This is a genomic window from Lelliottia sp. EB106-05-01-XG201, assembly GCF_058791735.1.
Map to the genome: position 1 here is coordinate 1 of NZ_JBYTDV010000003.1, position 56,932 is coordinate 56,932.

Consider the following 56,932-nt stretch of genomic DNA (forward strand, 5'->3'; position numbering starts at 1 on the left):
ATGGATAGTTCTGACGCGCAGCAAAGCCCTTTCGCGATCAAAAAGAAAGATTCGGGAGAAAGTTATGAACTGACTCCGAACAGCAATAAGACGGTGCAGCCGGTGGCGCTGTTACGTCTGAGCGTGTTCACTCCCGTATCACCTAAAGAGAAAGGTAAGCGCGATTTCCTGATCGATGCTTCAGAAGAACTGTCCAGTCTCGAGGTTGCCCGGCAGGAAGGGTATACCAACATCAAAATTCAGGGCGCCAAGCTCGGGATGTCTACAGACTTTAAAACCTGGATTGGCATCATTTCTGCTTTCTCAAAGTATGGATACACATCGGAAAAGATTACGTTGCCGTTCTCTGAGTTCGCCCGTATGTGTGGCCTTCGCCCCACAGACATCAATGGCCGCGCCCGTAACCGCCTCAGTGAAGCGCTCTTTAATCTTTCGAGCGTTACGTTGTCCTTTCGTAGCCAGGACGGCAAGCGCAGCCTGGTGACCCACCTGGTGCAGCGTGCTCAGCTGGACATGGATACGAATATGGTTGAAATCGTGGGTGACCCCAGCCTCTGGGAACTATATCGCTACGATCATAAGGTTCTGCTGGGTCTCAAAGTCCTTTCAGCCCTTTCACGTAAAGAATCTGCTCAGTCGCTGTACGTTTATTTCGAAAGCATGCCAGCAGGGACGTTGTACGTTTCAATGAAGCGGCTGCGTGAACGACTTGCGATGGAGTCACAGGTTAAGGATCAGAATGCCACGATACGCAGGGCCATGAAGGATCTGAAGAACATTGGCTATCTGGACTACAACGAAGCCAAAAAAGGTCGTGAAATCATGTTCATCGTACACTCCCGCTCGCCGAGGCTGACGTTACCGGTTGCGTGATGGCGGTCACTTTCATAATGCTGGCAACATAAAGCGGTTATATTCATAACCTATATTCAGAAAGCGGTTAGTTTCATAAAACAGAACCTTTCAGAGCCTCTCTTTGCATCCCTTCGCACCCGTTCAACTGCTTTTATTATGGAAGTAGCGATGTTCAGGGTTGCTGGAAGTTATGAAAGTGGACGCTCTTATGATCTCAGCCACCACATTATGAAAGTAACCGCTCTGGGTGCATTCAGGCGGGGACAAAGGAATTCCCCGGTCCTGTAAGCTAGAGCCCTGACTTCGTGCGCAACAGCTGCAGGGCATCCTGGGTGTCGAGTGAGAACCGGACCTGCTGGCTGGCGGCCACATCGAGCGCAAAAATCTTCGTGTAGACCTCGGTACTCTCAAACTTCTCATGCCCCATCAATCCCTGCAGGATCTTCGGATGAACATGGCCATATAAAAGGTGCATCGCAAAACTGTGCCGGAACGTGTGCGGACTTACCGCAATACTGAACCGCACCCCGTCGCGGCCAGCTGCGTCGACCGCGCGCTCGAGCCAGTTTCTCACCGTCCGGTCGGAAATCCCCCAGACCGGCATCGCCCGGCGTTCTCCGGTAATCGTGTCTTCTTCGAACCGCTCGCGGGTGCTGGCAAACAGACGGCGTATCTCATCCACATAACCCGGATCGGAGAGCGGCACGACCCGGTTAGCACTCTTCCCCTTACGCGGTCGTCCGCCGCTGGCACGACGCTGCTTGGCCGTGCGGATGACCACATGTGGGATCTCCTCATTCAGATGAAAATCCCTTCTTCTTAATGCCAGCGCTTCGTTAAGGCGTGCGCCGGTGTTCCACAGCGTATTGATGAAAGCATGTTGACTCCAGTCCTGCAGGTAATGCAGCAGACCGGCTACTTCCGGTGCCAGCAGATATTTCGGCATCTCGGTGTAGTGCCGCGCCATTTCGCGCAGGGAGAGTGCCCGACCGTAATCGAACGGCGCTGCTGCGCCTGGAACCTGCAGGGCAGGGGAGTGATGAAGAAAGGCGGGCAGATTCATAACGCTCCCGGCATAAAGGATGCGCTACGTAAAATCTGGCCTGGTACACCCCTGTAACCCTGCTTTTTTCTACGTAGCGCAATCTGGTGAAATTCTGGTGCCATTTTCGCCGCTCAGGTCCGCTGATTCCATGAAAAAAACCCGCGGAGGCTCGTCGGCTCTATTTCCGTATCCTGGGTATATACCATAAAACGGAAACAAAGAGTTTTCCAGTGCGATCGAAAAAGGATCCATTTCGGATCCTTTTTGCCTGGATAGCGGGGTTGGTAGGGGTTTGAAGCACTACATCCTGTGGTTTTTCGCCAGAACCCCGGCTGCAGGTCGCTTTTCCTGAAATTACAGAAAGCGGAAATAGGTGGATAGAAGTTTCTGATGGATCTGACTTTAGGGGGATATTATATTTTTGTGAAGGTTTATTAATCTGCAATAACAGGCGAAAAACGTCTCAGGGCATGAATATCAAAAGTAATCATAACTGCTGGTACAGATAACTTACTTTGTTTTAACAATGCTGTCTGTCCCTTGTGAGTGATTCCTATCCAACTGATAAACTCGACTCGTGTTCGGGTAGCCCTGGTTCTAGGTTATCCATCAAGGGATGGACTTGCTTATCAATAAAATAATCAACTATAAACTGGTTTTCTTTATTTTTTTGAAATGGAAAGATAACATCTTATTATCAGATCTATAATAAGATGTTACTTATGAAAAATGGAAGTGGATAGCTATTCATCAAATTGATGTTTGACGGTAAAATATCTCTTTGAGACAATAGTGCATATATGTGGATAATTATCGGTTTCATATGCAGCTGTTGTAACAGCTAAAGAAAAAACTAGTTTTGGAATGTTAATATTTGGGTGGTAGGTTACGGACTTCTTTAAGAATACCCTTTTCTATGACAATAAAACCACCATTTTTTAAATCAGAAAGAATACGTAACACTCCACTCCGCGACATTCGCGTTTTGCCACGAATATATTCTGCCACAACAATGCTTTCGCGTAATTCGCTAGATAAATTTATTAACTCGTAGATCTGGTGTCGAATGATATCATAGGAGGTAGGTTTAGTAAGTTTGAATATTCTCTCAATAGCTAGGCTACTAATCATTAATTGATGCATTGCGAATAGTTCCCATAGATTATGCTTAGAAAGCATTTCAAAAAATACTTCCCTGTCTACAATCGCTATCTCAGAAGGAGCCAGAACTTTGAATATATAACTGGAATCAGTTCCGGGAGGCAAAATCATTGCTCCTCTGAGCGTGGGTGCATCAAACAACTCAACCAAAATGTCGTCAGGTTGTCTGTAAACTGACATCAAACCTGATTTCAAAAAAAAACATTTGGCATTATGATTTGATGCATATGTAAAGCGAGTGTTGGCTCCTATGTTGTGATATTGTAAATGTGGGGCCAGTTTATCCATCAACTTCTTAAGATAAACAGGATCTGTTTTAGTTGATTCCACACCGATATTATTCATTTTTGGCATAAAATAAATTATTTAAAATAAAACGTATATTAAGCATAGCCAAGGGAAAAGGTTTGTCAACTTTTTTAACTATGAGTAATACAGTGCTAAATATAAACTATAAAATCTGCCGTATGCTAAATTCAAAGAGATTTCTTGGTTATCTCTAACCCACTTGTGCTCAAAAAAATCGTTCCGCTATAAGGGCCAAGTATTAATGGCGTACATGGATAGCTATCTGGCTTCTCCTCTTCAAGCAACTGATCAATCTCACTTTGCGTAGACCAGCTAAATTTAAATTTTTCCTGATGCCAGTTCCTGTAGTCTTCGTAGGAGTTGAATATGACTAGTACATCTTCAATAAATTCTAAGTTGATGTTTTTTTTATTTAAGTTTTTCATTTTCTCTCCGGTTGCGGGTTAGCTTAGACTGGACTTGTTCTATAAGTTATTAGCAGAAGGTGGTGAACTCTTTGAGATCCAGATTAGGATTCAAAAAATTTTATTCAAATATAGCTTAGTCCATATTTGGACTCCACCACAACAGCTACATTATATTTTTAGACTCAATTCTAATTGCTACATAATGTGACTAGGCGCAAAATTATTCCATCAGATGATAAAGGTCCATGTTGATAAACAGCATCTTGTATGTAACTCGGCCTATCTGAATCTCCTGTGCACCCCTATACAGGGATGCGTTATTTTTTTTAGATTTTAGAGATTAAGTGTATGAACATTAAAAAAGTCGCAATTGTCGTAGCTATGATGACCGGTGCTCTGATGGCCAATGCTAATGCTGCTGACCAGGGTCACGGTAAAGTGACCTTCACAGGCTCCATTATTGATGCGCCATGCTCAATCAACCCGGACAGCCTCGATCAGACTGTGGACATGGGTGATGTGTCTAACGTTGCGCTGAATGCGAACGGCAATACCGGTACCTCTGTTCCACGTAATTTCGAAATTAAGCTGGAAAACTGCGATGCGACCACACTGAAAAGCGTAAAGACCACCTTTACCGGCACAGAAGGCGCCACTGATGGCTCTCTGGGGATCACCGGTACGGCTAAAGGTGCCAGCCTGATTCTGGCGAACGGCGACGGCGCGCAGATCAAACTGGGCGAAGCATCAGACGCACACACCCTGGGTGACGGTAATAACACCCTGCTGTTCTCCGCTTACCTGCAGGGCGACGGTGCATCTGCAACTGTACCTGGTGATTTCACCGCTATCGCCGATTTCACCCTCGCTTATCAGTAATCACCACGCAGTCGGGTTGGAAAGCGCCTGCTTGCGCAGGCGTTGTTTCTCAATAATCAGAATCGGAAATCATGAGTAAATTAACGCGCTCTATCCAGACGTTTTTATTTACAGCGATGGCTTTCGCGGCACAGGCTTCTTATCAAACCGTTGCATCCGCAGCGGAGTTTGATCCGGCATTAACCGGCCGAGTCAGTATGAACGGGGCCATTATTTCCAGCGCCTGCGATATTGATACCGGAGATGGTTATCAGTCTATAGCGATGCCGAGCGACACGCGGACTCACATCAAACGGTCAGGTGAAGGAGAGCCAATGGATTTCTCCATTCAATTAACTCACTGCTCTCTCGATTCTTTTGAAGAGCCTGCGGCCTGGCAATATATCAACATTATCTTTGAAGGCGATGAAGATACAGGCATGTTCAGAGTGAATGGTAATGCCAGCGGTGTGGCCCTGGAATTACGCGATCGTAACGGAACCATTATTCACCCCGGCCAGGCCGTGTCATGGCAGCAGGAGTCGGTGGAAGATAATCGACTGGATTATCAAATTAAACTCAAAAATGACATGCGTGATTTAGTGGTGGGTGATTACAGCGCCATTATTCGTTATCGAATCGAATATTTTTAAGTTCATACCTTAAATCTTCTTTTTTAATTCGGCAGTTATTTCATTTCTTTCCTCAAAGGTAGTGAGTGTGGTGGGTATGGCTAAGACATATACAAAGAGTATTTCCGGAGCAAAGTTGGCTAAATTGTCATTCATTGCTATCTGCATCTATTCTTACTGCCACAGTTCTGCAATGGCGGCTGACGATATACAGTTTAATACCGATGTACTGGATGTAAAAGATAAAGCCAATATTGATTTAAGCCAGTTTTCCAAGCGCGGCTATATTATGCCCGGCAACTATACGTTCAAAATTAAAATTAATCAGAATGAACTTGAAGAGCAGGATATTGCCGTTTATGCCGCAGAAAATGACAGCAAAGATTCCAAAGTCTGTCTGACGCCTGAGACCGTCAAAAAACTCGGTTTCAAAGAGGGGATGGAGCAGAAGTTTACGCTCTGGCACCAGAATGAGTGCGTGGATATCACCGCACTGCAGGGGGTTGAAGTTCACCCGGATCTCAGCGCTGGCGTGCTGACCATCAGCGTGCCGCAGGCATATGTCGAATACACCGACGATAACTGGGTGCCAAGCAGCATGTGGGACGACGGTGTGCCGGGCCTGCTGGCGGACTACAACCTCAATGCCCAGGCGCATCAAAGTGAACGCGGCAGTGACGAAAATACCCTGTCGGGTAACGGGACCTTCGGGGCCAACCTCGGTCCGTGGCGTGCGCGTGCCGACTGGCAGACCAATTACGAAAATCAGTCGGGTGATGACGAAGGTAGCTCGGCGCAGAAAAAATGGACCTGGAGCCGTATCTATCTCTATCGCGCGCTCACTTCGATGAAAGCGAAGTTAACGCTGGGCGAGGATTACCTCAATTCGGACCTGTTCGACAGCTTCCGTTTCGCCGGGGCCAGCGTGGTCTCTGACGACAACATGCTGCCGCCAAACCTGCGCGGCTACGCACCGGAAGTGACCGGCGTGGCGAAGACCAACGCCAAAGTGACTATCTCCCAGCAGGGACGTGTGATCTATGAAACGCAGGTCGCAGCAGGTCCGTTCGCCATTCAGGATTTAAACAACGCCGTTTCCGGCACTCTGGACGTTCGCGTCCAGGAGCAGGACGGCTCAGAGCAGAACTATAAAGTCAGCACGGCGAACATCCCGTATCTGACTCGTCCAGGCAGCGTGCGTTACAAACTCTTCGCCGGTAAACCGACCAGCTACGACCACAAAGCCGACGGTGAAAACTTCGGCTCCGGCGAGTTCTCCTGGGGGATCAGCAACGGCTGGTCCCTGTACGGCGGGATGGTCGCCAGCGGGAAATATGCCTCACTGGCAGCGGGTATTGGCCGTGACCTGATGGCGCTCGGCGCCCTGGCATTCGACGTCACCCGTTCCGATGCGAAGCTGGAAGACGAGCACCGCGCAGGGCAGTCGTATCGCGTGAGCTACTCCAAGCGCTTTGACGAGACGGGCAGCCAGGTGACCTTCGCGGGCTACCGCTTCTCTGAAAAAGACTACATGAGCTTCAACGACTACCTGAGCTATACGTCGAGCCATGATGATTTTATGCAGAGCAAAGAGATGTACACGATGACCTTCAGCCAGGACTTTAAATCCCTGGGGGTCAGTGCCTATCTGAACTACTCGCATCAGACCTACTGGAACAACCCGGCGGAAGACCGCTACAGCCTGTCCGTATCGCGCTATTTCGATATCGGCAAGTGGAAAAATATCAGCAGCTCACTGACGGCATACCGCAACAAGTTTAACGGCGAAAACGACGATGGCATGTATGTCTCCCTGTCCATTCCATGGGGTGACTCGGGCTCACTGAGCTACAACGGCTCGATGAATGCTGACAGCAACTCACATAACCTGGCCTATTACGACCATCTGAAAAACGGCGACAACTACCGTATTTCTGCCGGTGGCAGCGAAGACGGCGGCAGCATGAGCGGCTACTACGACCATTCCGCCGACGTGGCGGATATCACGGCCAACGTGGATTACCAGCAAAACGAATACACCTCTGAAGGCCTTTCCCTTCGCGGCGGCATGACGGCGACCACTCACGGGGCAGCATTGCATCGTTCAAACACGATGGGCGGCACGCGCGTCATGGTCGATACCGGCGATGCGGCAGATATTCCCGTCCAGGGATACGGCGATACCAGCCGTACCAATATGTTTGGCAAAACGGTGGTCACCGATGTGGGCAACTACAACAAAAACAGCCTGAGTATTGATATCAACGACCTGCCGGATAACGCCGAAGCCTCGGCTTCCGTTGTCCAGGCCACCCTGACGGAAGGGGCCATTGGCTACCGTAAGTTCAACGTGGTGTCAGGCATGAAGGCGATGGCGATCATCCGCCTGGCCGACGGCACCTTCCCGCCGTTTGGCGCCAGCGTGCAAAACGCCGACAAGCAGGAAGTCGGGATTGTTAACGATGAAGGACAGACTTACCTGAGCGGCCTGAAACCGGGTGCCAAACTGAATGTGAGCTGGGATGGTGAAGTGCAGTGCGCTGTCACCGTGCCGGAGAAACTAACAGGACTAACCCAGAACGGAAATCTGTTACTGCCGTGCCAGCACTGAGCTGCCGGTACAGATCAAAATTAACTGAGTGATAAAGATGAAGATGTCTAACTGCAAAAAAACTGTTTCCGTTCTGGCCCTGAGTGTTGCCGGTATCCTGATGGCGCAACAGGCAAATGCTGCCATTGCCCTGGACCGTACCCGCGTGATTGTGAACGGCGGAGAAAAATCCGTCAGTCTGAGTATTACCAATGAAAACAAAAACCTGCCCTATCTGGCGCAAGGCTGGATTGAAGATGCGCAGGGCAACAAAATCTCTTCTCCGATGACCGTGCTGCCACCGGTACAGCGCGTGGAAGCGGGGGCGAAAAGCCAGGTGAAGGTTCAGATTTCCCCTGCGTTAAGCGCCCTGCCGCAGGATCGCGAAACTCTGTTCTACTTCAACCTGCGCGAAATTCCGCCGCGCAGCACCAAACCGAATGTCCTGCAGATTGCCCTGCAGACGCGCATCAAGCTGTTCTATCGCCCACAGGCGATTGCCCTGGACAAAACCCAGGCGGCAAAAGGGGAATGGGTAGAGAAAGTGACCCTCACCCGCCAGGGTGACAAATATGTCGTCAATAACCCGTCAGCCTATTACCTGACCATCGTCGAGGGTCGCCCGACTGCCAAAGGCGCGCCGGTTGGTTTTGTTCCGGTGATGGTGGCACCAAAAGGACAGGCATCCATTGAAGCCTCCGCCAGCGCGCTGGGCAATTCGCCGGTGCTGACCTACGTCAACGACTACGGCGGACGTCCGCAGATCCAGTTCTCCTGCGGCGGTGCCAGCTGCACGGCAAAACTGCTGAACGACAAATAATTCAGGCGCTGAGGAGCAACGGAAGATGAACGGAAAATGGAAAACCCTGTTGGCCACCAGTCTGCTAATGGCGCTCACAGCGACAGCGAGCGCAGATGAAAAACCGCTGGTCGACACCGGGGCGCTGTATGTCCACGGCGATCTGCTGGAAAACACCTGCCATATGACCATGGACTCGGCCTGGCAGGATGTGGATCTGGGCAGTGTCACTCACGCCGCGCTGAGCACGGTGGGTGACACTGCGCAATCTGTGATGGTGAAAATTTACCTCCATGACTGCCCGGAACTGCCGAACTGGAGCACCAACATCACACCGATGACCACCACTGCCAGCATGTTGCAGCCGCCGTATAAAGCCCGCTTTGTCGCGGTAGCGGATGATAATAATCCCGAGCTGATTAAAGTGACGGGCGCTTCCGGAATTGGGCTTCGTCTTCGCGACAGCCACGGCGAGACGGTAAAACTCTCCCGCATCAGCGATAGCCAGCTGCTCAATCCGGGTCAGAACGAAGTGGTCTTTACCCTGCAACCAGAGCGCACCGCAGCCTTGTTTGTGCCCGGACCATACCATGCCGTGATCAACTTCAGCATGATTTATCAGTAGGAGTAAACATGAGATATAGCCAATGGTTTATCGCGTTACTGGTATTGATGGGTGCCAGCCCAAATATATGGGCCGATGAAAATACTGCTCAGATTACGGTGAATGTGACCATCAACGCTACACCCTGTGTCGTTAATAATAATCAAAACATAGACGTGGATTTTGGTGATCAAGTAGCAGTAACGGATGTTGCTGCCGGACTGGTCAAAAAGAACATTGTTTACGATCTCGATTGCAGTAACGCTGTGACGGCAAAATCATTAAAAATGCAGATTAATGGAACAGGCGCGGATTTTGATGCCACAGTATTGAAAACTTCGGTTACCAACCTTGGTGTGAAAATTAAGGCTGATGGCGCGGATTTTCCGCTTAATTCAGGATTAATTCTGGCATCCAAGGATGCAAAGCCTGCGCTTAAAGCACTATTGGTGCAAAAACCAGGGACCAGACTGGAAACGGGTGAATTTACTGCTAGTGCTACGATGACGGTGGATTACCAATGAAATACATCATCGCGTTCTTAGCTCTGGCACTGCCAGTTTCAGCCCTAGCGGACGAGAATATGCAGTTTCACGGTGTGCTGGTCGCGCCACCGTGCACCATCAGTGGCGGTAAAATCATAGAAGTGACCTTTGGTGATAATCTGGGGGTGAACAAAATCGACGGCAACAACTATAAGCAGCCGGTGAAATATACGGTGGACTGCAAGTCCGGTTACGCCGCGAATAACCTGGCCATTGTCGTTGATACCGCCTCCCCGGCAACGTTTGATGCTTCCGCCGTGCAAACAACTCAGGCGAAGCTGGGCATTCGTATTCTGGTCGACGGCGTGGCCGCCACCTTTGCCAAACGAATTGTGGTCAGCGATCCCGCTTCTCCCCCGGTGATTGAGGCCGTACCCGTTCAGAAGCCATCCGCCACGCTGAAAGAAGGGGCCTTTACGGCCACCATGACGCTGCGCACGGATTACCTGTAGGAAATGAAAATGAAAGTAATGCGTTTCTTACCCGCCGTGCTGACAGGCGCTCTGCTGTTGAACGGCGCACAGGCGGCAGACAATGAGGACAATGTTCACTTCTCCGGAGCGCTGGTCGCTGAACCCTGCACGCTCCCGGACAGTGAGTCGACTATTACGCTGGATTTTGGCAGTGTAATTATCAAATCACTCTACCAGTATCAGCGAACCCAAAGTCAGCCGTTTACTATTCATCTTGAAGCCTGCGATCCGTCGCTGATGAAAACCGTCAGCGTGACATTCAACGGCACGACGGATGATGAATTAAATTCGCTGTTGGCTCTCGATCCAACAAGTGCTGCAAAAGGGGTCGCTATTGGCCTGGAGTTACCCGATGGTTCGCCACTGGCGATCAATAAAGCAGCGCCTTATCAACAATTGACTGCAGGCAATAATGCTCTGACGTTTAATGCCTATGTGCAGATAAAACCTCAGGCGCTTTCGATGAAGGCCGTAACACCCGGTGACTTTACCGCCATCAGTACTTTTGTTCTGGCTTATCAGTAAAACTAATTATAGTGATGAGTAATAAAATGAAAAGAATGTTATTACTGCTTTCTTTTGTGTCCTGGTCGATATTTGCCAGTCCTTTCCCAGTTATTAGTTCATTAAATGTCACCTATGATGATACAGGCGCTGACTACGCTATTACACAGAGGGTTGTGGAGATTGGAAGCGCTGGGGATTATACGCCACCCTCAGGATGGCTCGCCGGTTTAGGTCATAAACATTTTAATTCAGCAACTGATAGTGAATTTGTTGGTGCGTTGGAGATGAATTACGAAACGTCAAACGGCAGGAAAACCGTTAGTGATTTAATGATGGATGCGTATAACAACGGAGGTGAGAAGAAAATAACCCACATTCGCCATAATGGTGATAACGGGTATGAAGAATGTGTAGGGTATTTTACTGGCCCAGAAGGGGATGGTATAGACACCATTTGGAGTCAAACTATCACACCAGGTGGATGTTTAATTATCCCTCCTGGGTATGACTGGTGTAAAATAACATCACCAGAAATTGTTTTGGAACATGGGACCATCACGTTAAAGGATGCGGAAGGCAGCATTGCAGAAAGCTCGATGGGTGTTAAATGTACAACACCAATTGCTGTTACTTTCAATCTTATTTCGCAGGATAAGTATATCTATCTTGATGAGGGGAAAAGTGAAATCAGTGTCGGGGGAAAACCGTTAAATTCGAAAATAGATCTACCTCAGGGTAATTCTCAGGTGGTAGTAAAAGATTTACTGACCGGAATTAACACTGAAGGTTTCCATACTGGCTCAAGCGTATTAGTGATGATGCCATACTGATATCTTTATAATTTATAGAACATCTGGAAAATAGGGAGTATTTTCCTTCTTTTAGGTAATATTCTCATGCCATACGTTGTATCTAATAAATCTTTAATCACTAAAAAGACCGAAACAGGTCTCGGAATATTGCTTGGCCTTTGGTTTTGCGTCATTCTGCTTTGGGTATTACCTAACCACGGTGGCTCCGGCCTGGCGCTGCCGCAGAATCTCTTAGCCTGGTCGGTACTGGCATTGATCGCCCTGTGGTGTGCCGTAACCGCTCAACATCGCAAAACCATTTTTCCTCCGGGAACAATCTGGATCGTTATCGGCGCGGTGCTGTGGTCACTCCCGATTCTCTGGTCCCCCTCTCCTGCCTGGCAATGGAATGCCCTGCCGAAAGTGCTGGCGCTGTGGGGGTTGGTGGCCGTCTGGCTTCTTCTGCTGAAATTGACGTCCAGTCGTCTTCTGATAAACGTCTGGCTGCTAATTCTGGTCGCGGCCACGATGTTACAGGTGGTGTACGGCGCGGTTCAACTGAGTGATATGCCCCATTTAACCGGCGGTCGCCCGTACGGCAGCTTTCAGCAGATCAACGTTTACGCATCATTTCTGGCCACGGGACTGCTCTGCGCGCTGTGGCTGTTTACGATGAGCCGTCAGAAAGGTGTCACCCTGATCTGCGCCGCCGCGCTGGTCGTTGTTCCTGCGATGCTGATTTTGGTACAGAGCCGCACCGGTTATCTCGGTGCTGCTCCAGGCAGTGTGATTTTACTGATGGTCTCAAGTAAAACACGTCGCACGGGCAATGCAGCTCTGCTGCTGATGGCGGGGGTGGTGGCTGGACTGGGCTTGCTCTGGTTTGGCCCGACACTGTTCCCCGGCATGATCCCCGGCTTTGTAGAGAAAGAAGGCTCGACGCTACAGCGCTGGTACATTCTCAGACTTACCTGGCAGTTGATATGCGCTCACCCAATCATTGGTAACGGCTACGGCAGCTTTGAGGCGCTGTTTGGTCAACTGGCACAGCAGATGCCGCAGGGGCTTGAAAACTCCACGATCCAGTATCCGCATAACGAACTCCTCTATACCTGGATGGAGGGAGGGATCGTCGCAGTGTCTGGAGTGCTGCTGATGGTGGCGGGCGTCTTCATCAGATTGTGGGGCAAAGGCGGACGTCGCTGGACGGGCCTCGCGCTACTCCTGCCGATTGCCATCCACATGAATCTGGAGTACCCGCTGTATCAGTCCGTAACGCACGGGATCACGCTGGTGATGCTCCTGACCATTACAGGGCCCACGGCGCGTGCACAGCACACCGCAAAACCGTCCGGCACATTGTTTCGTATCAGTGTCGGCGTGTTGGCGAGCGCCGTGCTTGTGTTTATGCTCTCCGGCGCGGTCAGCGAAGTGCAGCTTACCCGCATCGAACAGCAGGGGCTGATACCGTTGGCGCAGGACAACACTATCTCGCTGGTGAATCCCTGGAGCCAGCACGACCGGCTGGATTTCGACAGGCACGTTGCCTTACTGGTGAGATTTAACCGGACACAGAGTGTGGCGCTGCTGGCGCAATACCGCTCGTGGGCAGAAGCTTACCTGCTGGTGCACAACAACCCCGATGTTTATAACAGCCTAGTGATGATCTATCGCGCCTGGGGATTTTCGGCAGCGCAGGAACTGTGCCTCAAGGCCAAAGCCATGTGGCCTGAAGACCTCAGATTTACTTGCCAGGTAAATGACAAATAGGCCCATATGAATTGTTGCATTATGTTGGTAATGGAAATTATTTTTTAATAAAATTAAAGCATGCAGGCCAGTGCGTAATATTTTCTTGAAAATATTTGATAAATATTTATTTGTTAGCCACAAAAGAGCTATGTGTTTTGTCCAAATATAGACTTGAATGATGTTTTTATTTTTGCGAGTTCTTCATAAAATTGTATCTCAAATGCGACTGTTATAATCGCGAGTATTTATTTTTTTTGGGCTAATCGAGATGAACAAGTCCTGCATTGCCGCCTTTTTAGCTTTAATAACATTATCAGGCACTGCACACAGCGCCCTGACCCTTAACGCCGACCGCCTGATTTACAGTGAAAAAGAGGGCGATGCGACGGTTACTATTCACAGCAATGAAAACCGGGCCTATCTGGTTCAGTCCTGGCTGGATGCCGGAGACAGCTCTCAAATCAAAAAATTGCCGTTCGTGGTCACGCCGCCGCTATTCAGGCTGGCCCCGAAAAGTGACAACGTGATTCGTGTCGTCTATTTAGGCAGCGGCCTGCCTGCCGATCGCGAAAGTCTTTTCTGGCTTGATGTGAAAGGCGTGCCCGGCCTGAATGAACAAGAATCAAAAGTCGAAAACCGCATGGTGCTGGCGATCAATAACCGGATTAAATTCTTTTTCCGCCCGGCGGGTTTAAAAGGCGATCCGGGTGAGGCGGTGAAAAACCTGAGCTGGAGCGCATCCGGTAAAACGGTGGTGGTAAAAAACGCATCCCCGTTCAATCTGGTGTTGAGCAAAATCTCAGTCGATAAAGAAACCATTCCGGTTTCGGTGGTCGACAATAATACCGTCATTGCCCCTTTTGCGGATAAAACCTATCAGCTTAAACATGCCCCTGCCAGTGGCTCAGCCGTGGAGTGGGAAGCCATAAATGATTTCGGCACAACGTCTAAAACCTTTACCCAGAAAATGAATTAACAGGACGTTATGCGCTGTATCAGTAAGTTGTGCCTGGCTGTTTCTGTGATGCTTTCGAAAACAGTGTTTGCCGGGGAATATTTCGACCCCGGCTTATTACAGTCGGCAAACGGCAATACAGTGATTAATGACACCAGTCTCCTCAGCCAGGGCGTTCAGCCGGCGGGGACTTATCGCGTCCAGATTAAGGTCAACGGAAAGCCATCCCTGGTTTCGGATGTCCGGTTTGAACTGAATGACAAAAAGGAGCTCGTTCCCTGTCTCACTTTTCAGACCTATCAGAAACTCGGCGTGGATTTGAAAAAGGTCGCTTCGAATGCTGAGGATAATAGCGTGAAAAATGCCTGCACTGACATGCAAGAGCAGCTTCCTGGTACGAAGGCTGATTTTGATTTTTCAAAACTGACGCTGGATATTTCTCTTCCGCAAACCGTGATGCGCGATGAGTCCCTGACCGGCGTGCCGGAAGAGGAGTGGGACGACGGCGTGCCCGCGCTCATCAGCATGTACCAGCTTTCCGGGCAGCAATACCTCCATCGCACCAGCGATACCCAGGACACGGTATTTGCTAATCTGACTAACGGCTTTAACTTTGGCCGCTGGCGCTATCGCAATAACGCCACGCTCAGCAATGACGACGGCTGGAAAACGCTCTCCAATTATGTCGAAACCGCCGTTCGCCCCCTGAAAGGGGAGCTGACTGTGGGCGACGCCAGCACACCGGGCGATATTTTTGACAGCCTCGTGGTGCGCGGGATTCAGCTCAATTCCGATGATGATATGCAGCCTGACCAGTTAACGGGTTTTGCGCCCCTCATTCGCGGGATTGCGAAGAGTAACGCCCAGGTCACCGTACGCAGCAATGGCTACATCATTTATCAGCGCTCGGTTCCGCCAGGCCCGTTCGTGATCCAGGATCTGTCTTCCGTTTCAAACGGCGGCAAGCTGGATGTCACCGTTACCGAAGCCGACGGTTCAGAAACGCACAGCACCGTCTCTTACTCGAACGTTCCGCAACTTTTACGCGCGCATCAGATGAAATACAGCCTGGCGGCGGGGCGCTATGTGACGAACAGCAACAGCGTGGAAGAGACCCCGGAACTGCTGCAGGCGGCGATCTCCTGGGGGCTGCCGCTGGATATCACCACCTACGGCGGTATCCAGTATCAGGAAAAATATAGGGCGGCGAGCCTGGGCGCGGGTTTTGACCTCAAGCGTGCGGGCGGTATTGCCATTGATGTCACTGAAAGCCAGGGGCAGCGCGGCAATTCGCCAGAGTATAAAGGCGATATGCTGCGTCTGACCTACCGCAACGGCATCCCGGAAACCGGGACGCAGATCCAGCTGGATAATCGCTATTACCGCCGCAACTACCTCTCTTTTAGTGACTGGGCCGATTCAGAAACGCTGTTCGAAGACTCGCGGTTAAAACGCGAATACAACCTGACCCTCAATCAGACCCTGACGGACGAACACAGCTTTTTTGCCACCCTGAGCCGCACGGCGAATCAGGACAGCTCGGTCTCGCGCTCCTGGCAGCTCGGCTGGAACGGCTCGTGGCAACGCGTCAGTTTTTCACTCGCGTGGAGTATGACCCGCAGCGAAGGGATGTCCGACTGGGATAAACAGCTGGCGCTCACGTTGTCTGTTCCGCTCGGGAATCTGTTCCCGGCCACGCAGCCGATGGTCAATTACAGCGCCACCACGGGCCTGAAAGGGGATCTGACAAACCAGGTGGGCGTGTCGGGTCACATGGGGGAAGGGCAGGATCTGAGCTGGAATACTCAGGTCTCTTACGCGTCGCAGAACGGGCAAAGCGACACTCAGAGCGGCTCGGCAGGCATCGATTACCAGGGCAACCGCGGGGAGTTCAACGTGACTTATAACGCCGACCGCAACCAGTACCTTTCCTGGAACGTCTCCGGGAACTTACTCGCGCACAAAGACGGCATCACGCTGGGGCGTTTCTCCAGCGGCAGCCAGGCACTGGTGGCGATCCCTGGCGCGGAGAATGTTGAGCTGGGCAGCAATCAGAACATCAGGACCGACTCCCAGGGCTTCGCCATCGTGCCCGATCTTCAGTCCTATCACCGCAACACCATGACGGTCGATCCGCAGAGCAATAAAGAGGTCGATTTTGTCAGCACCTCTTCTGAGGTCATCCCGACGAAAGACGCCATTGTGCTGGCCCGCTTCAAAGCGATCGGCGGACGCAAAGTGGTGATGAACGTGAGCTACAAAGGCCAGCCGTTGCCCTTCGGTGCGCGGGCAAGAATTGAGGGCAATGACGACACCTGGTACGTCGGGGAGCAGGGCCAGGCGTACCTCAACTCCGCCCCCGACAGCGGCACGGTGAATTTCAGCTGGGGCGATAAACAGCAGTGCTCCGCGCCGTTCACCATCCCGACAAAAGCGTCGGTGAAACTCGCTATCGCCATCCTGAACGTCGAATGCCACTGAGGAGCGCACGATGAAACCTTTTTCCTGCTGGCGAATCGCCACCGTCATGATGTTAAGCGCCGTTGCGTTAACCGCCCGCGCGCATGACTGCCAGATGCAGGAGCGTCAGGCGCCGTTAAATCTGACGATCCCGTTAACCGTTCAGTTGCCGGACAAAGCGGGCGCCGCGCCGGTGGGCGCCGTTTTGTCGGTGAACGAAAAATCCCTCGCGCAGCTGACCGGATCGCATCATGCGATCGCTCCGGCGTGCCAGGGGGAAGTACAGCGCATCCTGAACGGCAGAATGAGCACGGCGCAAAGCGGGGATCATATTTACAGCACCTCGCTGCCGGGCGTCGGTGTAAGAATTACGGTTATCTATGACCAGCCGGGAAGGGCAAAACAGGAGTGGGTATTACCTTTTAACACGCCTTTTTCGGAGGTCCCGACGCAGTCGGTCAGCACCGATGATATTAAATTGCGCATTGAAGTGATCAAGACCGGCATTATTCAGGGCGGGACGATGACCCTCCGCCTGCCATCCCTGGTCTCGCTGAATGATAATTCCCTGGTGGTGAACCTGGCGATGACGGTGTTATCCGCCAGAGCCCACTGTGAAATTCTGGTCGATCAGCCGCAAATCGAATTGTCGCCGATTAATGTGAAGGATCTGGCCAGCAGCGTGGCAAAACAAAATTATCCGGTCGGCGTGAATCTACAGTGCATGAACACCACCCGGGCCAGCGTGAATATCGAAGGCGCTACCGATCCACAAAATATCACCGTCTTTAAAAATGTCGCACCCGAAAACCCGGCCTCCGGCGTGGGCATTGAAATGCTCTATAACGGCAGCGTGATGACGCCGTTCCAGCCCATCGATATGGCATTGCCAGTGCAGCAGATGAATATCCCGGTTCCGCTGTCGGTTCGCTATGCAAAAACGGATCAACCCGTCAGCGAAGGAAAAGTGAAAGCCCAAATTACGCTGAGAATTAATTATTTATAACGAAATAGGGAAGGTTTCTTTTTTCATTCTGAAATGAGAAGGCTTCGCCTATTTTATTCAGATACAACACTATAAGGATATTATTTATGAAAAAGTCAATTTTAGGACTGGCCGTTTCCGCATTGTTTGTGATGGGCGCGGCCCAGGCTTCTACCAACCCTGAGGACGTTTCAGCAACCCTTAGCGTTTCCGGTACGGTAGCCCCGACTCCGTCAGTCTGCACCGTAAACCTGGGTCAGCCTTCAATTGCCATGAACGCTGACATTTCCGCCATCCCACTGCAGGGGGCACCATCAGCGCTCCCGACGGATACTGTGGACCTGACCATCACGGGCGATGACCAGTGTGCCGACCTGGTTTCTCAGGGCAAAATGGCCTATACATTCCACGGCGATGCAGATCACTCAATGGGGAGTGTTCTGGCGAACACGGCAACAGGTGAGGGTGCGGCGCAGGGGATTGGTATCGCACTGTATGGGAATGAGGGCCAGCCTCTGGTCATCAACTCAGATACGATGATGGCGACCACAGGCGCCGCTCATTTAGGTCTGGGAATGGTGAAACTGGCAGGAACAGAAGCCACTGCCGGCTCTGTACAGGGTTCTCTGACGATTCAGATCGAACGTCTGTAATAAATCCCCCCTCGTGAAATCGAGGGGGAATTCTATTCTGCGTTGTTGACTAATAACTGAGAACACCATGAAAATTATCTACTCTGCATTAATCCTGTCATCAGTGATGACAGGCTTTGCCGCGCAGGCCGGAGATTTTTCCGCCACGCTGTCGATTACCGGGAATGCCACCAGTGGACCGACGGGTTGTGAAGTGATTATGAACCCACAGACCATCGCATTAGATACTATCGATCTGGATGCGCTGCCATGGCAGGGGGGGAATACCATTCCGAAGAATCCAATTAACCTGCATGTTTCAGGTAGCAGCGAGTGTTATGCATTAGTGGCAGCAAATCGCATGGCTTATCGTTTTGTGGGTACGCCAGATGCCGGTGAAGGGTCGGTGTTAGCCAATACAGATACGTCATCTCTCGCCGCGCAAGGCGTAGGGATTGGCATATTTGATATGCACGGTAAATTCCTGGATATCAGGAAAACTGTATCGGCGCTGGATATAGAACGTATTACCCTGCAGGTCGTGTCTCTCAAAGGAACGGAACAAAGACCTACCGAGGGGAATGTGAGCGGTGATCTCACGGTTCAGATTGAGCGTCTTTAATTTATTCTAAATGTGAAGACATTTTTGGTCTGCAGTTGGAGGCACCATGCAATCGACAGACCGCAGTTGATCACATATATGATTGCATCAATCTAAATTGAATAAGTGTAAACATTAGCCCGCCTTATGGCGGGCTGTAATTATTGTTTACGATTGAATCTATTTTTCCGGAAGGTCATCCAACTAAGCCATGTGCTCCCGTTCCTGAGCCGGAAGCAACCATATCAGAAGGCAACGAACGTGCGGAGCTGGGCGGCCAAATCGGCAACATCCCGGTCACCGGTAGCTGCTTCGAGGGTTAAATCCACTAACCGCGCCTGATCTTCTGGATGGTTACGGATTTGGATGTTGTTACGTAACAAATAAAAAAGCGTACTAGCCAGAGCGGTACGCTTATTGGCATCGTTGAAGATATGGCCCCGTGCTATGGCTACCCAATATAGCGCGGCCATTTCAAAAACATCTGGTACGGGATCGCTGTAATACGCAGCTTGCTCCACGCGCGAAATGATTGCTCCCACCCTTTCCGCATCCGGAATGCCTGGAAGCCCGCCGTATAATTCGATCATACGATCGTGAATCCGCATAATGATCGCCTCATTCAGTGAAAAAATCATTTATCGGCCAAATCCCTTAAGGCATCCCCAAAACGGCCAGTAATTTGGGCGAACTCCCGATCAAACTTCTCTGCCTGCCACTCCTGCCACTCCTTAGCAGAAATGACCACTACGTCGCCACCAATTCGGCGCGTGATGCGTACCGCCTCGCCTTGTGAGGCTTTATCCAGAATCGTGGATTGTTTTGCACGGGCTTCGGTTGCTGAAATAGTGAACATAGGAAATATACCTCTTCTTTGTAATGTACAGATTAAGCGTACAGTTAAAGGGTTGTAGTCGCAACTTTTAAGGGACTGGATTGACGCCAGATAGCGATTGCCTTTCCCCTATTAATGCTTATATGGGCGAGGAACATGCAGCCTTCGCCAGAACGTCTGCAGGTAAGAACAAACCGTCTATAGGGCTGGGCTGCCGGTATTCTGTCTGGTAATCGTTACGGCACTACACCCGAAATTAGGCTCAAAGCCTCCTTCGATGCCGTATTGCAGAACTAACTGATGCCGCATCGCGGCATGGAGGCGCCAACTGATGCTAAAGAGGGTGTGAACGTCGAATGGCGCCGTGACAGGCGTAAGCCGCTGCAGTTTGAAAGGTCCCGCCGATACTATCCTTTACCCTGCAAAACAATATCCGCTAAAAGCCATTTTTATTGCTCAGGTGCGCGGTCGGAGTGGTCACAACGTAGTTGTGGCGTATCTCCGCGTTAGCGCCTTTGGCGCTTACGAGCGTGTACACCCAATCCCCCAGCGACATCACTAACAGCCAGCACCCTATATAGTTACAACATAATAAAGATAAAGCGATGAGTTTTACCGGCGCTCCGCGCCGGGGCCCCCGGCGTTTCAGGGGTGAGTGTCGGCTCAGGTGTTGCCGCTGTGCACGGGATTGGACTGTGGGTTGAGATGGGCTGGTTGTTTCAGATCGGCGCCGTGGCTTCAGGGGCGGGCTGGGGAATCGAGCTTTTGTATGTTGTAACTATATTCTGTGGTTTTGGGGCCCGTCGTGCAGCGACGGGAGGTACCTTTACGCAGTTTTCCACAGCACGGGGCAGGATAAATAATTTCCCGGTTGTGAAACTGGCCGGGGATTAAAAACCAGTGTTTATGAATATGTTGCGGGTTCTCTCCTGTCCCTTTCCGGATTACCTGTGTTCTCCGTTTGCGGTTTTCTGTTGATAACGATGTCCTGCGCGAAAATTATGATGCCGGCAGCGGCTGTTTTTACAGAAAACGGGATAATTCAGGTATGCGATCGTCGAAAACGACGTTGGCCATGAACGTGAGCAAACGCAGAAAGCCCCTGAAGGGGCAGATTGAAAATTGTCAGACTGAACGGTTAGTCAGGCGGCGAGTCTGAGAGGTAGCGCTCCATCAGTGCGAGCTGCTGTATGGCCAGCTTTTCCAGACGGTCATGTGATGAGGCGAAAAAGGCTTCGTCCGGCGGCATAGTTCTGCGGATATGCTCGCTCATGGCCTGAATTCGTGCATCCTGCGGGAGTGGCGCCAGGCGCCTGGCGCGTTTAGACAGTGATGCTTTTTCACGGCGTAACCGAAGCGCCTGCAGTGTCATTTTTTCTGCATGACGTTTACGGGCCGCATGGGGAGATATCTCTTCCCACTCCTGCATAATCCCGGCTTCAATCAGTTCGCGGCGCAGCCTGCTCTCCCGCAGGGCTTTCTCCTGCTCTTTGCCGAGTTTTATCAGGTCAATACCCAGCATGCTGAAGCCGACGTCGGTGATCCAGACATATTTTGGCAGCCAGGTTCTCGTCTCCGGGTCAAACATCTTTTCTGAAGAAACCCCCAGCGTGCCAAATCGCACCTGCTCCTCGATGAGGCGTGAAACACGGGATACCGTGACCTCTGTTTCCGGAATGACTGCTCCCGTACTGTCTTTCGGACTCAGTTCTCGGGCTAGTCTCGATATGCACATCCCGACCGTGTGTGTCCCTGCATCGCAGAAACTAACCAGTACAGGCCAGGTGGCATCGAGCAATCGAGCTTTTTCAGGTTTGAACCGGTTCTTACGGCCAGCGCAGATCCTTCGCTGAATATAGAAAGGATGTCGCGACATGTGCAGACGCAATGCCGGCAGACCGGTTTCAGGATTTTTCGTGACCAGACGGTTGTAAGCGTGGCCGAGTTGTCCCGGGAGGCGCTTATATCTGAGGGGCCGGTACCAGCTGGGGCTCTCACATTTCGGACGAGTTGAGTGCTCGCCGCGCTGCCGTCTGGTTTTTCTTGTTTCCACCGGCACGAGATAAGACGGGTTGTCTCCGGCATCGACACGCTGCCAGAAATCGATCTGTTCATTGTGGGGTAACTGGGTCCAGTGACGCAGCTGCTTTTTCATTTCAGGCACCCGAAGTCATACATTCTGAATCGTCCGGTGCTGAGTATTGAAATACGCATATGTTGAGATATAATCCTTTCGCAGGTTTTTACCTGGGGCCCCGAATATCACTATCTTCCGCCAAGTCGATACAGTGTTTTCGGGGTTTTTGTTTTTCTGAGGCCGATACCTGATGCGTATCAAGACCTCTCCTTTGCCATTGAAATGGCGCCAGAAGATTCTATTTATTTCCCCTTTACGTCAATGAAAACCATCGCCACACAGAGTATTCTTAGTGTGGTTAGGATTCTTCTCGTCTTATTTTTATTAATATTAAAACAACATGTTAGCCATACTCCTCTTCTCAACTCTATCAATTACAGCCAGTGAAATGATCTGACTTGCTCAGCAGTTACGATCTTAAAAACTTTGAAATCACCAATACCCGATCTTTTGATCTGAATTGAAAACAATACACAGAATATAATTCTACTTATCGTTTAATATATCCAGAATAGTTCTAATAACAGATCTGTTTGCAGATCTAAAAATCGCAGAATATGATTATTGCAGAGATACATTCCGTTACTCTCTATCGCTCTTTGACAAATGGACAGCAGCAACAGCCGTAGCCCGACGGTATAAGGAGACGTGATTTTCTGGGGCGAGTGAGATCGTGCTGCGCCTGTCGTGGGTAAGAAAACTCATTTCCTTCATGGAAGCATCGTTAAGTTGCCACCTCTGGTATCCCTACAGGCACAGACTGACAACTTAATCATGCTAATTAAGGAGATTAAGTGTAATGACGCAGCAGAAAGAGCGGTTACGCGATTTATGGAAATGTCATAAAACCCCTACAACACCACGCAGAAGCCGCGTAGAGCGCGCTACAAAGAACGCCTGTTCCGGCAAAGTCAGAATCCTGGAAATTGAGCGTTCTGCACTAAAAGTGCAACTGGCAAAGATAGCTTATGATTTCCGGGATAAGCGAAAGCCCAATATAGCCATTCAAATGGCAGACCTCATTGTAAAAATTGAAGATTTAGATAAGCAAATTGGCGAACTTAACTAAACCTTTAATCGCCATTAGATGCGTTTAGCAGCCCGTCCGGGCTGCTTTTTTTCGCCTGTACTTACGTAAGGAGTTTATTTGCTCGATGCTGCTGCAATACTGGCGCTTGCTCTGCAGTGCGCCCCTTCTGTGCATCCGGACACCACGCATGATATCGCTAAAACAGAAAGCGGGTTTATTCCCCTTGCAATTGGCGTTGTGGGTGGTCGCTCCATTTACCCAAAATCTATTAGTGATGCGTTAAAACACGTATCAGATTTAAAGAAACAAGGAAAAGACTATTCTGTTGGCCTGATGCAAATCAATCAGGCCAACTTCGGCGTATACAACAAAACCGCAGAGGAGTTATTCAACCCCTGCACAAACATTCAGGTATATGAAAAAATCATCACCGACTGCTTTATAAGAGGAGGAACGCTAAAACGTGCATTAAGTTGCTATTACAGTGGAAATTTTGAGGCCGGCCAAAAACAAGAATCCACGTTCAGCAATACCAGCTATACCCAGCGTATCGGCTATGTCGTGCCCGGCACGAAAGCCGACAAGGGGGAGAGTGAGGCGGCAGAGCTGCCGCAGCTACCCCGCAACATCTACCCCTCAGACATGGTCAGGGGAACCCTCCCCGAACCTTCCACGCGCGAGATAACCACGCTCTACCCCAACAACGTTATTCGCGGAACACTGACGGAATAAACAACGAATCGCCGAAAGGCGATTTTTTTTCGCCCAAAGGAAATTTTCATGAAATTTATCAAGAGCATTAAGAACCTGTCAAATAAGGCTACTACGGCTTTACTGCTTATAGCAGCGGCGCAACCCGCCCTCGCAGCCGGTGGTTTTAGCGTAGCAAACAACCTTTTATTGCAGGTTGAATCGGGTCTGGAAGGATTGGCAATTATAACCATTACCATTGCTGTGTTATGGGTGGGGTACAAGATTCTCTGGAACGGTCAAAGCCTGAAGGATTGCAGCAACATTATTATTGGCGGAATTATTATTGCCAGTGCATCTGAAATCGGTTCTCTTCTGGCAGGCGCTTACGCTTAACCCACACGGAATAATATGGGAACGTTAAATAAGGCACTCACCCGACCGCCTATGATCAGGGGTGTACCTATGGTTCCTCTCGTCATGGTCACAATGGCCGTTATTCTGCTGGCAATGTATACTTCTAAATATGCATTGCTTGCCCTCCCTCCATTATGGGTATTAATGAATTTCATGGCTCGCCGTGATGCTCATATTTTTAGTTTGCTTTTCCTGAAATTAAAAACAAGGGGAAATAACGCCTGTAACCAGTACCACGGAGCCACTTCTTTTCTGGCGTCAGATTATGACGCCATTGATATTACGGAGCTGAATGAACACATGAAATTAAACGAACGGGTGACATTACCCCGTTACATTCCCTATTCGTCCCACGTCGGCGAATACATCGTCAGGACGAAGAACAACGATCTGATTTCGACCTGGGAAATCAGCGGCAGCCAGTTCGAATGTGAAAGCGAGCAAACCAACCAGATCCTGACCTCCCAGATAAACAATCTGGTTAAATCGTTTGAAGGGCAACCGGTCACGTTCTACGTGCATAACATCCGTGAATCCTTTAAAGATGGTTTCTCCGTCACGTCGGGTAATGCGTTCGCCGATCACATCCAGAAGCTCTATTACGACTCCATTGATAAACATCCTTTCCGCAGGAACCGGATTTTTGTCACCGCCTGTTATATGCCGTTCGTCGGCCTGGATAAGGTGGAGTCAAAACGGATGTCTGACGGCCAGAAGCGACTGGCGCTGGATTCGGCACTCCAGGAGATGAACGAGATTTGTTCCTCGCTGAACGTGGCGCTGTCGCGTTTCTCATCTGTGCGCCTGGGTCTGTATGAGGAAAACAAGCGTGTGTACTCGTCGCAGCTGGCGTTTTACAAGTTCCTGCTGACTGGCCGCTGGCACAAGGTGGCTGTTTCCCGGCAGGCCTTCTATGAATCGCTCGGAACCAGCGATCTCTTCTTCTCTTCCGATATCGGCCAGGTACAGGACATCGCGGGCAATAGTTTCTTCCGGGGCGTGGAGGTACTGGATTACTCCCCGGAGACAATGACCGGCGTTCTGGATGCGATGCTTTACGCGCCGTGTGATTACACGATGACGCAGTCCTTCACCTGTATGTCCAAAGGGGAAGCGCAGAAGTACATCTACCAGACGATGAAGCGCCTCAAAAGCACTGACGATGACGCTCTGTCTCAGGTGGAAGACTTAAGAACGGCGCTCGACATGCTCCAGTCAGGCGTTATCTCCTTTGGTAAATATCATTTTTCTCTGATGGTCAGATCCGCAGATCCTGACTCACTGGTTAAAGATACCAACGTCATTACCAACTGTTTTACCGACCTTGGCATTACACCAACCCTTTCCACGCTGTCACTGGCCGCAGGGTATCTGGCACAGATGCCGGGTGTATATGGTTTCCGTCCTCGCCTTGTGCCGGTGAGCAGCCTGAATTTTGCGGAACTGGCATCGTTTCACAACCTGTTTTCGGGCAAGCGTGACAATAACCCCTGGGGAGAAGCCATTGCGGTGCTCAGGACGCCTTCCGGTGCGCCCTATTACCTGAACCTGCATAACTCCATGCTGGGAAAGGATGACTTCAACGAGAAGCACCCCGGAAACGCCTGCATTATCGGAACCACCGGCTCCGGTAAAACCATGACCATGACCTTTTTACAAAGCATGGTGCAGAAATACGGTGCAGCTGTGACCTTTTCCCCCCAGGCAAAAATCAAGCGCCAGACGACGGTGTACTTTGATAAAGACCGTGGCGCCGAGATGAACGTCCGCGCCCTGGGCGGAAAATACTTCCGTGTTAAGTATGGGGAAAAAACCGGCTGGAACCCGTTCGGCATCGCGGCCACAAAGCGCAACATCAACTTTGTGAAGCAGCTTATGGCAATCCTCTGTACTCGCGGCGGCCAGATCCTGACACCGCGTGATGAAAAACGCCTGGGGCAGGCCGTGGAAGCCGTTATGAACGGATTACCGGCAGATGAGCGCTGTTTTGGTATCACCCGACTGCTGGAAAACCTGCCAGAACCGCCAACGCGTGAAGCACAGGAGAACGGATTACGTATCCGGTTGCAGAAGTGGGCACAGGGCGGGGAATACGGGTGGATCTTCGATAATGATGCGGACACGTTTGATATCGACTGTGACAACTTCGGCATCGATGGCACCGAGTTCCTGGATGACGAGACTATCTGTGCGCCGATCTCGTTCTACCTGCTTTACCGCGTTACCAGCCTCCTTGATGGTCGCCGCCTGGTTATGTACATGGATGAATTCTGGAAATGGTTACTCGATCCGGCGTTTGGCAACTTCGCATATAACATGCTGAAGGTTATCCGTAAGCTGAACGGCATATTCATCCCCGCCACGCAGTCACCCGATGAAATCCTGAAAAGCCGGATTGCTGCAGCCGTCATTGAGCAGTGCAGCACGAAGATTTTCCTGCCCAACCCCAAAGCTGAATACGAAGACTATGTGGAAGGGATGAAAGTCGCCCCGGAGGTCTTCGAAATCATCAAAAGCCTCGATCCGCTTTCCCGTCAGTTCATCATTGAGAAAAGCCCGTTGCGGCGTGGTGACACGTCCGGCTTTACGGCGCTTGTTACCCTCGACCTCTCCGGGCTGGGTGCGAATCTCAAAATCATGAGCGGAAGCACTGACAACCTCGAAATTTTTGACCGGATCTGGCGTGAAGGGATGACTCCTGATGTCTGGATCGACAGTTACCTCAAAGAAGCGATTTAACCCCACTCTAATCCGGCCTGACGCACGCCCGTGCGTCACAGCCTGTCAGAACAGGAATCATCATGAAGTTTATGAAATCGACAGCGCTTGCGCTGGCACTGATCACGTCTCCGTTAACGTCTCATGCCGGGATCCCGGTTGTTGATGCCGTTTCGAACCTGGAACAGGTCAACGAATGGACGCAACACCTGGAGCAATGGCAGTCAACGGTTCAGCACTACCGGTCGCAGCTCGATGCATATAAATCGCAACTGGCGACCGCTACGGGTATCCGCGATATTCAGGGCTTTTTTAATGAGGCCAAAAGCCTCACCAGTGACCTGAAAAACCTGCAAAAAAACGGGATCTCTCTGAACGACCTGCTGACAAACAGCGGCTCTTACAGCAGTGAACTCAACAGCCTGTACAGTAAATATAAGTCGTTTGATAACTGCATCAGTACAACCTCACAGAGCTATGCGGATATCTGCAAACAGCAGGTGCTGAACAAGGCCGTCGCTATTGAGAACACAACGGAGGTACAGAACAAGCTCAACAGCACCATGAGCGATATTGCGTCCCTGTCGAGTCGTATCGAGGCTTCCCCGGACTCGAAGGAATCGCAGGATCTGGCAAACGTCATTGCGGCGAAGAGCGTGCAGCTCAACGCCCTGACAAGTCAGTGGGAAATGGAAACAAAAATGGCTGAGCAGCGGGAAAAAATGCTCGATCTGCAAAAACAAAAAGCATGGAGGGAAAAGCAAGCAACAACTCCTCCTCATGATTTTAACAGCAAGGTAAGCTCATGAGCGGTATGTTTATTAAGGCACATGACACGATTACTAATGGTATAGCGGCAGTGCTTGGTGGTCAGTCTGACATTTACGGGGATATGATCGCACCCTCGATCATTGCCTGGATGACACTCTATATCTCTATCAGCGGTTATAAGGCTCTGGCAGGAAAGTTACAGACTCCCCTATCTGATGTGATATGGAATCTGGGGGTCACTGGTATTTTGCTGGCGTTCGTAACTAATGCTAACGGTTGGTTCGCTACGGTTAGTGATGCCATCACAGGTGTTAGCTCTGGCTTAGCTGGTGAAGCTGGCAGCATATGGGGGCTGCTAGATACATTATGGGACAAGACTCAGGCATTAGCCGAGGTGTTATATCAATCAGATGAGGACTTCATCCGGCTTAGCGGATGGACGGCTAAAATACTTGCCTGGGCTGGTACAGGGTTTGTTATTTTCATCGGTGGCATTATAAACCTGACCACAGAGATCACTCTCCGACTACTTCTGACTACAGGCCCTTTATTTGTTGCATGTCTTGCATGGGGCTGGTTCCGTTCCATGTTTGAAAATTGGATGAAAGCCATTATTAGCTGTCTTCTTATCGTGTTGTTCTCTTCATTAACTCTGAAGGTGATACTAACGATGATGAGTGATGTTTTACTTGAGGCAACAAGTGGCATTATCGCTCAGGGAGATAACACACTCACCACTGCCGTCATGATTTTTGGCTTTGGTGCGCTCGGTGCGGCTGTTGTTGTTCTTTCTACTAAATTAGCGACCTCACTTTCAGGATCGTCAGTTGCAGCTGCCGCTGCGGGTATGGGGATGGCAGCAGGTGTAGGCGCAACCATGCTTGCTGTTAATACGGTAGGAAAACCGTTATCAAAAGCCGCAAAAGATGCAGGAGGAGCTGTAGCAGGCTATGCCGGGAATAAAGCAATAGGAGTGGCTGAAAAAGCATATAATCGATATCAAATGCAGCAATCACTAAGAAAATCCAGCATCGCGAATATGTCTCGCCTTAATAAGTGAGAATGTTCTTGGGTGTAAGAAATCCTAAAGCAATAGAAACTCTTGCATGTATAAAGTCTGAGCATGATAAATTATCTGAACAACCAAATTTGTACAGAGGCATTTCATGAAAAGTATTATTTGTTTTTTAACTCTCAGTATACTTTTTCTTTCAGGATGTGATGAACAACCAAAATCCACTGAGTGGTATAAGGACCACCCTAAAGAAATGAATGAGAAGTATGGAGAATGTAAGATAAGTGGCAATGACACACCTGATTGCCGAAATGCAATTTCCGCATACAAAAGAACAAAAGCCTTAGAAAAACTCGAAAGCTTAATGAACACAAAATAACACTTTAACATCCATTATAAACGCGCCCTCCGGCGCGTTTTTTATTTCCCCAAAGGAACAAACATGAAATACAGCGCAATCCTCATATTGTGCGCGTTTCTTATTGGCTGCGCGCAAAAAGCGATTACCGCCCCGGATGTCTCCGGAAAAGTCGAACCGGTTAATTCTCCACAAATCATTCAGGAACTGAGCAATGAGTAAAGAACGCGTTATTGAAACTTCAAAGTCTTTTGAAGAAGTCCTGATGACGAAGGACAGAAAATCAATCAAAGCGGCCTTTACTATCGCAGCGGCGGCAGTGCTGGTCGCGGTCATGGCGGTGGCGGCTATCATGCTGATGATGCCGCTGAAACAAACAGAGGTCGAGCTGTACGCCGTTGACCGCCAGACAGGGCGCATGGAACGCATCACCCGCCTGAATACTGTTGATATCTCGACTCAGGATGCTATGGCACAATATTTATCGGCTCATTACGTTAACTTGCGCGAGGGTTATAATTATTTCTCTCTGCAAAAAGATTATAACGACGTTCAGCAATTCAGCAGCCCTGACGTGAATAAAGAATATCTGGATTTATTCAACAGTCCAAACGCACCCGATAAAGTTTATAAAAACGCCGCTAACCTTGTGACGACTGAAATTATCAGTAATCAGATTGTTGACGGAACTACTCCGGATAAGATTTCAACCCTTCGCGTAAAGCGCACTATCCGCCACCTTTCTGATGGGCTGACAACTAACGAAATCTGGAATATTCGCCTGACCTTCCATTATATCCCTGAAAAAGAAATGACGGACTCCCAGCGGGAGGTAAACCCTCTCGGCTTTTTCGTGAGCAGCTATCAGCGTGATAAGGAGCTGAGAAAAGAATGATTAAAGTTATTACAGCCGCACTGATTACGTGCCTGTTCTGTACCAATACCTGGGCGGCGGCGAATCCCTCCGGCAGCCGGTTCGACAGCCGAATGCAACAGGTCGCATATAACTCGCTAAACAGCACCGTCGTGAATACGATGGCCGGTTATCTCACAACGCTGGTCTTTGCTGACGATGAGAACGTGATAAGCGCCCGTGCGGGCTTTCCGAAAGGCTGGACAGTCGATAAGGAGGCGAACCGCGTTTATGTTCAACCTGAACCGGTCACGCAGCCGGTGACGAAAGAGGACGGTACCACGGCGAATCAGGCCTTTTTGCCGGAGTCCAAAAACTGGAAAACGAACCTTTTCGTGACCACCACAAAGCATTTTTACAGCCTTGAACTGAATGTGCTCGATGACGGCAGCCCGACGAAAAACCTCTCCTTTGTGATCGCCTTTACCTATCCGGATGACGTGCGTAAGTCGTCCGAACAGGCCATGGCAGCCCGTCAGAAGGAATGGACGGAGGCGCTGGAGAAGCAAAACATTCAGAAAGCCTTTAACGCGGCTAAATCCCCGCGTAACTGGGACTACACAAAGCGCGTGGCCGAAGGTAGCGAGAATATTGCGCCGGACTTTGTCTATGACGACGGGCGTTTTATGTACCTCGGTTTCTCTCCGTTGAAGAAGATCCCCGCACCGTTCTATTTCACCAACGGCCAGGAGCAATCCACAGCGCCAGCCTTCACCAGTCAGGGTAACTATCGGGTGATGGTCCTCAATAACGCTGAGAAGGTGATCCTGCGCCTCGATAACACCGCTGTGGTGGGTATAGACAATCAGGGGTTTGGAAAGGTCAGGGTAGCTAACACCGATACCGTGTCACCGGCGGTCAAACTTGAGGACAAGCCATGACAGACCAGACGGAAAAAAACCTTGCTGAGCTGGAAGCCGAAGCACGACAGCGCGTGCAGGAGAAAAGCGAAGATAAGCAGCCTGAACCGGGGAAAAAATCAGGCCAGCCGCAGGTAGCCGCCCTCAAAAAACGCGGTAAAAACCGCATTGTCGTGCTCTGCCTCCTGGCATTTGTGGTGCTGGTTATTCTCGCTTTTGTTGGCGATCGCTTAATGACGGCGTCCCTTAAATCCGGAAAGAAAGAGCAGCCCGAACCCGTACAGACGCAGCGGCCAGCGGTAAAACGCACGGATATGGGGATGGCGGTTAACCCTATGGGGGCGCTTGAGGAAAAGTCAGAAACTGAATCCGTTGATGTCGTCAACGCCCCGCCGCCTGTACCGGTCACGTTCAATAAAACGGCAGCGCTGGCCGTCACGTCCTCTTCCCCCCGTCAGAACGCCTCACAGAGCGCCGCTGACGTACCCGGAACGGCCCAGGGGACTACATACACGCCCTGCCCGGTGCTGATGGAGAAAGATGCAAACGGGAAGCTTTATTGTCCTGACGATGCCAAAGCGCGGGCAGCCGCCGCTGCGGCACAAACCAGCCTGGCGACAGTGACGACCGTCAGCAGGATCACGCTCAATCCGGATCTCTATATCCCCGTTGATACCTACATCCCGTGCACCCTGCTGAACCGCTTTGTATCTACGGTGGCCGGTAAAATCTCCTGTCTCATTACCGAGGATGTTTACAGCGCCAGCCGTAACACCCGACTGATCCCCGCAGGTACAAAAGCCCGCGGGGTTTATCAGACCGGAACGGTAAAACAGGGAGATGCCCGGATGCTCGTTGCCTGGACGGAGTTACGCACGCCGGACGGCAAAATCATCCCGATGGTTGATTCGCAGGTAGTCGGCCAGCTGGGTGAAAACGGGATCGCCGGGTGGGTTGATAACCATACATGGGAGCGCCTTTACAGCACGATCCTGATTGGCATGGTGCCGGATGTGGCGTCTGCCCTGACCAATACCGCACCGGGTACGGACCGCAATACCGATTACACGGAAAACACCCGCGCCGGTGTCGCTGAAATGGCTAAAAGCATGATGGAGAACTCCGCCAACATTGCGCCAACGATTTACAAAAATCAGGGGGAAGTCATCGGGATTTCAACGGGATCGGACATCGATTTTTCAGGCGTCTATTCACTGAGGCTGAGCAAATGACTCGTGAGCATCTGTTTACCATCACATCGACTGACAGGGTCGGGCAGTCTGATTGCTGTGAAAGCCTGCTCGCCAGTCTGGAAATGCATTTCAGAGGCGCGCAGGCCATGAGCCTGTCCTGTTATCGCGCCGGGTCTGCCATTGTAGAACTCCTGATACAGCTGAGTGATGACCGTATTTTTTGCCTCACAATCTGGCAGGACGTCCTCGATGCCGCCCCCCTTTCAAAAGAGGATATCCGCGTTTCACACAAAGAGAGCTCACTGCCCGATGTGGCTGATATTTTTCTGCTGATCTTCCAGATTGCTCGCCGGTGTCAGTTTTTTCCCTCCCTCTGCGGGGAGGTGGAAACGTCATTCCTGCTGAATTTCAGGAAACAGGAGCAGGCTGATGAACCAGGCCACTAACCTTTCGTTAAACCGCTACAAGGAGAAGCATTTCAGTGAGTTTCTGGCGCTGCCCGGACTGACCGAAATTGCCGTCAACCGGCCAGGGGAGATTTTCACCAAAATAGGGGGGCAATGGGCGCGGCACATCAGAGATATCGGCCTGGATGACTGCGAGCGCTTCATCAGCGCCCTCGCCACTTACCACGGCGATAACATCGATGATATGTCACCGGTCCTGTCTGCCACTCTCGAATCTGGCGAACGCTGCCAGATCATCAGGCCGCCAGCCTGTGAGAGAAACACGGTATCGATCACTATCCGTAAGCCGTCTGATATCTACATTGCGCACCAGAATTATGTCGATAACGGATTCTATAACCGCATTACCGGTCATGAGCAGGTGCAAAGCCGCGATCAGGAGCTGGAGGGGATTTATCACAGCGGTGATATCGCGCTGTTTATGGAAAAGGCCGTGGAATACGGCAAAACGATACTTTTCGTTGGTGAAACAGGTTCGGGCAAAACGACCTACATGAAAACGATGATCGGTTATATCCCGACATCGCTACGCATTGTCACCATCGAAGATAACCCGGAGGTTTCACTCCCTCACCATCCTAATCACGTCCGTCTTTTTTATCCTGCAGATGCAGGAGAAAAAGCGCTGGTCACTCCGGCAAGTCTGGTACGAGCGAATTACCGCATGAACCCTGACAGGATCCTGCTGGCGGAAGTGCGCGGGGGTGAAGCATGGGACTGTCTTAAGATCATCGGCTCCGGCCATGAGGGGTTAATCACCTCACTGCATGCGGGCAGCCCGCAGGAAGCCCTCACCGGCATGGTTGAGCGTTGCTATCAAAACCGCGAGTGCCAGAACATCCCCTACAATGTCCTGCTGGCGAAGGTCATGAAAAGTGTCGATATCGTTGCCAGCATCGATGTTAAGGGCAATGTACGCCGTATGGGGGATCTGTATTTTAAACCGCTGCATCACGCAGCCATGATGGAGACATTCAGAAATGAGAGGGTTTAACGCGCTGTGTATCGCGCTATTACTGGCCGGGTGCAGTTCGCCACCTGAACCCCCGGCGGTGAACTGGAAGCAATCAGGAGAGGATCTTAATACGGCCATCCCTGCCTGGCATGAGTCCACCGGCGTGGTCCATGCTCCGGTCGTAACCGATCAATGGGTGCACACTTTCACGTACACCGGCAACGAACAGGTGATGACTCCGGAAGGCTGGTTCGCGATTGCCCATTCCACAGCGATCACCATTGAAAGCCCGGACAGTGCGACATTCTTTGCAGCGAAAACCTGGCTACAACAACACGGCCCAACAGCCGTTATTGCCTGGCTTCCCCCTTCCGGCGGTCTTATCCCCCAGACCCGCATTACGTTAAAAAAATAACGTAATCACACCCGTTATTATTCATTAAAGGATGAACCATGAAAAAAACCGCTATCGCGGCGGCCATGCTGTGCCTGGCTGCCGGATATGTTGCGCCGGTCTCTGCCGCAGACTCCCCCTGTAAAGTCACGCTGTGTCTGTGGGGAAAATTCAACGGTGAAAATAGCAGCGAATGCATTAGCGCTGTTAAATCATTTTTCGGCATCAAAAAGACCAGTAAAGGATCATTTCTTCCGGATCACACCCTCAGCGCACGAAAGACGTTCATCAACAATGAATGCCCGTCTGAATATCAGGCCGCTCAGTTTATCCAGCAGATCCTCAACAAGTACGGGCGCGTAAAAAACGCCTGATCGTTAAAACCCATTCAGGGGCGCATATATGCGCCCTTTTTTATTACCTGAATTCTACGGACAGCAAAAATGAAAACCTCAGTCAAAGTATTAACCGCCTTAATCCTCACTGCGATCTACCCATCCGTTACCCAGGCGGCAACGGAGAGCACAACAACAACCATTCTGGGTAATGGAGCATCAACATCAGGAACCGCAAGCGTTGCTGTCGGTACAGGAACAACCGCTGCCCAGAACGCAACGGCACTGGGCTGGAAAACATCAGCTACCGGCACCGGCGCGACAGCTTTAGGCGGTTCGGCTGACGCATCAGGAGTAGTTGGTATTGCTGTCGGCGGTAACAGCTCAGCCAGCGGAGATTATTCAATTGCCGTTGGTTTTCAGGCCAAATCGACAGGAACAGAAAGTACCGCCGTCGGCAATCAGGCTAACGCTCTGGCGGATTCCGCGACCGCTCTCGGAGAAGGCGCACAGGCACTGAATGTAAACTCAGTCGCTCTCGGTGCTAACTCAGTGACTGACCGGGATAATTCGGTATCAGTGGGGAGCGTCGGTAACGAACGTCAAATCACAAACGTCGCTGCAGGGACGACGGATACGGATGCGGCAAACGTGGGGCAGCTTAACACCGCCATTGCCACGGAACAGGCCGCCCGCGAAGCGGGGGACGCGGCGACGCTTTCCGCAGCCAACACCTACACCGACTCCGCCACTGCCTCAGCGATCAGCACAGCGAAGGACTACACCGACGCGGCCAGTGCGGAAACCCTGAACTCGGCCAACACCTACACCGACTCCGCTACCGCCGCAGCGGTCAGCACCGCGAAGGATTACACCGACACGGCCAGCACCAACACGCTGAACTCAGCCAACAGCTACACCGACACCGCCACCGCCGCAGCGGTCAGCACCGCGAAGGATTACACCGACACGGCCAGCACCAACACGCTGAACTCAGCCAACAGCTACACCGACTCCGCCACCGCCGCTGCGGTCAGTACCGCGAAGGATTACACCGACATGGCCAGCACCAACACGCTGAACTCAGCCAACAGCTACACCGACTCCGCCACCGCCGCAGCGGTCAGCACCGCGAAGGATTACACCGACACGGCCAGCACGAATACGCTGAACTCAGCCAACAGCTATACGGATTCCGCTACCGCCGCTGCGGTCATTACCGCGAAGGATTACACCGACACGGCCAGCACGAATACGCTGAACTCAGCCAACAGCTATACGGATTCCGCTACCGCCGCTGCGGTCATTACCGCGAAGGATTACACCGACACGGCCAGCACCAACACGCTGAACTCGGCCAACAGCTACACCGACTCCGCCACCGCCGCAGCAGTCAGTACCGCGAAAGACTACACCGATGCGACCAGCTCCGACACGCTGAGCTCGGCCAACAGCTACACCGATAAAAGCAACGCATCAACGCTGGCCACTGCCAACAGTTACGCAGACTCCCGGATCGACAATCTCACGACAACAGCGGTGGATCAGGCAAACAGCTATACCGACGAACAGGTGAGCAAAAACAACGAATCGGTAAACAAGTCCATCGAAAGCGCCAAATCAGGGGCGATCACAACGGCTAACAGCTATACGGACAGCAAATACCGTCAGGGCCTGGCCTACACGGATGACAAATACGAGGAGAGCATTAACTATGCACAGAGCGCGGCCAACAAGGCGGAAAGCAACGCGGCCAGCTACACCGATAACCGTTTTAATACCCTGAGCAGTTCCACGAATCAGCGCTTTAAGCAGCTCGGTGACAAGATCAACCGCGCAGAGAAACGCCTTAACGCCGGTGTGGCCGGTGTGACGGCTATTGCCTCCATTCCGTATGTGGCTGAGAACTCATTTTCGTACGGTGTGGGGCTGGGTAACTATCAGAACGGCAACGCTATCGCGGGTGGAGTGAATTTCAAAACGTCTAAAAATACCAATGTGAGACTGAACGTTTCATGGGATTCCGCACATAACAACGCAGTCGGCGTCGGCTTTGCCGGTGGCTGGTAACAAACACCGCCGGTGAATACCGGCGCTTTCACCCTACGAAACGCTGAGGCCCTGGATTATATCAATCCGGGGCGGAGGCGTTGGACAAACGCAGTGCGTCAGAAACGGAAATCCCCCTGTCAGACAACACCGGTTTTAATCACTAAGGAGTGAACCACTATGAGATTGTATATCGCAGAAAAACCCTCTGTGGCCGCCGATATTGCCAAAGCCATTGGCGGCAACTTCATCCGTAAAAACGGATATTTCGAAAGCAGTTCGGCCATCGTGACCAACTGCATCGGCCACATCATCGAGACACAGCCCCCGGAGAACTACAACCCGGATTATAAAGCCTGGTCGATGAACACCCTTCCCCTCCAGCTGTACCCGCCAAAATATCGGCCGAAAGAAAGCACTAAAGGACAGGTCAGCACGATCATCGAGCTGCTTCGCCGTCCTGACATCACTGAAATCGTTCATGCTGGCGATCCGGATGACGAGGGGCAGTTACTCGTTGACGAGGTTTTGAGCTACGCCGGTAATAAAAAACCCGTTAAGCGGGTGCTGATCAACGACAACACCCAGCCAGCTGTTAAAAAAGCGCTGACACAGCTGAAGGACAACAGCCAGTTTAAAGGGATGATGCTCAAGGCACTGGCACGCTCTGTGGCCGATGAAATCTACGGGTACAGCCTGACGCGCTGTTACAGCATTTTAGGCCGCGAGAACGGCTATAAGGGCGTGTTATCCGTTGGCCGGGTGCAGACACCGGTGCTCGGTTTAGTCGTTCGCCGGTATCGAGAAAATCAGTCTCATACCCAGTCGCTTTACTACTCGCTGACGGGCAATTTTATCAGCGGAACCGATACGATCAGTGCGCGCTGGAAAGCCTCCGAATTTGCGCCGGTGGACAGTAAAAAGCGTCTTCTTGATCGCAAATGGGCTGACGGGCTCGCCAGAACGCTGGCGGGGAAACCGGCCAGCGTTCTGGCCGCTGCCGTCGATACCGGTAAAGAGCTGGCCGCGCCTTTGCCGTTTAACCTGCTGCGTCTCCAGCAGTATGTGAACCAGAAACACAAAATCACCTCACAGGAGACGATGGACATTACGCAGGTGCTGAAAGATACGCACAAGGCGATCACCTATAACCGCTCTGATTGCTCTTATCTGCCGGATGATCACCACGCCGCCGCACCGCAGCTGCTGGGTGCATTGCAGGGGCTGGATATGTTTTCCCGTCTCGATCTCGATGCAGGCCGCAAGAGTAAGGCGTTTAACAGCAAGAACGTCGGCGCTCACCATGCGATTGTCCCGACAGGAAACATCCCTGATTTGTCTAAACTCACGGAAAAAGAGCGACATGTTTACCTGGCGATTGTCATTTACTACCTGGCACAGTTCATGCCGAAAAAAACATTTAATGAGGCCACAGCCGAAATTAAATGTGGTGAGGAATCCTTTTTTGTCAGCGCACGATGTGTCACACATGACGGGTATACGTCATTGCTTGGAAATGATACCGAGAGTGAAGAAGACGGTGAACCTGACAATAATCCGGCATTTGATCTGATCAGCCGCCTGAGAACAGGGGAAACATTGACCTGCAATGACATCAGCATCCAGGAGAATAAAACCAAACCCCAGCCTCTTTATACTGAATCCTCATTACTGGCAGCCATGTCCCGCGCAGCGGATTATGTCAGCGATCCGGAAATCAAACGTCTCCTGAAAGAAAAAGATAAGGATAAAAAAGATGAACATGGGGGTGTTGGCACGCCAGCCACACGCGCTGCGATTATCGAAACACTGAAAAAGCGCAATTTCATCACTATCGAGAAAGGGAAGATTATTCCAACCGAAACCGGCATCGCGTTAATCGACGCCCTGCCACCTGTCGCGGTTAATCCTGATATGACCGCATTATGGGCTGAAAAACAGAATGCGATTGAGGAAGGGACATTAAGCGTTGATGCGTTTATTGAACAGCTCTATGCCGATATTGGCGGCATGATCCAGAACGCCGGGGTTGATAAAATCCAGATTAACGCGACACCACGGCAGAATGACGGTCAGCTGAATCGCCTCTCTGCACCCTGCCCGAATTGCGGAAAAGAAATCATTGCCAGCGCTAAATTATACTCCTGTACAGGCTGTGATTTTAGATTATGGGCAACGGTATGCGGTAAAAAGGTCTCTGCGCCGCAGGCTGAATCCCTGATTAAAAAAGGGGCCACGGGCCTGATAAAAGGATTCACCAGCGTTAAAAAAGGAACTCAATTTGACGCAAAGCTGACGTTAAAAAACAAAGCAACCGGCGAACTGGGTTTTGAATTCCCACCCAGGGAGGAATCGTGAAAACGTTAATCCCCGCCCTGCTGTTGCTTATTACCCTCCCCGCACAAGCCTGTAAAATCGATATCGGATTCACACCGTCTGACTCTGCATTAGCTAACGTCATTAACGTGATTAACTCTGCTTCTTTATCCCTCGATGTTGAGGCCTATTCTTTCACGAGTCGTGACATTGCCGGTGCTTTATTAAAGGCAAAAGAACGGGGTGTAACTGTCCGCGTTGTGGCTGATGAAAAAGCCAACACGGGAAAATACAGCGCGGTAACGTGGCTTGTGAATAATGGTGTCAATGTTCGACTTAATGGTCAATATGCCATTATGCACAATAAGGTCATTATTGCTGACAATAAGCATATTGAAACCGGCAGCTTTAATTTTACGTCCAGTGCCATAAAACGAAACGCAGAAAACAACCTTGTTATCTACAATTGCCCTGATGTGGCAATTGTCTACAGCAAGGAGTTTAACCGTCTCTGGAATGAAAGCGCAGAGCAATCACCAAATTATTAACGAGAAGAAATGAACCGAAAAAACACCTATACCGGAAGTGTTTCTATATCTGCATATCGAAAATTAATAAACGACGATCCAGATTTAAACGGCGAGATACTATCCACTATCAATAAGATATTGAGCGAAATCGAGCGCGAGGAGAAACAATTCACGCTGTTGAGCCATTCTCAAAATACATTGACACAGCTTGCTCTTGAGCATTCCAGGACATTTCATGAAATCTCCGGATCGCAACGTGGATTCATTCAGTCAGTATTTCGGGGTTGTTTATTCTTTGTCGACGAAGAGAAGCCTGTCCCATGAATGCTGACTCGCAGACGATGCCGTTATAGCTTTGAGATTCGCGCGCAAGCGAGAAAATCAAAGTGAGTGAGGTGAGTAAATTCAATTTCAACGAAATTGCTAATTTGCGTCACCCGAACTCATCCGGAGAGCGTTCACCCTAAGTGAACCGAAACGGACGGGGGGAGCCGAATAAATTTTGCCGCCCCAGCGAGCAAAAAGACGCGCCCACGCGTCGGTTTATTTGGGGGGCATAGCCCCGCAAACCGTCGAGCCTGAGTCTCCGGCCAAAAGCCGGTAGCGTGGCGCGACCACCCCCTTTAAAGCCGTGTTTCCCTTTAATTCACTTTGGGAGGAACGACAAAAGAGAAGAAAAGGGCAAAAACAGGCGTCTTAAAGGGGGTGGTCGCGCGTAGCGCAAGACGGTTTGCCGCCTTTGACCTTCGGGGGTTTTGGTGGGGCGTTCAGCCACGACATTACCCCCATGTGACAGGCAATAAGGGCGTCCAGCCCGCATGAAATGGCACACGCCGTTAAGAGCGGTGGAGATTGATTATCTCCGCCGATCATGGCCGCACGCGGCCACCATCGCCCTCCATTCTCGCCCACAGCTCACGCCCACAAAAAATGGGCGATGACTGAGGGCGAGAGATGGGGGCAAGACCTCACATTTTGACGTCGGAGAACATATATGTTCGCCAAAGTATCTTTAAATTTTATGCCGTTCGTGGACGGCGTAGTGTTTTTTTTCGCACTCATGCAACATAACCAGATAATACTGGCGCTGGCGGCGGGAATGACACTGCCTTTTTCAATGTTGCTGAAACGGGGAGAACATCAGGACGCGCCGATATACCTGAAACTTATTATTGTTTTTTCGTTTCTCTGTCTGATATTTGGCACGCTGTCACCAGCGACGACGTGGGCGCTGCGTTTCCTTTATCCGGGCCGCGATGAAATCACCACTCCGGCATTATTATGGGGGATGTTAATTTCATTCACACTTGCGGGGGCTGTTCTTCATTTATTTCTGCGCCGCATCATCACCCCGGAACTGGACAAGATGAAGCACAGACTCATTAAGAAAACCAGTCTTGAGCGTAATAAACGGACCGATGTCCGCGAAATAAAATCCCTGCTGCCCTCGACTGAATCATACGATCCCATGAACTTTATCGACCTGAGTAAAGGAGTATTTATTGGGCTGGATGAACAGCGCCAGCCGCAATATATTCCTGTTGAAGCCTGGCAGAAACAACACGCTGACATTATCGGGACGACTGGCGCAGGTAAAGGGGTTGCATCCGGCCTGTTGCTTTATCAAAGTATTCTGGCCGGTGAAGGTGTATTTGTCATGGATCCTAAAAATGACGAATGGGCTCCTCATCTGTTTAAAAAAGCGTGCCTTGATGCCGGGAAACCTTTCATTCTGATTGACCTGAACAGGCAACAATACCAGCTCGATTTTCTGCATGGTATTTCCGGCGATCACCTTGAAGAACTGTTAGTTGCCGGATTTGGTTTATCCGAAAAAGGCGAAGCCGCAGATTTTTATCGTATTGATGATCGCCGGGCTGCACGTTATACAGGTCAGTTAATTGAAACGTTCCCGGACGGGGCGACAATTAAAGACCTGTTTAACAGTGAGTACGTCAGCAGCATCGCGGAAACCATTAAGGGTTTTCACGGGAAGCTGGAAGAACTTTCATTATTAAAATCCATTAATGCAAAAGGCGGCCTGCGTTTACAGGATATCTTTGATAATGGCGGCTGCTGTTATGTGATTGGCTCAATGCGTAACAGTAAGGTTATTACTTCACAACGAATGATTCTGGTTCGGTTGCTCCAGCTCGCCGAACTGCGCGACCGCGTAAACACCACCCCGCGCCCGATAGCTATTTTCCTTGATGAACTTAAATATCACTTGTCCCGTCCAGCACTGGAAGGATTAGGGGCGGCACGTGATAAAGGCGTCCATATTATTATGGCGCATCAGTCAATTGCTGACCTCAGAGACTGCCCCGCAGACCTGAACGGTGATTCAGTTGTTGGCGCAGTGGTGGAGAATGCCAAATTTAAACTTGTGTATAAATTACAGGATCCTGATACGGCAGACTGGGTTGCCCGAATGTCCGGCACAATACTGGTCGATGATGAAAGCCGAAAAGCGAAATCAACGACGGTACTGACTGAAATTATTGATGATGAAAGAACGATTCGACAGGCTGAGCGTTATTACATCGACAGTAATATGCTGCAAAACCTGCCGCCTTTTGTGAGCTATATATTTACGGCAACCACCCTGCCCCGCGCCTCGCTGATTTCCCCAGTTAGGGTTGCAAAGTCCGATCTTGAGCTGGCCTCTTTTGAAGGTGATGACACCCGACATAAACGCAATGTTATCGATTTTGATGAAGCGTTACCCGCTGCCGACGAACAGGAATTCATTCCCGAGCCCTCTGGTACTGACGATTTCAGCCAGTACACAGCCGAGCCTGAAGTTGAATTACACCCTGTGTCAGAACCAGCACTTATTAATGCTGAAAATGACGTTAACGACGAAACGGCAGATACAGAATCAACTCCGGCCACGGTTCCTGACTCCGGTACATCATCACCGATCCATTTCTAATAAAAGGACATGCCATGTTAATGGAGCCTGCTGAACGTCAGCAGCGCAGCAAAGAAAAAATGCTGAAACTGCTTACTTTTCTGAAAGATGAAACCTACAGCGATTTTAAAACGCTGATGACCTGGTTTAATTTTAAGGATCGCAAGTCTCTTTATTCGCTCTTAAATAAGGCTGAAAGGATGGGGCTGATAATTAAGTACACTTACGCATTCCGCTCGGGAAACCTGGCATTATGGGGGATCACAAATGACGGGATAGCCGTCGCTCTTCAGCCTGACGATCAGACTTTCCCGGCACGATTCGAACCCTCCCGGCTGACGGCCTGGACGCTTGAGCATCATCTTGATAATCAGATGGTGCGCATTATCCTGGAGCGCCGGGGGTGCTCCGGATGGCTTAACGGTGATCGTTCCGGGTTTATGACCCAGTACAGCGTTAAACACCGTCCTGATGCGCTGATGACGCTCCCCGGAGGTCGCAGGGTGGCGATAGAAACAGAACGAAGCCTGAAAACAAAGGCGCGTTATCAGTCCATTATGGCGAGCCACCTTCTTGCCAGAACTGCACAGCACTGGATGTCCGTTCTCTATATTCTGCCCGATGAAACACGCAAAGCCGGTTTGCAAAGACTCATGGACAGTATCAGGATTATTAATGCCAACAATACGCCAGTAACGCTGGAAGATAAGCACCGGCATATCTTCAGACTCGTCACGCTGGCTGATCTCGATACCTTCGATTTGTCATCCCTTTGAATGCCTGAAAAGGCATTCATTTTTTTGAAGCAGTATCGTGTTTCTGGTGTCGCCGATCGCAGCTGCAGGACGCTGGTCAGCTGCGATCGGCGACATAATAAAAAGTTAAAATTCACTCACTTATGAATTAAGTGCACTGATTTTTCATCATTCAGTAATTTTGAAGCCCCGCATCGCAGGGCTTTGCCTTTCTATTCCACGCACTGCAAATCTTCTTTTCCACCAAGACAAAATCTGGAGCATTGCTAATTGTGCGACAGATCAAAAAAAATGATTATACGTGGATTAATATAGACTTATTAATGCCATACTTGATGCCCGGACCAAATATACCAAAATCTCACCTTAAGATATTTCTTGCGTCAAATAATCACCGCGTTCTCATTTAACATTGTTTTAGCAAAATCCGCTGGAAACACTTAACAAATTAATATTAACATATTAAGAGAGAAGTATGTAAACCCCTTCTCCATCAGATTCCCCAGTTATCAACCTTGTTATTGATAACTGGGGTTTTTATTCTCTTTAAATAAATAAAGCACAAAAAAACTATTATTGAATTAATCCAAAGGAACGTGAAAGCTATAAAACTCACCTCACTTGAATTAATCGACATAACAGAAATTTGCTTTTATTTTCGTTTAATACTTAGGAAATATCTTCATGAAAAAGCAATTCCACGCTCTGACATTACTGGCAGTTATCTGTGGTGCAACTGTTTCCACTGCAAATGCAGCGGACGGTACCATTAATTTTGTTGGTGAAATCATTGATTCAGCTTGTACAGTATCCCCTGCCAGTGCAAACCAGACTGTGACGCTGGGCACTGTGAGCAACAAAGCGTTCTCTGCCGCTGGTGATACTGCTGCTGCAACCCCTTTCCAGATCGATCTGACTTCCTGCCCGGCAACCGTTACCAGTGCTGCGGTGAAATTTGATGGTGCAACTTCTCAGGGCGACAATAGCGCTCTGACGTTAAACCCTGACGCTGGTGCCGCAACTGGCGTGGCGATTCAACTTCGTAACGAAGACAACTCCGTTCTTCCGCTGTTCACTAACTCACAATCTATCTCCCTGGTTGAGGATGCAACAAATACCCTGAACTTCAAGGCGGCGTATGTCGCGACAGCGGCAACGGTTACTGCCGGTCCTGCAAACGGTGTTGCCACTTTCAGCGTGATTTATAACTAATTATTTAGCCATGCCTTTGCGGCATGGCCAGCCCCAAATAAGCCGGTTCCAAACCGGCTTATTTTTCCACAGGAATTACGATTGTGAAAATACGCATTACTTCCCTGCTGTTGGCAAGCTTACTCGCAGGAAGCGGCATTGCACAAGCTGGTGTGGTCATTGGTGGGACGCGCGTTATTTATGATGGAAGCAAAAAAGAATCATCAATCGGTATTGAAAATCCCGACGCTTCACCTTACCTGATTCAGTCATGGGTAGAAAATGAGGCAGGAAAAAGTGATAAAGGTAGCTTCGTCATTACTCCGCCACTGTTTCGTCTCGACGGTAAGCAAAAAAATACCCTGCGGGTGATACAGGCAGCATCACCGCTTGCCATCGACCGTGAAACATTATTTTGGTTGAACATCAAATCTATTTCAGCGTCTGAAGAAGCGGTATCTGAAAATACGCTGCAGATCGCTGTAAACGCACGTATTAAATTGATCTATCGCCCCGCGGCATTAAAAGGCATCACTCCGGATGAAGCGAGCAAACAGCTGAAATGGACACAGCAGGGTCAAAACCTGACGGTGAATAACCCTACGCCGTTTTACATCAACTTTAACGCTATCAGCGTTGGCGGACAGCCCGTGGAAAATGCGACCTATGTTGCCCCACGAAGTTCAGCCAGCTTTGCCTTGCCTAAAGCCTCTCGTGGCAATCAGGTTGAGTGGAAGGTGATTAGTGACTACGGCGCGATAAGCCCTCCGCATCAGGCTTCCTTATAAAATTCTTCCGGAAATGTGTACATGTCCTCCTTTGTCAAAACTGAGTTCTCGCGCCTGAAGGCAAAGCCCGGTGTGCTAGCCATGGCCATGCTATTGCCCTCATTCCACACTCACGCCAGGGACTACTTTAATCCCGCGTTGCTGGCACAACCTGGTGAAAGTAGTACAACACTCGATCTCTCTGCGTTTGAGAATGGTGGACAGTTACCGGGACCCTACCCGGTCGACATCTACCTGAACGAAGAAATGATGGATAGCAAAACGGTGACGTTTATTCAGTCTGCTGACAAAGGGCTGCAGCCTTGCCTTAGCGTAGAGATGCTGAAGCAATATGGTGTCAAAGTTGAACACTTTCCTGAATTGCTGAAACCAGATGCTTCCTGCATTGATTTTACAGATATCCCGAATGGCTCGGCAGAATTTGTTTTCAGTGCACATCGGCTGAATATTTCGATTCCGCAAGCGTCGGTGGATACGCAGGCCCGCGGTTACGTTCCCCCTTCGCAATGGGATGAAGGTATTAATGCCGCAATGCTTAACTACAGCGTCAATGGAACCAGCGACCTGAGCCAGCAACGTGGCAATGCGGGTGATAGCCAATACATTAACCTGCGCCCAGGCATCAATCTAGGGCCGTGGCGGTTGCGAAATTATTCCACGTGGACGCGCAATGCCGGTGGAAACGAGAGCTGGGATAATGTCTATACCTATGCTCAACGCAGCATTGTGCCTTTGCGCAGCCAGTTGACGCTGGGTGAAAGTCAGGCATCGTCGGATGTGTTTGACAGCGTTCCGTTTGTGGGTGCGCAGCTGGCATCAGATGATGAAATGCTGCCAGACAGTCTGCGCGGTTACGCCCCCACAGTGCGTGGGATTGCTCGTGGTAATAGCGCACAAGTCTTGATTCGCCAGAACGGTTACCTGATTTACCAGGCGACCGTGCCCGCCGGTCCATTTGAAATCACCGACATGTTCCCTACCGGCGGAAGTGGCGATCTCAACGTTACCGTAAAGGAAGTTGATGGCAGCGAGCAGCATATTGTTGTGCCTTACGCCTCGGTGCCGGTACTTCAACGAGAAGGTCATTTGCGCTATAGCCTGACAGGCGGAAAATATCGCTCTTACACAAGTCATGTCGAGCGCGCGCCATTTACGCAGGGAACCGCAATCTATGGGTTGCGCGCAGGCATGACGCTATACAGCGGCCTGCAGCTTGCAGAGCACTACCGCTCGCTCGCGGCAGGTATTGGCCAGAACCTGGGTAATTTAGGGGCCATATCTGCAGATGTCACTCAATCCTGGGGTAAAACTGAAAACGAAACGGCACGCCAGGGGCAGTCATGGCGACTTCGTTACAGCAAGAGTATGACTGAGACCGGTACTAACGTCAGTCTCGCAGGATATCGCTATTCGACATCGAACTATTATTCATTGGCTGATGTACTGGAAACCTATAGCGACCACCCCACGCTGTTCAATCAACGGCGGCGGGACCGCGCGGAATTAACCCTCAGTCAAAGTTTGGGAAACAATCTTGGATATTTGTCAATTAGCGCGATTAATGAAAGATACTGGAATGACAGTCGTAAAACATCATCCTGGAATTTAGGCTACAACAACAGCTGGCACGGTATTGGCTATGGTCTGAATTACTCGATGAACCGAAATACATCTTCGACAAGTAACGCACAGACAAACCGCAGTAGGGTTTATCAACGTGACAGCATTGTCTCGTTTAATGTCAATGTTCCCTTGGAGCGATGGCTAACTAATAGCTATGCAACATATAACGTCAGCAGTAGTCAATCTGGCGGTATGGTAAATACCCTGGGTCTGAATGGCACTTTGCTGGAGGACAGAAATTTAAGCTGGAACGTGTCACAGGGTTATACCTCAGGCAGTCAGGGTAATCAGGGCAATTCTGGTTATGCCAGTATGAATTATCGTGCGACGTACGGTGAAATCAGTGGTGGTTATAGTCACGCCAGTGGTCAACGCACCCTGAATTATGGACTCCAGGGCTCCCTGATCGCCCATGCTGATGGCATCACTGCAGGCCAAACCGTGGGAGAAACCTTTGGATTGGTTAAAGTGCCGGGCGCGAGTGGCGTCAGCGTGAATAACCAAAACGGTGTCAGGACTGATTACCGGGGATATGCGCTGGTGCCGAATCTGATGCCGTATCGAAATAACGACGTCACTTTAAGTACCGAATCTCTGCAGGATGATGTTGATCTCCAGCAGACCAGCAAAAAAGTTGTCCCTACGCGTGGTGCGATAGTGAGAGCAGATTATCGTGCACAAGTAGGAAAACGGGTACTAATGAATTTATATCGTGCTGATGGTTCGACGGTGCCGTTTGGTGCCACGGTAGTCAACGAGACGGACCCGGAAGCGAGTGTCAGTATTGTCGGGGATGCCGGGCAGGTTTATCTCGCCGGGTTGCAGGATAAAGGCATGCTACTCGTACAGTGGGGTAAAGACGCCTATCGTCAGTGTCGCGTTTCCTGGCACCTGAATGAAATGAAGAAGACTGAATCGTTACAGACTATTAATGGTCAGTGTCGCTAAGTTAATCGGGTAAATATATGATGAAAAATCTATTTAAAAGCTTTTTTCTGTTCGGCTTGTTTTTATTAATATTTTCTAACGAGGCGATGGCGTCTTGCCGGATTCTTAGCAGTACTTATACTGCAAATGACACAGGAAACTTCAGCTTCGGTAATATCGTAATAGACAGAAATACGCCTGTAGGGAGTGTTGTGGCAACCGCGACCAATACCGATCTTGGCGGTCGTGGTTATTTTGTGACGTGTAGTGGCGATTTTATCAATCAATGGGCGCTCGGAAGTGGCGCTTACACACCGGTTTCCTATGGCGGTGAGACACTCTACCAATCTGGTGTTGCAGGGCTGGCATTTCGTATCAACACGCCTGGTGCGGGTGCTTCAGCCGGTAAATACGGCACTGCGGCACTCCCTCGCTCCCTGAGCACGACAGCTTGTAATCCTGCGAACGCTCCCACCTATAATTTATGCGGGCAAGACTGGGGAAACCCTACTCTGGAATTAGTGAAAATAGCGGAAACTACCGGGTCAGGTGCTTTAACTACGGGGTCAATTCTCCAGGCATTAGTCGTCGGTGAGACAAATATAATGAACTACCAGGTTACGGCAGGCAGTGTCCAGACCAACTTATCCTGTTCAGTGGTGAACTCAAATATCGTAGTCAATCTGGGTAAAGTTAGAAAGGCCGAGTTTACTGGTATAAGCACTGCCGCCAGTACCACAACAGCCTTTACGATTGACCTCAACTGCGATGCCTCAACCAATGTCACGATGACCATCGGTGGTGGAACTAATGGTTCACCGAATGCAGGTCGAGGTTTGCTGTTTCTGGACAGCACTCAAAGTAATAAAGCAGCGGGTGTTGCTGTTCAGGTTTTATATAATGGGACCAATGTGAGAATAGACATTGCACAAAGTGCCGGCAATGCTGGTGCGGGGGGCATATATAGTATACCCATGACTGCAAGATATTTTCAGACTGCTACAACCGTAACAGTAGGGCAAGCCAATGCGAATGGAACATTTACTATGACATATCAATAATATGACGATTAGTAGATGGAGAATGAAGGGTCGTTAACCCCCTTGGATGACCACGCATCGATGTCGAATGCCTAAAAAGGCATTCATTTTTTTGAATCAGTACCGTGTTTATAGTGTCGCCGACCGCAGTTGCACGACACTGGCCAGCTGCGACCGGCGACATCATGAAAAGTTAAAATTCATGCGCTTATGAAGTAAGTGCAGCGAATTGTCATCATTCATTAATTTTGAAGCCCCGCATCGCGGGGCTTTGCCTTTTAGCAGTCCATCAGATATCGATGCGCTTTAGATGCGGCGCTTGCCGCCTGGAAAATGTAGCGCTTACCGCCTTTCAGTGCTTTCAGCCATGACGCAACATAGCTCTCATGCTGAACCTCTCCCGCCACTCCCAGATCAGCCATTAAAAACGCGCTGCCCAGCTCCGCGATCAACTCCTCAAACGCATATCCCTCGGAACCAAAACGCCCCCCCTTCTCACGGTTTAAACGATGTTTTGCGCCTGTCCAGTGGACCAGCTCGTGTAGGCTGGTTGCGTAGAAGTTCGCTGCGTCCTCGAAGCGGAAACGCTCCGGCAGGCGGATTTCATCCGTTGATGGCTGGTAGTAAGCTTTAACACCGCGCTCCGTGATTTTTGCGCCGGTGCGGGTGATCAGGGCTTCCACCTGCGGCCGCGGGTCAAATTTGATAACCGGCTGCGGCATGGTTTCGATCTCCAGCCCGTCGATTTGTTCCACGTTAAACACGGTGAAACTTTTCAGCATCGGGATTTTTTCGATCTCGCCGTCCTCGGCCTCTTTCTCCAGCGTCTTGTAGAAAATAGCCGTTGTGCCGGTTTCACCTTTGCGCACCTGGCCGCCCAGCTCCTGCGCCTGTTTGTAGGTCAGCCAGCGCGGATCCTGGAAACCCTGCTTTGCCGCACTGCACCACAGGAGCATGATATTGATCCCGCTGTATGCTGAACCGGTGGAGAAATTCGCCGGTAATCCCGCCGCCACCCCGTTACGGGCCCATGGACACACCCACGGCTTAACCCCAGACTCCAGCGCTTCCACAATGCTGTCCGTTACGGTCTGGTAGATGTCGGTTTTCGCCACAGCTGCGCGGGGCTTGCCTTTGCCCTTAGAAAATTTCGTTTTTGAGGAGCCTGACTGCTCCAGCGGGGATACGCTGGTCGCCGGTGCGGTATTAGGAGCGCTTGTCTGGGTATGCTGGGTCGTCGTCATGGGTATTTCTCCGTCAGTGTAAATTTCGTCTTCGTATCGCCTGACGGTTCGGACTCCCCGAAATCGTTCTGTTCAGCAAGGGCGCGCAGCGTTCATACACCCTTGCTGAACAGGTTGTGACGGGGAACGATTACCGAAAGCTGATATGGAGGGGAAAGATGCCAGGAGAAAATGACAGGGACCTGCATAAACGAACTTAGCGCCCCTTATACCGCGGTGGTGAAAAGCTTTTGACCTTTTCCTTTGCGTCAGTGATGGCAGCCCGACAGGACGGGACAGACAGCGCCTGGCCCGATGCGAAGGTTCGGACGGCTTGCGGAAAATCCCCAATAATTTACACTGTATATATATACAGCGTTATTCAGAGAGATAGCATCGTGCCTCGATACTACGAAATAGATTCAGCCTGGTGGGCATCCATCCAGCGCGAGCCAAACGGCAGGCAGACCGTAAAAACAGAGACGTTTGTCCGGGAGCTGGCGAAAATTAACTTTGACTGGAGCTATCGCCAGGCGAACCAGTGGATCGAAACGTATGTGACCGTATTTAAAGACGTTTCTACAGAAGAAGGTGATAACCGGACCTTCCAGCTTTTTAATCCGAACGGAGGACGTTGATATGGGTTTTCCCTCTCCGGCTACCTATTTCGCGGAAGAGCGCCTGTCACTCGATCTCCATTGCAAAACTAACAGATGTGGTGTGTTTTTTCCGAAGTGACGTCACGTCGTTCCGAGAGGGTATTAAGCGCGTGGCGTTATTGATTGTGGATTTCGGCGCATAGTCGGTGGAAGGCATCGATATTAAGGGGGAAATCCCCCCGGAAAAACAAGTAGTCCACTTCTCGCATCACTACGGGAGCGTAACCATCCACTTAGCGGCGCTTAATGCCGAATTAATAAGCAAAAAAGTTGCAAAATAGTGTAGTATTTATATGATACTTAGACCCGCAACCGCTTGCAGGACAAGGGGTTTTGGTATCTCAATGAATACTAAGAATACTTTGAACACTGGAGGTGAATATGATTACGCATACTCGATTCACTATCGCTGATAGCTATGCTCTTTTGGGCAGCTTGTGCGTACCTGGCGTTCAGGGAAAATTCGAAGTTCGCTCTTTCATTGACCGCGTAAAGCGCCCTCGTCTGATCGTCGTGCATGAGAATTGGCATGATGCTGGGCGCCGCGAACGCGTTGCTCCTGTTATTGTCGTGCAGCTTGAAGCCGATGGTCGTAAAAGGGTCATCGAGCAAAAAGGCGAAACTCCTTTCAATGGGGTGGATTTGGCAGATCTTAGCCGCCGAGCTATGGATTTTTTTCAATGGAATGAACACGGCTCATTGGCATGTCACCATTAGCAGTAGCAGCGCACGAAAAAGAACTTATCTGGCCTGAAGATTTTGATGAACCAGGCCAGTCCTACAAAACCCTAGCTAGCATTGTCGATGAAGATGGCTCCGAACACGAAGTCATTCTGGAAGATGACGGCCATGATATGGCTCGCGTGTATCTGCGTCATATTGAATCCAATGAGGTATCGGCCAACTTCTTGCTGGAATTCAATCTGACACCACCAGAAGCTTTCCCGGAACGCATTCCTCAGGTTACCAGCGCATTTGTTGGTGTCGACTATCGAGCAGCAAAACTCTCACAGCACGTCTATCGCATGCTCATGAAGTATTATGGCGGTGTGGTCAGTGACACTCACCAAACAGCAGGCGGAATGCTTATCTGGCTCCTTATGGGTGAAGATCACACTGTGCAACTCAATATCATGCAGGTCCGCGGGGATCGTCTTGAATATCGGCTTAAAAACGGCACGCCAGAGACATATATAGGCGAGATAGAGGCGCTGGAACAAGCTGGCGATACTGTATGGGGCGATCCAAATGCAGTTATCTCCTTAAGAGCTTTGCAACGTCTTGGGTTCCGTCCAGTTCACTTGGATATGAGTCATATCGTTTTAACAGCTCGCACCATTTAAGGGTCTCACAGCTGTTAAGACTTCCGATAGATTTCGTCTTAAGTCTTCGCTAAACTGCGCGGCTGGATTCCTCCCAGCGGCGACCCGCAGAGCGAGCCATGACCCATAAGCACAAGCCTTTCACAACCCTTACACGCCGCCAACGTCGTGCCAGAACCCTTCACATAAAACACATCATCCAGCGTGAGCGTGCCCGCTGCGGTGGCCTGCATTACGATGATTGCGAGCCAGCAAAAAGCAGTTGTTGGAGTTGGAGCGACATTCTGTTTCTGGGCAACACGCCAGATGTATACTGGAATGCAGTGATCGTAACCACTGCTGACGAGCAGCAAGGAATCATTGAGCAAATCGTCCTCGATGAAGCTTTTGCGCTTCTGGATGAGAACGAGAAAGCACAGGAATTACACTTCGAAACAACGCCGAACTACGATGCGAAGGGCAACGTTATCAGCCACTCGATGGTGGACTTCCCAAAGGCTACCTATATCCAGTTTGGCGGGCTGACGTTCAGCGACTACTTGGATCAACGCATCAATGAGATTGCCTGTGATAATCCCCCGGCAGTTAAAGCTGGCTATAAGTTTCTACCTGGCTATGCCGCTGGCCTGGGGCTGCAAATCATCGTGGCAGAGTTGGTGCTTACTCGTGACATCATAGACAATGCAATCCGCGCCTTCCTGAAGGGAGAAATGGCTTCGATACAACAATAGCCCTTACCGTTCGGGCCAACTAGCGAATTACTTTTTGGATTTTCGACGGTGACGCTTACATACTGAATCTGGAGGACTATCACTAATGACTATGCTCAATCCCCCGGCACCCAGGTGGGTTGATTGCCGAATACCTAGAGGATAACAGCGTTAGTTTACGTGCCCTTGCGCGTAACCTCGATGTTTCCCCTTCAGCCTTGAGTAAAGTCACGGCAGGTAAAACGGCAATCAGTCCAGAAATGGCTCTTAAGTTAGAGGCAGGCCTTGGCATTGCTGCGCGTCTCTGGCTGGCAATGCAGGCGACATATGATCTAAGCCGTGCCCGTAAGGAGATCGACCTCTCCCATGTCGTTCCGGTATCTGTCAAAGACGGCGCTATCGTTCATTAAGAACTGCCCGATAAACAGACTGAGAAAGAACATATACAAACGAAGGTGGCTGGAATCCATGAAGCCGCGCCAGCGGCTTATTTTTTCGATTGCCGGTTCTTTCTGTCCCTTATTCAGTTAATACCACCCAACATTTCGCACCGTCGTCATCGTTTCCACCTTCCGCAATAAACACATGGCCATCCGCATCAATAGCTATCACTCCAGGACGTTCGTGCTGCGGATCACGCAGGCAGTTCTTCCATGCGTATGCCTTTCCTTCCCATATAAGAACTACACCGTGGTTATGACCCGGCCATGATTCGCGGTACGCGGCTGCTTCAGCGATATAATCATTCAACTGATCAGCTGTCATTTCCGCACCTCCCTATCTAAATTTTCCTGATAACAGGCATATTTAACAGATTGTACCTTTTGCGAACAACGCATGTAATGCTGTGCCATTATTTTTACAGGCACCACGCGTACCCGACAGTCAGGGAGCTTAGCTTTGAAATTCTTCAGGTGGATCAAGCTTATCGTCTTATCCGTTGTTTTGTTGGTCATCGGTGCGATGGCCCTGCGTGTTTATGACATTCAGCGCGGTCCGGAACTGCAACTCTGGCATACCTATGTTCCTCATGAGATGAGCGCTGACGAGATAGACCAGGCAGACTGGAACGATTACCTGAAGGTTGAGGATTCTCTTTTCAGAGAAGTGAAACTCAATGTCACGGATAAGCTGGATGCTCAGCAGCAAACGGAACTCAATCGCTATTATTCCGGCAGCCCCATTTATCCTGACAAATTCCAGACCAACTGGAATCGCTCTTACATCATGTTGCCGGACGCAAAACCCAAAGGTGTCGTGGTGATGTTGCATGGTTTAACCGATACCCCATACAGTCTGCGGCATATTGCAGAGAATTATCGTCAGTACGGATATATTGCAGTGGGTATCCGGTTACCGGCACATGGTACAGTCCCCGCAGCCTTAACTGATGTGACATGGCAGGACTGGATGGCCGCAACGCGCCTTGCCGTAAGAGAAGGCAAAAAGTTAGCAGGCAATGACGTGCCGCTGCATATTGTTGGATTTTCCAATGGCGGTGCGCTGGCAATGAAATATACGCTGGACGCTCTGAATGACCCCCGTCTGGCAAAACCCCAGCGCGTGATCCTGATTTCACCCATGATTGGGATCACGAGTTTCGCGCGCTTTTCAGGCATTGCGGGCTGGCCATCATTTCTGCCCGCGTTTGCGAAAGCCGCCTGGCTAAACATCATGCCCGAGTTCAATCCGTTTAAATTTAATTCATTCCCGACGAATGCCGCCCGGCAGTCTTTCCTGCTGACCAGTGCACTGCAAAGCCAGATTGCGACTGACGCACGGAATAAAAAATTAGACCAGTTACCGCCGATACTGACATTTCAGTCGGCCATGGACTCCACCGTCAGCGCTCGGGCGATCATTACCGCGTTATATAATCGTTTGCCGGATAACCACAGCGAAGTGGTTTTATTCGATTTGAACCATGCCGTCAGATTTAATGCATTATTGCGGAGATCGTCATACACCGCGCTGTCGAGATTACTCCCGGCGCCTCCACGCCGATACACCACAACGGTCATAACGAATGTCACTGAGGGCAGCACAGACATGGAGATCCGTACCCTACCTGCGGGGAAAACAGAACAAATCGTTGAAAAAATGGGTCTGCGCTATTTGCCGGACGTCTACTCACTCTCTCATGTCGCCTTGCCTTTCCCTCTGAGTGACTCCCTGTATGGCCGTTATCCTGATCCACTGAATCAGTACGGTATTAGTTTAGGGACCTTTGCCGCGCGTGGTGAGCGCGCGGTTCTTGTCGTCGGACTGGATTCTCTGATGCGCCAGTCTTCAAATCCCTTCTTCCCCTGGATGATTAAACGTATCGATGAAGGCATAGATACCCAGGCTCCGGGGAAAAATTAGCGAGGTGACACCGTCGTTTGTCCGCCCGCGGATGATATGGCCACCCTTTGCCCGGCGGAGAAACGGGTTGGCCCCTGGCGTTGTACCACCATAAGCATGCGTCCATCATCCAGACGGATCTCAAGCTCTACACCCTGGACAAGATTCATACGTCCCTGAATGCCCTGTCCAGCCATTCCCCCGGCAACTGCCCCCGTTGCCGTCGTCAGTCTTCGACCAGAACCTCCGCCTACGGTGCTCCCTGCCAGACCTCCGAGAACACCTCCGGCCACCGCTCCCAGAGCATTGTTTTCATCACCCGCCTGAATCTGCACGGCCCGAACGTGTACTAACGTGCCGTAATAAACCTGCTGCACCCGACCCGCAGTGGAGGCTGAATGGACATCGCCGGAAAGATTGCTTGTGTTAGTACAACCTGCAAGGCCTAACGCAATAATGAGCATGCTCTGTCTGAATAACATTTCGCTTTCCCCATTCAATTTCATGGTTCCGTCATCATTCGCGTCACGAATGACTGTGCAGGTCATACAACGGCATCGCCCACAGCCCATATTGTTCAAGGTCATATGCTATGGCGCGGGATGAACGTTGTTGATCACACAACCTCATTCACTCATTTACTCAAAAACGCAAAAAAGTAAATGAGTAATTCATCAGAAGCCATTTGAACTAACCCGGTTTTTGAATCCAAAAGATATCCGTAATTCGCACTTCAACAACTCCCTACGATTCAGGTTCTACTGAAAACACCACAGCCCTTCAATACAGTACTGGAAGTTGGTTATGGCTACCTCAGGCGGCTTGTTTAGGTCCATTACCCACAGGGTTGTACACCGTTTCTGTGGATAAATAATAGACAATGAACCCGCTTTGAGCGTATCAAATCGGACAAAAAATTTTTACTCAAATGAGTAAAAACACATTTATTCATTTACACATTAACTCAGCTGTTTTAGAGTAATCACTCAAAGGCTCATAACAGTAAATACTCATAAACTCATATGAGTAAAAGAGTAAAATTGAGGCGCAAATGAAAGTAATCTCTTTTTTGAATCCAAAGGGTGGTAGCGGTAAAACAACCGTAACAATCAACGTCAGTACCAGCATCGCCAGGAATCACCGTGTTGCAGTTGTTGACACAGATCCGCAGCAAAGCCTTGCGAACTGGAACAAAGCAGAAAAAGCCAACTTTGATGTGTTCACAGCTGCATCTGAAAAAGATGTCTATACCATCAGGAAGGAGCTCGGAGATTATGATTATGTCATCATTGATGGTGCCGGTGCGCTTTCTGTTATCACAGCAGCTGCAGTAATGGTCAGTGACCTGGTGATCATTCCCGTTACACCGTCACCTCTCGATTTTTCTGCATCAGGTGCAGTCATCAGTGTGCTGGAAGCTCAGTCATACAACAGGCCCGTAGAGTGCCGTTTCCTTATTACCCGCAAAATTGAGCAAGCCACGATGCTGGGTATTTTACGTGAGAGTATCGCAGCTACAGGGATCCCTTCCTTAAAAACATCGATTACGCAGCGACAGAGCTACGTGAAATCTGTGCTGGATGGTGAGACTGTGTTCGATACCAATGATGGGGCCGCGAAAGGTGAGATCGAAGTGCTGGCCGGTGAAATCATCAAGTTAGTTGCGTAAAAACACATTTACACATAAACTCAAATGAGTAAATGTGTATTGGAGTAACTCTATGAGCTTAGTAAAGCAAAACCGCAACCCGGCGGCACCTAAGGTAATGACCTTCGGTGAGAACAGGGATTTAGGCAAGGTTATTTCAGCGCCAGCATCGGGCATTCAAAAACGTGTGAACTTCAATATGCCCGAAGATAAGCATCAAAGGCTGAAAGCCGCTTGTGCCAGAAAAGGGGTTTCTATTTCAGATGTCATGAACGACCTTGTCGATGCATGGTTGAAAGAAAATGAGTAAATGAGTTTTTACTCTTATGTGTGTTTACTCTAATACTCCTTTGTACTGAATGATTGTTGTGATCGGACCTTAGGTGGTTAACGATATAGGTCAGCATCGTCATCAGGAACCTGCACGGGTACCTGAATCAGAGATATGATAGCAGTGCTCGCCGCAGCCTGTGACCGGGCTTGCCCGCGAACAGGCGAGGAAGCGCAAGATCTGCGGTTAAACAGAAACCTGTTACGCTCCGTGTGTCATATCAGATTGCAGGGGGTGTTAAATACCTGAGTTGGTTTAGTTTTATCCACATATCCTCCTGATAGATCAATTGATCAGATCAATACGAGATCAATATGAGATCAATACAGATCACCACTCGCCTAATCCCATGAAAGTTAAGTGAAATAAATGGATCCCGGCGGTCATATTCATAAAAAAAGCGGTTACTTTCATGATTCAGGCGTTTACTTTCATAAGCAAGGCGGTTATTTTCATAACCTGGATGCGGTTACTTTCATAAACAGACCCGCTTTTACTCACTGGATGTGGATAA

At 50.2% G+C, this 56,932-nt stretch carries 56 protein-coding genes and 3 pseudogenes; 50 read left to right on the top strand and 9 right to left on the bottom strand.

Annotated features, from left to right (window positions below; translation table 11 throughout):
- Entirely contained in the window at positions 1-873 is an 873-nt protein-coding gene (locus AC3WS9_RS23005; RefSeq protein WP_282492990.1) for a RepB family plasmid replication initiator protein, read from the top strand.
- Positions 874-1,144: 271 nt separating this feature from the next.
- Here the strand turns inward: AC3WS9_RS23005 and AC3WS9_RS23010 are convergent, their stop codons facing one another.
- From AC3WS9_RS23010 to AC3WS9_RS23020, 3 genes are all read right to left on the bottom strand, one after another.
- Positions 1,145-1,918 carry a tyrosine-type recombinase/integrase gene (locus AC3WS9_RS23010; RefSeq protein ID WP_492490462.1) on the bottom strand — a complete coding sequence of 258 codons (774 nt, stop codon included), beginning with the start codon at positions 1,916-1,918 and terminating at the stop codon, positions 1,145-1,147.
- An 849-nt stretch (positions 1,919-2,767) separates the two neighbouring features.
- Positions 2,768-3,415 carry a helix-turn-helix domain-containing protein gene (locus tag AC3WS9_RS23015; protein WP_492490463.1) on the bottom strand — a complete coding sequence of 216 codons (648 nt, stop codon included), beginning with the start codon at positions 3,413-3,415 and terminating at the stop codon, positions 2,768-2,770.
- Between the two features lie 122 nt (positions 3,416-3,537).
- Entirely contained in the window at positions 3,538-3,795 is a 258-nt protein-coding gene (locus AC3WS9_RS23020; RefSeq protein ID WP_492490464.1) for a hypothetical protein, read from the bottom strand.
- A 330-nt stretch (positions 3,796-4,125) separates the two neighbouring features.
- Here AC3WS9_RS23020 and AC3WS9_RS23025 point away from each other — a divergent pair, with 330 nt between their 5' ends.
- The 15 genes from AC3WS9_RS23025 (at position 4,126) to AC3WS9_RS23095 (ending at position 18,982) form a co-directional block, all read left to right on the top strand.
- Entirely contained in the window at positions 4,126-4,656 is a 531-nt protein-coding gene (locus AC3WS9_RS23025; protein ID WP_492490465.1) for a fimbrial protein, read from the top strand.
- Between the two features lie 71 nt (positions 4,657-4,727).
- Positions 4,728-5,288 (top strand): fimbrial protein, encoded by a 561-nt coding sequence (locus AC3WS9_RS23030; protein WP_492490466.1) that lies wholly within the window; start codon positions 4,728-4,730, stop codon positions 5,286-5,288.
- A gap of 76 nt (positions 5,289-5,364) precedes the next feature.
- A complete protein-coding gene (locus tag AC3WS9_RS23035; protein WP_492490467.1) occupies positions 5,365-7,878 on the top strand; it encodes an outer membrane usher protein in 2,514 nt (837 codons plus the stop codon).
- Positions 7,879-7,921: 43 nt separating this feature from the next.
- On the top strand, positions 7,922-8,677 hold the full coding sequence (locus tag AC3WS9_RS23040) for a fimbria/pilus periplasmic chaperone (protein ID WP_492490468.1): 756 nt from the start codon (positions 7,922-7,924) through the stop codon (positions 8,675-8,677).
- Positions 8,678-8,702: 25 nt separating this feature from the next.
- Complete coding sequence (locus AC3WS9_RS23045) at positions 8,703-9,281, top strand: fimbrial protein (RefSeq protein WP_492490469.1); 579 nt, start codon at positions 8,703-8,705, stop codon at positions 9,279-9,281.
- An 8-nt stretch (positions 9,282-9,289) separates the two neighbouring features.
- The gene (locus AC3WS9_RS23050; protein ID WP_492490470.1) at positions 9,290-9,784 is read left to right on the top strand and encodes a fimbrial protein; all 495 of its coding nucleotides are present in this window, start codon (positions 9,290-9,292) and stop codon (positions 9,782-9,784) included.
- On the top strand, positions 9,781-10,257 hold the full coding sequence (locus AC3WS9_RS23055) for a fimbrial protein (protein WP_492490471.1): 477 nt from the start codon (positions 9,781-9,783) through the stop codon (positions 10,255-10,257). The genes AC3WS9_RS23050 and AC3WS9_RS23055 overlap by 4 nt, the downstream gene beginning before the upstream one ends.
- A gap of 9 nt (positions 10,258-10,266) precedes the next feature.
- Entirely contained in the window at positions 10,267-10,803 is a 537-nt protein-coding gene (locus tag AC3WS9_RS23060; protein ID WP_492490472.1) for a fimbrial protein, read from the top strand.
- A 26-nt stretch (positions 10,804-10,829) separates the two neighbouring features.
- Positions 10,830-11,615 (top strand): MrpH family fimbial adhesin, encoded by a 786-nt coding sequence (locus AC3WS9_RS23065; RefSeq protein WP_492490473.1) that lies wholly within the window; start codon positions 10,830-10,832, stop codon positions 11,613-11,615.
- A gap of 129 nt (positions 11,616-11,744) precedes the next feature.
- The gene (locus tag AC3WS9_RS23070) at positions 11,745-13,346 is read left to right on the top strand and encodes a PglL family O-oligosaccharyltransferase (RefSeq protein WP_492490474.1); all 1,602 of its coding nucleotides are present in this window, start codon (positions 11,745-11,747) and stop codon (positions 13,344-13,346) included.
- Positions 13,347-13,596: 250 nt separating this feature from the next.
- Positions 13,597-14,304: a fimbrial biogenesis chaperone gene (locus AC3WS9_RS23075; RefSeq protein ID WP_492490475.1), complete on the top strand. Its 708-nt coding sequence runs from the start codon at positions 13,597-13,599 to the stop codon at positions 14,302-14,304.
- Positions 14,305-14,352: 48 nt separating this feature from the next.
- A complete protein-coding gene (locus AC3WS9_RS23080; protein ID WP_492490476.1) occupies positions 14,353-16,764 on the top strand; it encodes a fimbria/pilus outer membrane usher protein in 2,412 nt (803 codons plus the stop codon).
- 10 nt (positions 16,765-16,774) lie between these two features.
- Positions 16,775-17,749, top strand: a complete 975-nt coding sequence (locus AC3WS9_RS23085; RefSeq protein WP_492490477.1) for a fimbrial protein — start codon at positions 16,775-16,777, stop codon at positions 17,747-17,749.
- A gap of 86 nt (positions 17,750-17,835) precedes the next feature.
- Positions 17,836-18,381, top strand: a complete 546-nt coding sequence (locus AC3WS9_RS23090) for a fimbrial protein (protein WP_492490478.1) — start codon at positions 17,836-17,838, stop codon at positions 18,379-18,381.
- Between the two features lie 67 nt (positions 18,382-18,448).
- Positions 18,449-18,982, top strand: coding sequence for a fimbrial protein (locus AC3WS9_RS23095; RefSeq protein ID WP_492490479.1), 534 nt, complete (start codon positions 18,449-18,451; stop codon positions 18,980-18,982).
- Positions 18,983-19,206: 224 nt separating this feature from the next.
- Here the strand turns inward: AC3WS9_RS23095 and AC3WS9_RS23100 are convergent, their stop codons facing one another.
- From AC3WS9_RS23100 to repA, 3 genes are all read right to left on the bottom strand, one after another.
- Positions 19,207-19,599 (bottom strand): type II toxin-antitoxin system death-on-curing family toxin, encoded by a 393-nt coding sequence (locus AC3WS9_RS23100; protein ID WP_492490480.1) that lies wholly within the window; start codon positions 19,597-19,599, stop codon positions 19,207-19,209.
- Positions 19,596-19,817: a type II toxin-antitoxin system Phd/YefM family antitoxin gene (locus AC3WS9_RS23105; RefSeq protein WP_492490481.1), complete on the bottom strand. Its 222-nt coding sequence runs from the start codon at positions 19,815-19,817 to the stop codon at positions 19,596-19,598. Before AC3WS9_RS23105 ends, AC3WS9_RS23100 begins: the two co-directional genes overlap by 4 nt.
- Positions 19,818-20,934: 1,117 nt before the next feature.
- Complete coding sequence (gene repA / locus AC3WS9_RS23110; RefSeq protein ID WP_492490482.1) at positions 20,935-21,951, bottom strand: plasmid replication initiator RepA; 1,017 nt, start codon at positions 21,949-21,951, stop codon at positions 20,935-20,937.
- Between the two features lie 781 nt (positions 21,952-22,732).
- On the opposite strand from repA, the gene AC3WS9_RS23115 reads away from it, so the two are divergent.
- From AC3WS9_RS23115 to AC3WS9_RS23230, 24 genes are all read left to right on the top strand, one after another.
- Positions 22,733-23,002, top strand: a complete 270-nt coding sequence (locus tag AC3WS9_RS23115) for a hypothetical protein (RefSeq protein WP_492490483.1) — start codon at positions 22,733-22,735, stop codon at positions 23,000-23,002.
- 78 nt (positions 23,003-23,080) lie between these two features.
- Complete coding sequence (locus AC3WS9_RS23120) at positions 23,081-23,695, top strand: lytic transglycosylase domain-containing protein (RefSeq protein ID WP_492490484.1); 615 nt, start codon at positions 23,081-23,083, stop codon at positions 23,693-23,695.
- Between the two features lie 48 nt (positions 23,696-23,743).
- The gene (locus AC3WS9_RS23125) at positions 23,744-24,049 is read left to right on the top strand and encodes a TrbC/VirB2 family protein (RefSeq protein ID WP_492490485.1); all 306 of its coding nucleotides are present in this window, start codon (positions 23,744-23,746) and stop codon (positions 24,047-24,049) included.
- Between the two features lie 15 nt (positions 24,050-24,064).
- On the top strand, positions 24,065-26,809 hold the full coding sequence (locus tag AC3WS9_RS23130; RefSeq protein WP_492490486.1) for a VirB4 family type IV secretion/conjugal transfer ATPase: 2,745 nt from the start codon (positions 24,065-24,067) through the stop codon (positions 26,807-26,809).
- A 62-nt stretch (positions 26,810-26,871) separates the two neighbouring features.
- Entirely contained in the window at positions 26,872-27,597 is a 726-nt protein-coding gene (locus AC3WS9_RS23135) for a TrbJ/VirB5 family protein (protein WP_492490487.1), read from the top strand.
- Positions 27,594-28,619, top strand: coding sequence for a TrbL/VirB6 family protein (locus AC3WS9_RS23140; RefSeq protein ID WP_492490488.1), 1,026 nt, complete (start codon positions 27,594-27,596; stop codon positions 28,617-28,619). Before AC3WS9_RS23135 ends, AC3WS9_RS23140 begins: the two co-directional genes overlap by 4 nt.
- A gap of 106 nt (positions 28,620-28,725) precedes the next feature.
- Positions 28,726-28,953: an EexN family lipoprotein gene (locus tag AC3WS9_RS23145; RefSeq protein WP_492490489.1), complete on the top strand. Its 228-nt coding sequence runs from the start codon at positions 28,726-28,728 to the stop codon at positions 28,951-28,953.
- A 63-nt stretch (positions 28,954-29,016) separates the two neighbouring features.
- Complete coding sequence (locus AC3WS9_RS23150; protein ID WP_492490490.1) at positions 29,017-29,154, top strand: hypothetical protein; 138 nt, start codon at positions 29,017-29,019, stop codon at positions 29,152-29,154.
- Complete coding sequence (locus AC3WS9_RS23155; RefSeq protein ID WP_492490491.1) at positions 29,147-29,827, top strand: VirB8 family type IV secretion system protein; 681 nt, start codon at positions 29,147-29,149, stop codon at positions 29,825-29,827. The genes AC3WS9_RS23150 and AC3WS9_RS23155 overlap by 8 nt, the downstream gene beginning before the upstream one ends.
- Entirely contained in the window at positions 29,824-30,726 is a 903-nt protein-coding gene (locus AC3WS9_RS23160; protein WP_492490492.1) for a TrbG/VirB9 family P-type conjugative transfer protein, read from the top strand. The genes AC3WS9_RS23155 and AC3WS9_RS23160 overlap by 4 nt, the downstream gene beginning before the upstream one ends.
- Positions 30,723-31,937 (top strand): VirB10/TraB/TrbI family type IV secretion system protein, encoded by a 1,215-nt coding sequence (gene virB10, locus AC3WS9_RS23165; protein WP_492490493.1) that lies wholly within the window; start codon positions 30,723-30,725, stop codon positions 31,935-31,937. The genes AC3WS9_RS23160 and virB10 overlap by 4 nt, the downstream gene beginning before the upstream one ends.
- Positions 31,934-32,344 carry a hypothetical protein gene (locus AC3WS9_RS23170; RefSeq protein WP_492490494.1) on the top strand — a complete coding sequence of 137 codons (411 nt, stop codon included), beginning with the start codon at positions 31,934-31,936 and terminating at the stop codon, positions 32,342-32,344. Before virB10 ends, AC3WS9_RS23170 begins: the two co-directional genes overlap by 4 nt.
- Positions 32,328-33,359, top strand: a complete 1,032-nt coding sequence (gene virB11 / locus AC3WS9_RS23175; RefSeq protein WP_492490495.1) for a P-type DNA transfer ATPase VirB11 — start codon at positions 32,328-32,330, stop codon at positions 33,357-33,359. Before AC3WS9_RS23170 ends, virB11 begins: the two co-directional genes overlap by 17 nt.
- On the top strand, positions 33,346-33,735 hold the full coding sequence (locus AC3WS9_RS23180; protein WP_492490496.1) for a cag pathogenicity island Cag12 family protein: 390 nt from the start codon (positions 33,346-33,348) through the stop codon (positions 33,733-33,735). The genes virB11 and AC3WS9_RS23180 overlap by 14 nt, the downstream gene beginning before the upstream one ends.
- Positions 33,736-33,773: 38 nt before the next feature.
- Positions 33,774-34,088 (top strand): TrbM/KikA/MpfK family conjugal transfer protein, encoded by a 315-nt coding sequence (locus AC3WS9_RS23185; RefSeq protein WP_492490497.1) that lies wholly within the window; start codon positions 33,774-33,776, stop codon positions 34,086-34,088.
- 69 nt (positions 34,089-34,157) lie between these two features.
- Complete coding sequence (locus tag AC3WS9_RS23190; protein ID WP_492490498.1) at positions 34,158-36,119, top strand: YadA-like family protein; 1,962 nt, start codon at positions 34,158-34,160, stop codon at positions 36,117-36,119.
- Positions 36,120-36,278: 159 nt separating this feature from the next.
- Entirely contained in the window at positions 36,279-38,456 is a 2,178-nt protein-coding gene (locus tag AC3WS9_RS23195; protein ID WP_492490499.1) for a type IA DNA topoisomerase, read from the top strand.
- Positions 38,453-38,962, top strand: coding sequence for a phospholipase D family nuclease (locus tag AC3WS9_RS23200; RefSeq protein WP_492490500.1), 510 nt, complete (start codon positions 38,453-38,455; stop codon positions 38,960-38,962). Before AC3WS9_RS23195 ends, AC3WS9_RS23200 begins: the two co-directional genes overlap by 4 nt.
- A gap of 976 nt (positions 38,963-39,938) precedes the next feature.
- Positions 39,939-41,879: a type IV secretory system conjugative DNA transfer family protein gene (locus AC3WS9_RS23205; RefSeq protein ID WP_492490501.1), complete on the top strand. Its 1,941-nt coding sequence runs from the start codon at positions 39,939-39,941 to the stop codon at positions 41,877-41,879.
- Positions 41,880-41,893: 14 nt separating this feature from the next.
- The gene (gene mobC / locus AC3WS9_RS23210; protein WP_492490502.1) at positions 41,894-42,634 is read left to right on the top strand and encodes a MobC family replication-relaxation protein; all 741 of its coding nucleotides are present in this window, start codon (positions 41,894-41,896) and stop codon (positions 42,632-42,634) included.
- A 663-nt stretch (positions 42,635-43,297) separates the two neighbouring features.
- The gene (locus tag AC3WS9_RS23215; protein ID WP_492490503.1) at positions 43,298-43,825 is read left to right on the top strand and encodes a fimbrial protein; all 528 of its coding nucleotides are present in this window, start codon (positions 43,298-43,300) and stop codon (positions 43,823-43,825) included.
- Positions 43,826-43,908: 83 nt separating this feature from the next.
- Entirely contained in the window at positions 43,909-44,592 is a 684-nt protein-coding gene (locus AC3WS9_RS23220; protein WP_492490504.1) for a fimbria/pilus periplasmic chaperone, read from the top strand.
- 21 nt (positions 44,593-44,613) lie between these two features.
- Entirely contained in the window at positions 44,614-47,163 is a 2,550-nt protein-coding gene (locus tag AC3WS9_RS23225) for a fimbria/pilus outer membrane usher protein (protein WP_492490505.1), read from the top strand.
- Between the two features lie 17 nt (positions 47,164-47,180).
- Positions 47,181-48,203 (top strand): fimbrial protein, encoded by a 1,023-nt coding sequence (locus tag AC3WS9_RS23230; protein ID WP_492490506.1) that lies wholly within the window; start codon positions 47,181-47,183, stop codon positions 48,201-48,203.
- A gap of 257 nt (positions 48,204-48,460) precedes the next feature.
- Here the strand turns inward: AC3WS9_RS23230 and AC3WS9_RS23235 are convergent, their stop codons facing one another.
- Entirely contained in the window at positions 48,461-49,426 is a 966-nt protein-coding gene (locus AC3WS9_RS23235) for an ArdC family protein (RefSeq protein WP_492490507.1), read from the bottom strand.
- A gap of 377 nt (positions 49,427-49,803) precedes the next feature.
- Here AC3WS9_RS23235 and AC3WS9_RS23240 point away from each other — a divergent pair, with 377 nt between their 5' ends.
- From AC3WS9_RS23240 to AC3WS9_RS23265, 6 genes and pseudogenes are all read left to right on the top strand, one after another.
- Positions 49,804-50,043 (top strand): DNA polymerase V, encoded by a 240-nt coding sequence (locus tag AC3WS9_RS23240; RefSeq protein ID WP_492490508.1) that lies wholly within the window; start codon positions 49,804-49,806, stop codon positions 50,041-50,043.
- Position 50,044: 1 nt separating this feature from the next.
- Positions 50,045-50,201: pseudogene (locus AC3WS9_RS23245) on the top strand (S24/S26 family peptidase); the annotation flags it as partial.
- Between the two features lie 244 nt (positions 50,202-50,445).
- Entirely contained in the window at positions 50,446-50,781 is a 336-nt protein-coding gene (locus AC3WS9_RS23250; protein WP_492490509.1) for a hypothetical protein, read from the top strand.
- Positions 50,769-51,407, top strand: a complete 639-nt coding sequence (locus AC3WS9_RS23255; RefSeq protein ID WP_492490510.1) for a hypothetical protein — start codon at positions 50,769-50,771, stop codon at positions 51,405-51,407. The genes AC3WS9_RS23250 and AC3WS9_RS23255 overlap by 13 nt, the downstream gene beginning before the upstream one ends.
- Positions 51,408-51,505: 98 nt before the next feature.
- Positions 51,506-52,117, top strand: a complete 612-nt coding sequence (locus AC3WS9_RS23260) for an SH3 domain-containing protein (protein WP_492490511.1) — start codon at positions 51,506-51,508, stop codon at positions 52,115-52,117.
- Between the two features lie 119 nt (positions 52,118-52,236).
- A complete protein-coding gene (locus AC3WS9_RS23265) occupies positions 52,237-52,506 on the top strand; it encodes a HigA family addiction module antitoxin (RefSeq protein WP_492490512.1) in 270 nt (89 codons plus the stop codon).
- A gap of 109 nt (positions 52,507-52,615) precedes the next feature.
- Here the strand turns inward: AC3WS9_RS23265 and AC3WS9_RS23270 are convergent, their stop codons facing one another.
- Complete coding sequence (locus AC3WS9_RS23270) at positions 52,616-52,861, bottom strand: antirestriction protein ArdR (RefSeq protein ID WP_282492986.1); 246 nt, start codon at positions 52,859-52,861, stop codon at positions 52,616-52,618.
- 270 nt (positions 52,862-53,131) lie between these two features.
- Here AC3WS9_RS23270 and AC3WS9_RS23275 point away from each other — a divergent pair.
- Positions 53,132-54,134 (top strand): annotated as a pseudogene (locus AC3WS9_RS23275) (alpha/beta hydrolase); the annotation flags it as partial.
- A gap of 65 nt (positions 54,135-54,199) precedes the next feature.
- Positions 54,200-54,460 (top strand): annotated as a pseudogene (locus AC3WS9_RS23280) (alpha/beta hydrolase); the annotation flags it as partial.
- Here the strand turns inward: AC3WS9_RS23280 and AC3WS9_RS23285 are convergent.
- Positions 54,457-54,921: an outer membrane lipoprotein gene (locus AC3WS9_RS23285; protein ID WP_492490513.1), complete on the bottom strand. Its 465-nt coding sequence runs from the start codon at positions 54,919-54,921 to the stop codon at positions 54,457-54,459. The pseudogene AC3WS9_RS23280 and the gene AC3WS9_RS23285 sit on opposite strands and share 4 nt — an antisense overlap.
- A 569-nt stretch (positions 54,922-55,490) precedes the next feature.
- Here AC3WS9_RS23285 and AC3WS9_RS23290 point away from each other — a divergent pair.
- Complete coding sequence (locus AC3WS9_RS23290; protein ID WP_282492988.1) at positions 55,491-56,108, top strand: AAA family ATPase; 618 nt, start codon at positions 55,491-55,493, stop codon at positions 56,106-56,108.
- Between the two features lie 52 nt (positions 56,109-56,160).
- Positions 56,161-56,397, top strand: a complete 237-nt coding sequence (locus AC3WS9_RS23295) for a plasmid partition protein ParG (RefSeq protein WP_282492989.1) — start codon at positions 56,161-56,163, stop codon at positions 56,395-56,397.
- Positions 56,398-56,932: the final 535 nt, after the last annotated feature.

Coding starts and splice junctions, on each gene's coding strand:
- AC3WS9_RS23140 (WP_492490488.1), top strand. CDS start 27,594: ATGAGCGGTATGTTTATTAAGGCACATGACACGATTACTAATGGTATA.
- AC3WS9_RS23205 (WP_492490501.1), top strand. CDS start 39,939: ATGTTCGCCAAAGTATCTTTAAATTTTATGCCGTTCGTGGACGGCGTA.
- mobC (WP_492490502.1), top strand. CDS start 41,894: ATGTTAATGGAGCCTGCTGAACGTCAGCAGCGCAGCAAAGAAAAAATG.
- AC3WS9_RS23285 (WP_492490513.1), bottom strand. CDS start 54,921: ATGTTATTCAGACAGAGCATGCTCATTATTGCGTTAGGCCTTGCAGGT.
- AC3WS9_RS23050 (WP_492490470.1), top strand. CDS start 9,290: ATGAGATATAGCCAATGGTTTATCGCGTTACTGGTATTGATGGGTGCC.
- AC3WS9_RS23155 (WP_492490491.1), top strand. CDS start 29,147: ATGAGTAAAGAACGCGTTATTGAAACTTCAAAGTCTTTTGAAGAAGTC.
- AC3WS9_RS23025 (WP_492490465.1), top strand. CDS start 4,126: ATGAACATTAAAAAAGTCGCAATTGTCGTAGCTATGATGACCGGTGCT.
- AC3WS9_RS23035 (WP_492490467.1), top strand. CDS start 5,365: ATGGCTAAGACATATACAAAGAGTATTTCCGGAGCAAAGTTGGCTAAA.
- AC3WS9_RS23085 (WP_492490477.1), top strand. CDS start 16,775: ATGAAACCTTTTTCCTGCTGGCGAATCGCCACCGTCATGATGTTAAGC.
- AC3WS9_RS23095 (WP_492490479.1), top strand. CDS start 18,449: ATGAAAATTATCTACTCTGCATTAATCCTGTCATCAGTGATGACAGGC.
- AC3WS9_RS23130 (WP_492490486.1), top strand. CDS start 24,065: ATGGGAACGTTAAATAAGGCACTCACCCGACCGCCTATGATCAGGGGT.
- AC3WS9_RS23080 (WP_492490476.1), top strand. CDS start 14,353: ATGCTTTCGAAAACAGTGTTTGCCGGGGAATATTTCGACCCCGGCTTA.
- AC3WS9_RS23260 (WP_492490511.1), top strand. CDS start 51,506: ATGACCCATAAGCACAAGCCTTTCACAACCCTTACACGCCGCCAACGT.
- AC3WS9_RS23185 (WP_492490497.1), top strand. CDS start 33,774: ATGAAAAAAACCGCTATCGCGGCGGCCATGCTGTGCCTGGCTGCCGGA.
- AC3WS9_RS23150 (WP_492490490.1), top strand. CDS start 29,017: ATGAAATACAGCGCAATCCTCATATTGTGCGCGTTTCTTATTGGCTGC.
- AC3WS9_RS23145 (WP_492490489.1), top strand. CDS start 28,726: ATGAAAAGTATTATTTGTTTTTTAACTCTCAGTATACTTTTTCTTTCA.
- AC3WS9_RS23135 (WP_492490487.1), top strand. CDS start 26,872: ATGAAGTTTATGAAATCGACAGCGCTTGCGCTGGCACTGATCACGTCT.
- AC3WS9_RS23255 (WP_492490510.1), top strand. CDS start 50,769: ATGTCACCATTAGCAGTAGCAGCGCACGAAAAAGAACTTATCTGGCCT.
- AC3WS9_RS23090 (WP_492490478.1), top strand. CDS start 17,836: ATGAAAAAGTCAATTTTAGGACTGGCCGTTTCCGCATTGTTTGTGATG.
- AC3WS9_RS23170 (WP_492490494.1), top strand. CDS start 31,934: ATGACTCGTGAGCATCTGTTTACCATCACATCGACTGACAGGGTCGGG.
- AC3WS9_RS23020 (WP_492490464.1), bottom strand. CDS start 3,795: ATGAAAAACTTAAATAAAAAAAACATCAACTTAGAATTTATTGAAGAT.
- AC3WS9_RS23045 (WP_492490469.1), top strand. CDS start 8,703: ATGAACGGAAAATGGAAAACCCTGTTGGCCACCAGTCTGCTAATGGCG.
- AC3WS9_RS23195 (WP_492490499.1), top strand. CDS start 36,279: ATGAGATTGTATATCGCAGAAAAACCCTCTGTGGCCGCCGATATTGCC.
- AC3WS9_RS23250 (WP_492490509.1), top strand. CDS start 50,446: ATGATTACGCATACTCGATTCACTATCGCTGATAGCTATGCTCTTTTG.
- repA (WP_492490482.1), bottom strand. CDS start 21,951: ATGAAAAAGCAGCTGCGTCACTGGACCCAGTTACCCCACAATGAACAG.
- AC3WS9_RS23235 (WP_492490507.1), bottom strand. CDS start 49,426: ATGACGACGACCCAGCATACCCAGACAAGCGCTCCTAATACCGCACCG.
- AC3WS9_RS23055 (WP_492490471.1), top strand. CDS start 9,781: ATGAAATACATCATCGCGTTCTTAGCTCTGGCACTGCCAGTTTCAGCC.
- AC3WS9_RS23225 (WP_492490505.1), top strand. CDS start 44,614: ATGTCCTCCTTTGTCAAAACTGAGTTCTCGCGCCTGAAGGCAAAGCCC.
- AC3WS9_RS23075 (WP_492490475.1), top strand. CDS start 13,597: ATGAACAAGTCCTGCATTGCCGCCTTTTTAGCTTTAATAACATTATCA.
- AC3WS9_RS23125 (WP_492490485.1), top strand. CDS start 23,744: ATGAAATTTATCAAGAGCATTAAGAACCTGTCAAATAAGGCTACTACG.
- AC3WS9_RS23190 (WP_492490498.1), top strand. CDS start 34,158: ATGAAAACCTCAGTCAAAGTATTAACCGCCTTAATCCTCACTGCGATC.
- AC3WS9_RS23270 (WP_282492986.1), bottom strand. CDS start 52,861: ATGACAGCTGATCAGTTGAATGATTATATCGCTGAAGCAGCCGCGTAC.
- AC3WS9_RS23065 (WP_492490473.1), top strand. CDS start 10,830: ATGAAAAGAATGTTATTACTGCTTTCTTTTGTGTCCTGGTCGATATTT.
- AC3WS9_RS23160 (WP_492490492.1), top strand. CDS start 29,824: ATGATTAAAGTTATTACAGCCGCACTGATTACGTGCCTGTTCTGTACC.
- AC3WS9_RS23100 (WP_492490480.1), bottom strand. CDS start 19,599: ATGATTTTTTCACTGAATGAGGCGATCATTATGCGGATTCACGATCGT.
- AC3WS9_RS23060 (WP_492490472.1), top strand. CDS start 10,267: ATGAAAGTAATGCGTTTCTTACCCGCCGTGCTGACAGGCGCTCTGCTG.
- AC3WS9_RS23295 (WP_282492989.1), top strand. CDS start 56,161: ATGAGCTTAGTAAAGCAAAACCGCAACCCGGCGGCACCTAAGGTAATG.
- AC3WS9_RS23215 (WP_492490503.1), top strand. CDS start 43,298: ATGAAAAAGCAATTCCACGCTCTGACATTACTGGCAGTTATCTGTGGT.
- AC3WS9_RS23005 (WP_282492990.1), top strand. CDS start 1: ATGGATAGTTCTGACGCGCAGCAAAGCCCTTTCGCGATCAAAAAGAAA.
- AC3WS9_RS23105 (WP_492490481.1), bottom strand. CDS start 19,817: ATGTTCACTATTTCAGCAACCGAAGCCCGTGCAAAACAATCCACGATT.
- AC3WS9_RS23180 (WP_492490496.1), top strand. CDS start 33,346: ATGAGAGGGTTTAACGCGCTGTGTATCGCGCTATTACTGGCCGGGTGC.
- AC3WS9_RS23290 (WP_282492988.1), top strand. CDS start 55,491: ATGAAAGTAATCTCTTTTTTGAATCCAAAGGGTGGTAGCGGTAAAACA.
- AC3WS9_RS23115 (WP_492490483.1), top strand. CDS start 22,733: ATGACGCAGCAGAAAGAGCGGTTACGCGATTTATGGAAATGTCATAAA.
- AC3WS9_RS23015 (WP_492490463.1), bottom strand. CDS start 3,415: ATGCCAAAAATGAATAATATCGGTGTGGAATCAACTAAAACAGATCCT.
- AC3WS9_RS23040 (WP_492490468.1), top strand. CDS start 7,922: ATGTCTAACTGCAAAAAAACTGTTTCCGTTCTGGCCCTGAGTGTTGCC.
- AC3WS9_RS23010 (WP_492490462.1), bottom strand. CDS start 1,918: ATGAATCTGCCCGCCTTTCTTCATCACTCCCCTGCCCTGCAGGTTCCA.
- AC3WS9_RS23030 (WP_492490466.1), top strand. CDS start 4,728: ATGAGTAAATTAACGCGCTCTATCCAGACGTTTTTATTTACAGCGATG.
- virB11 (WP_492490495.1), top strand. CDS start 32,328: ATGAACCAGGCCACTAACCTTTCGTTAAACCGCTACAAGGAGAAGCAT.
- virB10 (WP_492490493.1), top strand. CDS start 30,723: ATGACAGACCAGACGGAAAAAAACCTTGCTGAGCTGGAAGCCGAAGCA.
- AC3WS9_RS23230 (WP_492490506.1), top strand. CDS start 47,181: ATGATGAAAAATCTATTTAAAAGCTTTTTTCTGTTCGGCTTGTTTTTA.